The organism is Sandaracinobacter neustonicus (genome assembly GCF_006385875.1).
In the GTDB taxonomy this organism is placed as follows: Bacteria; Pseudomonadota; Alphaproteobacteria; order Sphingomonadales; family Sphingomonadaceae; genus Sandaracinobacteroides; species Sandaracinobacteroides neustonicus.
Genome location: NZ_VFSU01000028.1, coordinates 1 through 54041, shown reverse-complemented (window position 1 = coordinate 54041; position 54041 = coordinate 1). Strand labels below are relative to the sequence as shown.

Sequence of the window (54041 nt, the reverse complement as noted above, 5' to 3'; positions counted from 1 at the left end):
GGTTTCGATTGCCTCGTCGCCCGGCTTCGCGGTTTCCACATAATCGATGGAATAGGCGAGGCCCGAGCAGCCGCGCTTGGGCGTGGAGAGGCGCACCCCCGCGACCGGCCCGGGGGCCTTGGCGATCAGATCGGCGATGCGGCGTTCCGCGCCGGGCGTCAGGCTGATGGGCGCGGGGCGCGGGCGGCGGGTGATCGTGTCTGTGCTCATAGCATTCCAAGCTCCAGCCGGGCCTCGTCAGACATGTTCGCCGGGTTCCACGGGGGATCCCACACAAGGTTGACGTCTGCGGTGGCGACGCCGGGGACGGACATGACGCGCAGTTCCACTTCGGCCGGCATGGATTCGGCGACCGGGCAGTGCGGCGTCGTCAGCGTCATGGTGATGGTGACATGGCCTTCATCCACGTCCACGCCATAGATCAGGCCCAGATCATAGATGTTCACCGGGATTTCCGGATCGAAAATGTCCCGCAGGGCGGTGATCACCTGATCCTTCAGCGTTTCGCCTTCCAGCGCCTCGATCATGGGCGGGCGTTCCTTCAGGAAGCCGTCTAAATAATCGCGCTGGCGCGGCTCGGCGGCCAGCGGCGGGGCCTTGGGCACGGTTGGGGCCTCCTCCACCAGTTCCACCTCGAAGCGGCGGATTTCGGGGGTTTCGCTCATCCGAAGATCCTTTGTGTGCGTTCAATACCGGCCACCAGTTTCGCCACGTCGCCCTCTGTGCTGTGGGCAGAGAAGCTGGCGCGCGCGGTGGCGGGCACGCCCAGCCAGCGCATCAGCGGCTGGGCGCAATGGTGCCCGGCGCGGATGGCGACCGCGCCTTCGTCCAATATGGTGGCGACATCATGCGGGTGGATAGCGCCCACGGCGAAGCTGAGGATTCCGGCGCTGTCCGCCGGGCCGAACAGGCGGACGCTGTTCAGGCGGGAGAGTTCGGCGCGCGCGATGCCGAGCAGCGCGCGTTCGTGCGCGTCGATGGCCTCGATGCCGACACCTTCCACCCAGCGGATTGCGGCGTGCAGGCCAATCGCGCCCGCGATGTGCGGCGTGCCCGCCTCGAAGCGCTGCGGGGCGCTGGCGTAGGTGACGCGTTCGAACCGCACTTCGTCGATCATCGCCCCCCCGCCCTGCCATGGCGGCATGGTGTCGAGGATGGATTTGCGCACCCACAGCACGCCGATCCCGGTGGGGCCATAGAGCTTGTGCGCGGAAAAGGCGTAGAAATCCGCGCCCAGCGCGACGACGTCCACCGCCAGCCGGGGCGCGGCCTGACAGCCATCCACCAGCAGTTTCGCGCCCATGGCATGGGCGGACGCGGCGATCTTGGCGATATCCGCCACGGAACCCAGCACGTTGGAAACATGGGCAACCGCGACCAGCTTCGTCGCCGGGCCGATCAGCGCGATCAGCGCCGCTTCGTCGATGCGGCCATCCTCCGTCAGCGGGGCGACGTCGATTTCCGCGCCGGTGCGGTCCGCCAGCATCCGCCAGGGGACGATATTGGCGTGATGCTCCAGTTGCGTCAGCAGGATGCGGTCGCCGGGGCCGATGTTGGCATCGCCCCAGCTGTTGGCGACGAGGTTGATCGCCTCCGTCGCGCCGCGCACGAAGATAGTTTCATCCGCCCGGCCATTGATGAAGCGGGCGGCGGCTTCGCGCGCGGCTTCATAGGCCTCTGTCATATGGGCGGAGCGGGCGTAGACGCCGCGATGCACGGTGGCATAATCGCGGGCATAGGCCTGTTCGATGGCCTCGATCACGGCGCGGGGTTTCTGCGCGGTGGCGGCGGCGTCCAGATAGGCCCAGCCCTCGGGCAAAGCGGGGAATTCGCCGCGCAGGTCCAGCAGGGCGGGGGCGATAGCGAAATGGGCGGCGAGCGGCATCATGCGCGCGCACCCAGCCATGCGCCGGTTTCGACTTCCAGCGCCTCGCTGTTCGCAAGGCCGGAGAGCGCATCGGCGACGAAGGCGCGGGTCAGCAGCGCCTGTGCTTCGGCGCGCGGGATACCGCGCGATTCGAGGTAGAACAGCGCCGCCTTGTCCAGCTCGCCCACGGTGCAACCATGGGCGCATTTCACATCGTCGGCGAAAATCTCCAGTTCCGGCCGCAAATTGGCAGTCGCGGTGCGCTTCAGCACCAGCGCGCGGGCAGATTGTTCGGCGTCCGTCTGCTGCGCATCGCGGGCGACGGCGATGCGGCCGAGATAATTGCCGGTCGCGCGCTCATCCAGCACCAGCCGGATGCGCTGGCGGCTGTCCGCGCCGGGCTCGTCATGGCGGACATCGGTGACGATTTCCTGCGTCGCATCGCCAGCGCCCAGCAGGATGCCGCCGAGATCCAGATGCGCGCCCGCCTTCAGACGCGCCTGCACGGCCACGCGGGCGTAGCTGCCGGATTGCACGAGGATCACCAGCGCCAGCCGCGCGCCGGGCGCCAGTTCGACGCGCAGATCATGGATGCCGCCATCTGTTACGCGCACGACTTCCTCGCGCACCTGCCCGGCTGGAATGCTGATCAGGCGGGCGGGTGGTGGTGGCCACAGCGCCTCCACCGCCTTCAGGTCGGCATAGCGCCATTCCTCGCTCTTCCGGGTGGGAAGGGCTGTCATGCAGCGATGCCTTCATAGCCCTGCGCTTCCAGCCGGAGCGCGAGATCAGGCCCGCCGGTTTCGACGATGCGGCCGCCCGCCAGCACATGCACCACATCGGGTTTCACATGATCGAGCAGCCGCTGATAATGGGTGATCAGCAGCACGGCGCGTTCGGGCGAACGGAAGCGGTTGATGCCTTCGGAAACGATGCGCAGTGCGTCGATATCCAGCCCGGAATCGGTTTCATCCAGCAGGGCGAATTTCGGCTGCAATATGCCCAGCTGGAACGCCTCGTTGCGCTTCTTCTCGCCGCCGGAAAAGCCGACGTTCACGCCGCGCTTCAGCATCTCCATATCCAGCCCCAGCACGGCGGATTCCTCGCGCACGCGCTTCAGGAATTCCGCGCCGGAGATTTCGGCTTCGCCGCGCAGCTTGCGCTGGGCGTTCAGCGCGGTGCGCAGGAACAACAGATTGGAAACGCCGGGGATTTCCACCGGATATTGAAAGCCAAGGAACAGCCCGGCGGCGGCGCGCGCGTTCGGCTCCAGCGCGAGCAGATCTGCCCCCTCGAAGGTGGCGCTGCCTGCGGTCACTTCATAGCCCTCGCGGCCCGCCAGCACATGCGCCAGCGTGGACTTGCCCGCGCCGTTCGGCCCCATGATGGCCGCGACTTCGCCCGCCTTCACGGAAAGCGTGAGGCCCTTCAGGATTTCGCGGTCGCCGACCTTGGCGTGAAGATTGGTGATTTCCAGCATCAGTTGTTCTTGTCTTCCTGCATGCGCTTGTCCGCCAGTTCCTCGACACGGCGGGCCTGCTCCTCGCGGGTGCAGGCGGTCATCTCGGCAGGCGGGGTGGAGCGGGACGGCAGCTTCAGCGTGCAGGCGACGGCGGCTTCGCACGTCAGCTTGTCCACCTCTGCGTCTCCGCTGGATTTCTGGATGGTGCAGATGCCCGGCTGACCATGGCCGGTGCGCAGCAAATGCACCTGCACCAGCTTCAGCTTGCGGGCGAGGATGACGATCTCGTCGCCGTCATCCGGCGCAGCTTCAGGCGGCGGCGTGGTGGCGGCCTGCGCGAGCAGGAACAGGGCGAACAGGCTCATCCGACGCTCCCTTCCAGGTGCGCACGAGAAAGCCCCTCCCCTTCAGGGGAGGGGTTGGGGTGGGGGCCATCCGCACGCGCAACCGCCTGCTCATCCAGCGCATCGGAAATCACCCGCAGAACCCCCTCCATGTTCCGCATCACATCGTCATTGTTCACGCGCAGAACGCGATAACCCTGTGCCGCAAGTGCCGAATCCCGCACGGCGTCCCGCCCCGCAGCGTGCGTGTGGCCATCGACTTCAACGATCAACCGCTTCGACGGGCAAACGAAATCCGCGATGTAGGGGCCGATCACCGCCTGCCGACGGAATTTGTGACCCGCAAGCTGGCCGTTCGAGAGGTTCCGCCACAAGCGCTTTTCCGGTTCGGTCGGATTGTTGCGCATGTCGCGCGCCCGGGATTGCAGAACCGAGCTTGTGTCTGCGGATAGCCCCCACCCCTTGCCCCTCCCCTGAAGGGGAGGGGTTTGCGTTCGTTTTGCGGTGTCTGTTGGGGTCAGGCTCATCCCACCGAACCTTCCAGTGAAATGCCCAGCAGTTTCTGCGCTTCCACCGCGAATTCCATCGGCAGTTGCTGCAGCACTTCGCGGCAGAATCCGTTCACGATCAGGGCGACCGCTTCCTCGCTGCTCAGCCCCCGGCTTTGCGCGTAGAATTTCTGGTCTTCGCTGATCTTGCTGGTGGTGGCCTCATGCTCGATCTGGGCGCTGGGGTTCTTCACCTCGATGTAAGGAACGGTGTGCGCGCCGCAGCGGCTGCCGATCAGCAGGCTGTCGCACTGGGTGAAATTGCGGGCGTTTTCCGCCGTTGCGGCCACCTTCACCAGCCCGCGATAGGTGCTGTCAGAGCGGCCCGCCGAAATGCCCTTGGCCACGATGGTGGAGCGGCTGCCCTTCCCCAGATGGATCATCTTGGTGCCGGTGTCGGCCTGCTGGAAATTGTTGGTGACGGCCACCGAATAGAATTCGCCGACCGAATCCTCGCCCGCCAGCACGCAGCTGGGGTATTTCCATGTGATCGCGGAGCCGGTTTCCACCTGCGTCCAGCTGACCTTGGCTCTCGCGCCCCGGCACAGCGCGCGCTTCGTCACGAAATTATAGATGCCGCCCTTGCCGTTCGCGTCGCCGGGATACCAGTTCTGCACGGTGGAATATTTGATCTCGGCGTCGGCCTCTGCGACCAGTTCCACGACTGCGGCGTGCAACTGGTTTTCATCGCGCTGCGGGGCGGTACAGCCTTCCAGATAGGAGACATAGGCCCCTTCTTCGGCGATAATCAGGGTGCGTTCGAACTGGCCCGTGTTTTCCGCGTTGATGCGGAAATAGGTGCTCAGTTCCATCGGGCAGCGCACGCCCTTGGGCACCAGCACGAACGTGCCATCGGAAAACACCGCCGCGTTCAGGCAGGCGAAGTAATTGTCGCGCACGGGCACCACGGAGCCGAGGTGCTTGCGGATGAGATCAGGATATTCGCGGATCGCCTCGGAAATGGAGAGGAAGATCACGCCTGCCTTCTTCAGCTCGTCGCGGAAGGTGGTGGCGACGCTCACGCTGTCGAACACGGCGTCCACCGCGACCTTGCGCGCGCCCTCCACCCCGGCGAGCACCTTCTGCTCCTCGATGGGGATGCCCAGCTTTTCGTAGGTGCGGCGGATTTCCGGATCGAGTTCATCGAGCGACGCCAGAGTCGGCTTCGCCTTCGGCGCGGCGTAGTAATAAGCGTCCTGATAGTCGATCGGCGGGATCTTCAGCTTCGCCCAGTCCGGCTGCTCCATCGTCAGCCACAACCGATAGGCCTTCAGCCGCCACTCCAGCATCCATTCCGGCTCATTCTTCTTGGCCGAAATAAAGCGGACGGTGTCTTCAGACAGGCCCTTGGGCGCGAAATCCTGCTCGATCTCGGTCGCGAACCCCCATTTGTAGGTGGAGAGTTCGTCGACCGCGGCTGCGGCTTCTGCGTTTCTGACGTCGGGGATGGTCGCGGTCATGCCGGCACCTGCATACGTTCGGGGGCCAGTTCAGCAAGGCTGACGCCCGCCAGCGCTGCATGCACGGCGCGGTTCACCGGCGCCCAGTGCGGCTTCACCTGGCACGAGGTGGAGAGGTTGCAGCAATCCGCGCCCGGCTGGCCGCAATGCGTCAGCGCGATGGGGCCGTCGATTGCCTCCACGATATCGGCAAGGCTGATCGCCGAAGCTTCGCGCGCCAGCGCGAACCCGCCCGCCACCCCGCGTTGCGAGGTGAGCAGCCCGGCCCGGCCCAGCTGGCCCATCAGCTTGGCGACGGTGGGGGCGGGAATACCCGTCAGCTGCGCCACCTGCGCGGCAGACGACAGCCGACCCTCCGCAGCCGCGCGTGCGGCCGCCGTCATCACGACGACTCCATAATCAGCAAGGTTGGACAGGCGCAGCATCAGCTCGATTCGATTTAAGACCGGATTTGTCCGATTTAAATGGGTCGGGGGCCCCACGCAATCAAGATTGCGCAATCAGGGACTGCGCAATCAAGATGGCGCGGCTCCGTCCCTCATTTCGCCTTTTTCGCAGCGATATAAGCGTTCACATTTTCTTCCAGCACGTCCATCGGCACCGCGCCTGAGAGCAGCACGGCATCGTGGAAATCGGCCATGTTGAACTTCGCGCCCAGTTCCTTCTGCGCCTTGTCGCGCAATTCGCTGATCTTCAGGCGGCCCACCATGTAGGCGGTCGCCTGACCGGGCAAGACGGCGTAGCGCTCGATGGCCTTCACCACGCCGCCGGGCGCGTCTGCGCTGTTGTCCAGCACATATTGGATCGCCTGTTCGCGGCTCCACTTCTTGTCGTGCAGGCCGGTATCCACCACCAGCCGGATGGCGCGGTGCAGTTCCAGCTGCAGGCGACCGAAATCGCGGTAGGGGTCGGTGTAGAAGCCCATGTCCTTGCCCAGCTTTTCGGCATAGAGGCCCCAGCCTTCGGACCATGCCGTGAAGCCGCCGAAGCGGCGGAAGGCGGGCAGATCCTTCAGCTGGCTGGTGACGGAGCCGTCCAGATGGTGGCCAGGCACGCCTTCATGATAGGCCAGCGCCTCCACCTCGGTGTTGGGCATGTCGGCCATGTCATACAGGTTCACATAATAGATGCCGGGGCGCGAGCCATCGGGGGCCGGGCGGTTGTAAAAGGCCTTGCCCGCCGATTTCTCGCGGAAGGGTTCCACCGCCTTCACCGTCAGCGGCGCTTTGGGCGTGGCGGCGGGGCTGAAATACGCTGGCAGCTTCGCCGTCATCGCCTTGATGGCCTTGTCCGTCTCGGCCAGATATTGCGCCCGGCCCTCGGCGGTGTTGGGGAAATAATTCTCCGGCCGGGTGCGCATATATTCGAAGAAGGCCTTCAGATCGCCTTTGAAGCCGACTTGCTGGCGGATTTTGTCCATCTCGCCATGGATGCGGGCCACCTGTTGCAGCCCCAGATCATGCACCTGCGCGGGTGTCATGCTGCTGGTGGTGTAGAAGGCGAGGCGTTCGGCGTAATATTTGTCTCCGCCGGGGAAGCGCCACACGCCGTCTCCCTCTGGCGCGCGCGCCTGTTGCGCGGTGATGAAGGCGGCGGTGCGGGCATAGGCGGGCTTCACCACCTGCGTCAGCGCCGTGGCGGCCTGCGCGATCAGCGCGTCCTTCTCGGCCTGCGGCAGGTCCAGCTTCGCCACCTTGCCCTTGAAATCGGCGAACAGCGCGGAATCCGCGCCGCCATCGAAGGGTGCGCCCTTGGTGATGTTGCCGATGTCGGCCAGCACATAGGGGAAGGTCCAGCGCGGGGGGATAACGCCGATCTTCTCGCTATCGGTCGCGTTGGCGATGGCCTGATCCAGCACGGCGCCGATGCCGTTCAGGCGGCTGATATAGGCCTCTGCATCGGCCTTGCTGCCGATCTGGTGGATGTTGATCAGGAAGGCGGGAATGCCGCTTTGCACCCCGTTCATCTGATCGAAGGCGTAGCGGTAATGGCGCAGCGGCCATGCCGCCGCCTGACGCGCCATCTGATATTCGAACAGCCGGTAGCTCAGCTTCGACTGGCCCGACAATTTCGCCGGATCGAAGCGGCGCTTCATTTCGGCCAGTGAATCCTGCCCCAGCTTGTAGCGCACCAGATTGGCGGCATCGCTGTCATCCGTCCATTTGCCAAAGTCGGCGTCGCGGATGCTGCGGAATGTTTTCATTTCCGGGCTTAGGGCCAGCTGCTTCTGGTCATAGGCCTCGAAGAAGGCCGCCAGCGCGGCATTCTGTTCCCCGTTCACGGCAACGGCCGGGGCGGCGGTGACCGCCGGGCCTGCAACGGCAAGGGCGAGGGCGGAGGAAATGAGGGCGGCACGCAGCAACATGGGCGTCTCCTTGTCTCGGGAATGTCGGGGCTGTTGCACTGACCGGCCCCGCACTGCAAGAGACGGCAATGGCGCAACTCTATTTCTATTATGGCGCGATGAACGCGGGGAAATCCACCACCCTGCTGCAGGCGAGCTTCAATTACCGCGAACGCGGCATGACGACGATGCTGTGGACAGCCGCCGTGGACGACCGCGCCGGGGCCGGGCGCATCGGCTCTCGCATCGGGCTGGAGGCGGAGGCGCGCATGTTCGGGGCCGAAACGGACCTGTTCGCGGCCATCAGCGAAGGGCCGCCGGATTGCGTGCTGGTGGATGAGGCGCAGTTCCTTTCGCCCGCGCAGGTGGATCAGCTGGCGCGTGCGGTGGACCGGCTGAACGTGCCGGTGCTGGCCTATGGCCTGCGCACCGATTTTCAGGGGCGGCTGTTTCCCGGATCGGAGCGGCTGCTGGCCATCGCCGACAAGTTCGTGGAGCTGAAGGCGGTGTGCCACTGCGGCCGCAAGGCGACGATGAACCTGCGGGTGGATGAGGCGGGGCGGGCGCTGACCGCAGGCGCGCAGACGGAGATCGGCGGCAATGACCGCTATGTGGCGGTGTGCCGCCGCCATTTCATGGACGCGTTTGAAGCTTAGCGGTTCTTCGCAGGCACCCAGAGGATATCGCCCTCGCCGCCGGACTCCGGTCGATTGGCGTGGCGGGCCATCACGAACAGATGGTCTGACAGGCGGTTCAGATAATGGATAGCGTGTGGGTTCAGCGGTGCATCTTCGCTGGCCGCGACGGCATCGCGCTCGGCGCGGCGGGTGATGGCGCGGGCCAGATGCAGATGCGCGGACAGCGCCGTGCCGCCGGGCAGGATGAAGCTGTTCAACGCGGACAGTTCGGCGTTCATCGCGTCGATCTCCGCCTCCAGCCGCGCCACTTGAGACGGCACCGTGCGCAGCGGCGGCCATTCCGGTTGCGCCGCGCCGGGCAGCCATTCCGCGCCGGGGGTGGCGAGGTCCGCGCCGACATCGAACAGGTCGTTCTGGATGCGGTCGATCATCGCCAGCGAGTCGCCGCCCGCGTGCAGCCGGGCGAGGCCCAGCGCGCTGTTGGCTTCGTCCACGCTGCCATAAGCGGCGACGCGGGCGCTGTGCTTGGACACCCGGCTGCCATCGGCAAGCCCGGTGGAGCCGTCGTCGCCCGTTCGGGTATAGATCTTGTTCAGCTTCACCACGGGCTTAACTGCCCGAAAGGCCGCGCCCGCCGATCGCCAGCAGCAGGATCACCAGCAGGATCGTCAACGCCTGAAAGCCGACCCGCATCGACATATATTTGTTGGACTGCTCGCCCGAGAGATCCTTGCCCTGCGCCATGGTGATGATGCCGCGCACCAGCACATAGGCGGTGGCAAGCGCCGCCAATATGATCAGCGCGATGATGAAGCCGTTCATGCGCTGCCCTCTACCAGCGTGGCGGCGGCCATGCACCCCATCATTTCAGTCCACTTCATGGAACAGGATCGCGATATCCGGCCCATGCGGGTCCAGCGCGGCCAGCCTTGCCGCCAGCGCCGGGCCGTCTACGCCGGTTTCGCGAAGGCTGGCCAGCGTGTCCGCCTTGTCGCGCTTCGCCAGCCGCCGCCCGTCCGGTGCGAGCAGCAGCCGGTGGTGGTGATAGCGCGGCGCGGGATGGCCCAGCAGCGCCTGCAACAGCCGCTGCACCGGCGTCGACTCGATCAGGTCGCGCCCGCGCACGATATCGGTGACGCCATCCTCCGCATCGTCCACCACGCAGGCGAGCATATAGCCCACGCCGATATCCTTGCGCGCCAACACGATATCGCCGCCCGCCAGCGGGTCCGCGGGCTGTTCGCCCAGCCCGGCTTCCGCCCATGTGAGCGGCCCGGCACGGGCGGCCGCCTTTGCCACATCCAGCCGGATCGCCGGATCGCGCGTTGCCGCCCGGCGCGCGGCCTCCGCCGCCGAAAGCCCCCGGCAGGTGCCGGGATAGAGCGGCTGGCTTCCATGCGGCGCGGCGACGGCCGCCGCGATATCCGCGCGGGTGCAGAAGCAGGGATAGGTCAGCCCCATCGCCGTGAGTAGGTCCAGCGCGGCCTGATGCGCGGCGCGGCGCGCGCTCTGCACCGACACCGCATCGGGCTTCAGCCCCAGCCATGCGAGATCGTCGTGGATCGCCTGCACGAAGTCCGGCCGGCAGCGGCTGCTGTCGATATCCTCGATCCGCAGCAGCCAGCGCCCGCCCGTTTCGCGCGCCAGCCGCTCGCCCAGAACGGCGGACAAGCCGTGGCCGAGGTGCAACAAGCCGCTGGGCGATGGGGCAAAACGGGAAACAACTTCGGCGGGCTGCATCTGGCGCTTGACCTCAACAATATCTGGTGCTGTCATACACGCGACATACAGCCTCTGGTATAGGGGCGCTCGACAAAGCGCAGGCGTGAAAGCGGCTGCCCGACGTGCGATAGGGATAGTGGCTTTCAGGCCTGCTCCGGAGATTGAGGAGCGGCGGCCATGTATCATCCCGATCTTTTCCAGGAACGATGGCGGCCCGAGCATGACGGCGGCCGCTGGCAAAGCCCGCAGGCCTGCCCGGCGTTGGTGCTGAACGCCGACTACACCCCCTTAAGCTATTACCCGCTCAGCCTGTGGAGCTGGCAGGACGCGATCAAGGCCGCCTTTCTTGAGCGGGTGGACGTGATCGCCCAGTATGAGCGCGAAATCCGCAGCCCCAGCTTCACCATGCGGCTGCCCAGCGTGGTCGCGCTGCGCCAATATGTGAAGCCCAGCCAGAACCCGGCCTTCACCCGCTTCAACCTGTTCCTGCGCGACCGCTTCCAGTGCCAATATTGCGGATCGCACCATGAGCTGACGTTCGATCATGTCGTGCCGCGCGCCTATGGCGGTCGCACCACATGGCAGAATGTCACCACGGCCTGCGCGCCGTGCAACCTGCGCAAGGGCGGGCGGACTCCGGCTGAGGCGCATATGCTGCCGCGCACCCGTCCGACGCAGCCGACGAGCCACCAGTTGCAGGAGCATGGGCGGGCGTTTCCGCCGCATTATTGTCATGAGACGTGGCGGGATTATTTGTATTGGGATGTGGAGCTTGAGGCGTAGGCGGCTATGATTAAGGCGCAGCCTTAACTCACAGACTCGCCGAAGGCTCGGCCGGCGGGGCGGAGGGCTTCAGCCCGACGAACCCGTCCGACGACTCGCGGCTTTGCCGCGATCTTCCTTCCTTCTCTTACCCCACCAAAAGCGGACTCGGCGGCTTCGCCGCCGGCCGCGCCCATGCTACCCTCCACCCACAGCGGGAGGAGCGCACCTATGCCACGCATCACCAGCCTTGGCGGCATTTTCTACAAGGTCTTAGACGTTGATCGCACCCGCGCCTGGTATCAGGAAAATCTGGGGATCGGCGGCGAATGGGGCGCGATGTTCCCCTACAGCAAAGACAGCGCCGAGGCGTTCAGCCTGCTCTCCCCGTTCAAGGCGGAAACGGATTATTTCGCACCGTCTGACGCGCCCTTCATGATCAACCTGCGCGTGGATGACATCGACGGCTTCGTCGAGGAGCTGGAGGCGAGGGGGATCGAGATTCTGGGGCGGCAGGACGAGGATTATGGCCGGTTTGCGTGGATATTGGATTGTGATGGCGTGAAGGTGGAACTGTGGGAGCAGTTGGGGCCTGCGCCTGAGTGATTTGTGCGGGGGGCGCGGCCGGCGGCGAAGCCGCCGAGTCCGCTTTGGGGATTCAAGGAAATAGAAAGAAAAAGTCCCGGCAAAGCCGGGACTCGTCGGCCGGATATCGGCGATAGAGATCGCCGATTCCGCCGGCCGGGCTTTCGCCGAGTCTGCGAGTTAAGGCTTTGCCTTAATCGCAGCCGACTTTAGCCAACCACTTCCTCAGGCTTAAAGAAATAAGCAATCTCAATCGCCGCATTCTCCTCGCTGTCAGATCCATGCACCGTGTTCGCCTCGATGCTCTCCGCCAGTTCCTTACGGATCGTGCCAGCGTCCGCATTATCGGGGTTCGTTGCGCCCATCACCTTGCGGTTCAGCGCCACGGCGTCTTCGCCTTCCAGCACCTGCACCACCACCGGGCCGGAGGTCATGAAGGCCACCAGATCGGCGAAGAAGGGGCGCTCGGCATGCACGGCGTAAAAGCCTTCAGCCTGCGCCTTCGTCAGGTGCAGCCGCTTGCAGGCCACCACGCGCAGGCCGGCGTCTTCCAGCATGGTCGTCACCTTGCCGGTGATGTTGCGACGCGTGGCGTCGGGCTTGATGATCGAAAAGGTCCGGGTCACGGCCATTGGGAAATTCCTGTGCTTTTACGGGGAAATTTGGCGGCGGCCTTTAGCGGAGCATGGTGCGGCGCACAAGGGTGGGGCTGTTCCTCCCCCGCAAAGCGGGGGAGGGGGACCACGAAGTGTTGGAGGGGGGGGCGGCCGCAGGCAAAGCCTGCGAGTCCGCCTGGAAGGGAGAAGGAAGGAAGAAAGATCGCGGCGAAGCCGCGAGTCGTCGGACTGGTCGGCGATAGAGATCGCCGCCTCAGCCGGCCGGGCCTTCGGCGAGTCTGTGAGTTAAGGCTTTGCCTTAATCACAGCCGCCTGCGGCTGTGCCAGAAGCCCGTAAGCCGGGTTCTGTTCCCTCTCGGGCGGCGACCATTCATCTCGGATGCGCGTCGCCACGCACCTCCAGCAACCAACCCGCACGCGTCAGCCGGATCAGGCCTGCCCGCCGAAGCGAAGCACCGCGCGCCTATTCGGTCTTGCTCCCGGTGGGGTTTGCCGTGCCGCGCCTGTTGCCAGCCGCGCGGTGCGCTCTTGCCGCACCCTTTCGACCTTGCCCTCACCCCGAAAGGCCGGAAGGCGGTCTGCTTTCTGTGGCACTGTCCCTGGGGTCGCCCCCGGCGGGCGTTACCCGCCACCGTCAATCCTTGGAGCCCGGACTTTCCTCGACCCTTCACAGGGACGCGGCCGCCTAGACTTCTGGCACCGCTTTCACTTGTGCCGGGCGGCCGAAAAGGTCAAGTTGCGGGCCTGTTGACAGGAGGATGATTTGGCGAACGAACCGGCAACCACGAACGATTTCGACATGAACCGTCCCACGATCATCAGCCTGCTCTATGTGGGCAGCTTTCTGGCAGGCATCACCTCCATTATCGGCGTGATCCTCGCCTATATGTGGAACGGGGAACCGCACGACAGCTGGCAGGACAGCCACTTCCGCTATCACATCCGCACCTTCTGGATCGGCATCGTCTGGACGATCGTCGCCATTATCGGCTCCATCATAACGCTGTTCATGCTGGCGTGGGTGCTGTTCCCGCTGGTTTCCGTGTGGTTCATCGCCCGCGCCATCAAAAGCCTGATGGCCGCGCAGAAGCAGCAGCCGCTGACGAACGTGGAAACCTGGATCGTCTGAGGGAGACACCACCATGGCGAATGGACCCCGGCTGGACGACGCAGCCCCCGAAAGCCACAACAACGAGCAGGACGATGGCCCGCAGGCGCAGGATGTCGCCGAAGATGCGCTGAACCCCGGCCCGGAATTGCAGGACAGCCGCCACGGCCCGTCAGACCCCGCCAGCCTGTATGACGACGAGCCCGCCGACCTTGTGGACGTGATGCGCGAGATGGTGGAGACCGGCGAAATCGACACCGGTGCCTTCGAAGGCGAGCCGATGCACGACGACGAAGAGGAGATTCTGGGCGACACCGACCCCGGCGACGATGAACTGGACAATATCGAGGATATGGACAGCGCGATGTCCGATCTGGACAGCGACTGGGGCGAGGATGATCTGAGCGCGGACGAGTAGGGGGAGGTTGGGACCCTTCGCTTTCAATCGCCTGGTTTCGCGCACTCGCTCGATGTTGGGCCGCTGCCCTCACCATTCGTCACCCCGGACTTGATCCGGGGTCCAGCTGTTCTTCGGCGACGTTGCGGGTGGAAAGCTGGACCCCGGATCAAGTCCGGGGTGACGGTTGTGGGTGTGGGGAGGTTGGCGGGTTTGGCCCGGCGTTGCTCCCCTCTCTCCCCAGCGGGGAGAGAGAGTCTTGGTCGCGCTTGTTGTGATGTCAGTGGATCAGGCCGGGCGGTGACACCCCCTCTCCAACTCTCCCCCTTGCAGGGGGAGAGTGCTTCGTAGCGCCGCAGGCAAGCGAATCTGATCACACGCACGGCGTTGGAATTGGGCCGCTCCGCCAATGTCGAGGGTGCAGGGAAATCATTTCCCTGCCGGGTGCAGGGCAGAGCCCTGCCCGCCAGAGGCAAACCCCCAGCCCTCGCGCCAAACCCGCCCCGCTTACCGCCCCGTCTGCGCGCGTTGTTGCAGCTTCATATCGGCCAGCACCAGCGCCATCATGGCTTCGGCGACGGGTGCGGCGCGGATGCCGACGCAGGGGTCGTGGCGGCCTTTGGTGGTGATCTCGGTGGCCTCGCCGGCGCGGGTAATGGTTTCCACTGGCGTCAGGATGGAACTGGTGGGTTTCAACGCGAGGCGCACCACCACGGGCTGGCCGGTGGAGATGCCGCCTGCCACACCTCCGGCGTGGTTGGCGAGGAACAGCGGCTTGCCGTCTGGCCCGGGGCGCATGGCGTCGGCGTTGTCCTCGCCCCGCAGGCGGGCGGCATGGAAGCCGTCGCCGATTTCCACGCCTTTGACCGCGTTGATGGACATCATCGCGGCGGCGAGCTGGCTGTCCAGCTTGTGGTAGAGCGGCGCGCCCCAGCCCGGCGGCACGCCTTCGGCCACCACTTCCACCACGGCGCCAAGGGAGGAGCCGGATTTGCGCGCGGCGTCCAGCGCGACTTCCCAGCGCGCGGCGGCTTTGGCGTCGGGGCAGAAGAAGGGGTTGTTGTCGATTTCGGCGGCGTGGAAGTTGCCGCGATCGATGGCATCTCCACCGATTTCGACGAGGTAGCCGCTGATCCGCACATCCGGCCCCAGCACCAGCCGCGCGACAGCCCCGGCGGCGACGCGGGCGGCGGTTTCCCGCGCGGAGGAGCGCCCGCCGCCGCGCGGATCGCGCAAGCCATATTTGGCGTCGTAGGCGTAATCGGCATGGCCGGGGCGGTATTTCACCGCGACCTCGGAGTAATCCTTGGAGCGTTGATCGACGTTGCGGATCAGCAGGCTGATGGGGGTGCCGGTGGTGCGGCCCTCGAACAGGCCCGAGAGAATTTCGACGGCATCCGGCTCCTGCCGCTGCGTGGTGAAGCGCGACTGGCCGGGGCGGCGCTTATCAAGGAAGGGCTGAATATCCGCTTCGGACAGCGCCAGCCCCGGCGGGCACCCATCCACCACCGCACCCAGCGCGGGGCCATGGGATTCCCCCCATGTGGTGAAACGAAACAGATGGCCGAAGCTGTTGTGCGACATGGGGGGGGTGATGGCGGAATGGTCGCAGTTTGGCAAATTCTGGAACGCCAGTTTTCGGCAACCACGATGTCACTTGACTTTGTCGATTGCACCCGCAGATTGCCCCCACCTTTGTTCAGGGAGAGTTCATGCGTAGCAAATTGGTCTGGGTGACATCGATCGCCCTTGTTTCAGCACCTGCGTTCGCTATCGATCCGCCGAAATCACCCCCTGCCGAGATCGCACCAGCGCCTGTCGCTGCGCCCCCCGCTGCGGTTGCACCGACCGCCGCACCCGCTGTTGCCGCACCGACGGGGGTGCTGCCGGCGAATACTGATGTGCTGCTGCGCATGGATCAGGATTTGAACAGCAAATCGGTCAAAATGGGCGACCGCTTCAACATGACGGTGGTGAATGATGTCGTTTCCAGCGGCGTCGTGGTGATCCCGGCAGGGACGCGCGGCGTCGGTGAAGTGACCTATCACACCAACAAGGGGGCATTCGGCAAATCCGGTAAGATGGAAATCGAGCTGAAGTATCTGGAGTTAGGAGACAAGCATGTGCCGATCACCGGCAAATATCGGCAGGAAGGCGAAGGCAACACCACGGCGACCGTTGCAGCGGTGGTTCTGGTTGGTGTGTTCAGCGCCTTTGTGACGGGCAAGAGTGCCCTGATCCCGCAGGGGCGAGAACTGATGGCACAGACGGATGTGCCGATTGCTTATGATCCGGCGACAGCGCCCAAAGCGACGATGCTGACGGTTCAGCCTGCAGCCGCCAAGCCGACCAACTGAGAGTTCAGGAACAAGTAGCGCGTGTCGGCCCGTCGTCCACCCGAGAGGTGGGTGGGCCGACCGTTCTTGCAGAGTGGCGGCCGGCGGCAAAGCCGCCGAGTCCGCTTTGGCGAGTTAAAAGAACAGAAAGAAAAAATCCGGCAAAGCCGGACTCGTCGGACGGGTTCGTCGGCTTGAAGGCCTCCGCCCCGCCGTCCGTGGCTGCGCCGAGTCTGCGAGTTAGCGCTTCGCGCTAATCGCGGCCGGCTACGCCAAAGCAATATCCGGCGCGTCCTCCGCCTTCATGCCCACCACATGGTAACCGCTGTCCACATACAGCACTTCGCCGGTGGTGCCTGAGGCCAGATCGCTCAGCAGGTAGACGCCCGCGCCGCCCACATCGTCCAGCGTGGTGTTGCGCTTCAGCGGCGCGTTCAGTTCGTTCCACTTCAGGATGTAGCGGAAATCGCCGATGCCGCTGGCCGCCAGTGTTTTCACCGGGCCTGCGGAAATGGCGTTCACGCGGATATTGTCGCGGCCATAATCCACCGACAGATAGCGCACGCTCGCCTCCAGCGCGGCCTTGGCCACGCCCATCACATTGTAATGCGGCACCACCTTTTCCGCACCATAGTAACTTAGCGTGAGGATGCTGCCGCCGTCCGGCATCATCGCCGCCGCCCGGCGCGCCACGGCGGTGAAGCTGTAAACGCTGATATCCATCGACATCAGGAAATTGGCGCGGCTGGTTTCGGCATATTTCCCGCGCAGCTCGTTCTTGTCGGAAAAGCCGATGGCGTGGACGAGGAAGTCGATCGTCGGCCAATCCTTGGCCAAATCCGTGAACAGCGCGTCCATCGATTCGTCGGAAGATACGTCGCAATCGAACAGCTTCGCCGCGCCCAGCGACTCTGCCAGCGGCCGCACGCGCCTTTCCAGCGCCTCGCCCTGATAGCTGAAGGCCAGTTCCGCGCCCTGCGCGCTGAGCGCCTGCGCGATGCCCCACGCCAGCGACCTGTCGTTCGCCACGCCCATGATCAGCCCGCGCTTGCCCGCCATCAAACTCATGTCGCTCTCCGCCGTTCGAAGCGATCCATTAGCCGCCGGATTCGGCCGGTTCAATCATAGCTGTCGGCCAGCGCGGCGTTCACCTCCACCCCGGCCACCAGCGCGAAGCCCACGCCATAGAAGAACAAGAGCGCCAGCATCACGCCGGACAGCGCGCCATAGGTGAGGCCCATGTGGCTGAAGCTGGAAAAGGTCGGCCCCAGCAGCAAGGATCCGATGGACCATGCGATGGTGGTGATCAGCGCGCCGGGCCATGTGGGGCTGTAGCGCATCGATGGCGGCGTCAGCAGCTTCAGCAGCGCCCACAGCACCAGAAACAGCACGATGGGGGTGACGACGCGGGACCAGTCGATCCAGCCCGGCAAATCGATCCCGCGCGGCACAAGGCTTTCCACCGCGCGGATCGCCACCACGAGGGAGACCTGCAGCAGGAAGATCACCACCACCAGCAGCACCGCCACCAGCGTCCCCGCCAGCGATTGCAGCCGGTAATGCAGGAAGCCGCCATCGGGCGGGAGATCGAAGGCGCGCAGGCTGATATCGCGCAGGGTTTCGATGAAGGTGGTCACCGTCCACAACGCGACGAGGCCGCCGATCCACAGCAGATTGCCGGTGCGGGCCTGCAGCACTTCCTCGATCACCGGCTCGAACAGGCGGGCGATGTCGTAAGGCAGCGCGCGCAACAGCCCTTCGATGGCGTAGCGGCCCGCGTCGGTCTCCCCGAAGGCGACGGTGACGGCGGTGATCAGGATGATCAGCGGCAGCAGGGTGACGAGCGAGAGATAGGCGATGTTGCCCGCATGGATATAGCCGTCACGCAGGGTGCGGCCGATCACCCGGCGGGCGATGCCGATGGTTCGGGGGCGCTTCGCGGCGAGGCGAGCGAACCACCCCTCCAGCTCGGCCAGGCCCGGGATGGTCACGCCGTCTGCGCCCGCGCCTTCAGGAAATCGGCGAGTTCGGGATCATCCGGCACCTCCACCAGCACGCGGGCGATCAGGTCGCCGCGGCTGCCATCCTTGCGGGTGAAACCCTTGCCCTTCAGGCGCAATTGCTTGCCGGATGAGGTGGCGGGCGCAATCGTCGCCATCACCTCGCCTTCCGGTGTGGCAACGCGCGCCTTGCCGCCCAGCACGGCGGTTTCCAGCGGCACCGGCGTTTCCGCGCGCAGATCGAAGCCATCACGGGTGAAGCGCGGGTCCGGCTGGATCGCCAGCGTGACGATGGCGTCACCCGGCCCGGCGGGGCCTTGCTCGCCCTGCCCGTTCAGCCGCAGCTGCTGGCCATCCTCCACGCCCTTCGGGATCGCCAGTTCGATCGTCTTGCCGTTGCGCAGCGCCAGCCGCACCGTGCGGGCCAGCGCCGCGTCGATGAAGGGCACCGCCAGCCGGTAGTTCAGGTCCGCGCCCTTTTGCGGCGCGCTGCGGAAGCCGCCGCCGGAAAAGCCGCCCCGCCCGCCCGAGGCGCGGCCGAACAGTTCGGAGAACAGATCGGAGGGGTCTCCGCCAAGGTCGAAATCGAAATCCGGGGCGCTGCGCCCGCCAGCACCGGGACGCGGCCCGGGGCGGTAGCCGCCGCCCGCCCCCGCGCCGCCGAAACCGGCGAACTTGGGATTGCCCTGTTCGTCGATCTCGCCCCGGTCATATTTCCCCTTTTTCTCCGCGTCGGACAGGATGTCGTAAGCGGCGGTCACCGTCTTGAAGCGGTCGGCGGCCTTGGGATTGTCCTTGTTCTTATCCGGGTGGAGTTCCTTCGCGAGCTTGCGATAGGCGCGCTTGATCGCGGCGGCATCGGCCGTGCGGGGCACCCCAAGTTCGGAATAAAGATCAGCCATCAGCGGTTCGAAATCCTGTGCGCAAACTGTTGCATAAAAGCCACACTCGATATAGGCGACCCGCATGGCTGCGGCAAGATGCCATTGCGGCGGCCCCGGCCTTGCGGCTGGGCCTCCACGCGCCTAGCGAACAGGCATGACAGATCCATATGCGCTTTTTGGAGACTGGTTTGCCGAGGCGCAAGCCGCCGAAGTGAATGACGCCAACGCCTGCGCGCTGGCCACGGTGGAATTGCGCGGCGACGAACTGCCCCTGCCTGACGTGCGCATCGTGCTGATGAAAAGCTATGACGCGGGCGGCTTCCTGCTGTTCACCAACTATGACAGCGCCAAGGGTCGGCAGATCCGGCAATGCCCGATGGCGGCGCTGGATTTCCACTGGAAAAGCCTGCGCAAGCAAGTGCGCGTGCGTGGCAGCATCGGCCGCGCCACGCTGGCGGAAAGCGACGCCTATTTCGCCACCCGCCCGCGCGAAAGCCAGCTCTCCGCATGGGCCTCCAGCCAGTCCGAACCGCTGGACGCGCGCGAAACCTTCGAAGCCCGGCTGGACACAATGGCCGCCCGCTTCCCCGGCGAGGTGCCCCGGCCCAACAATTGGGGCGGATACCGGCTGGTGCCGAACAGCATCGAGTTCTGGGAGGATCGACCCGGCCGCCAGCATTGGCGCACACGGTTCGTGAAAACGCCGGGCGGGTGGGAGAGTGGGTTGTTATATCCCTGAGGCGGGGGCGCGACGTTTGAAGGGCGCGGCCTGCTACTGTGGTGGAGCGGCTAACGAGAATTGAAGGGGCTCTGCCCCTTCACCCCGGCAGGGGCGTGACGCCCCTGCACCCCCGACGTTTTTTAAGCCCCTCCTCTTCAGGGGAGGGGTTGGGGTGGGGGCCATCCGCTTGGCGCGAGGTCGGTGGTTATTGCCTGCGGCGCTTTGGGGCATATCCCACCCTCTCCACACCCACACCCGTCACCCCGGACTTGATCCGGGGTCAAGCTTTCCACCCGCAGCGTTGCCGAAGAACAGCTGGACCCCGGATCAAGTCCGGGGTGACGGTTGTGGTTGGTTGGGAGCGTGGTGGGTTTGTTCAGGGGCCTTCGACAAGCTCAGGCTGAGCGGGTGGAGAGGTTGGTGGGCTTGGCCCGGCGTTGCTCCCCTCTCTCCACCTCTCTCCCCAGCGGGGAGAGAGAGCCGCGTTGCGCCGCAGGCAATCGAATCTGATCACACACACGGCGCTGGTGTTCAGGCGCAACGCAAATGTTGAGGGTGCAGGGAAATCATTTCCCTGCCCGCCGGAGGCAAAAAAAACCGCAGGCAGGGTTCCAAGGGCAGAGCCTTTGGTCACCGGAGGCATCTCCCACCCCACCCCAACCCCACCCCCGCCGCATGGCAGCCGCTCGCCCTGCCCCGCTGGTGCTGCGCTGCACAAATCCGCATAGGGGGAATATGAACCAGTTTCGTCCGATTTCCCCGCCCGAGGACGCGCAAACCCCGCGTGTGGCACCTGTGCTGGCGGCGCTGGCGCTGGGCGGGTTTGCCATTGGCACCACCGAGTTTGCGACGATGAGCCTGCTGCCCTTTTTTGCGCCCGATCTGGGCGTGACGGAGGCGCGGGCGAGCCACGCCATCAGCGCTTATGCGCTGGGGGTTGTGGTGGGCGCGCCCTTGCTGGCGGTGCTGGGGGCGCGGATGGATCGGCGTCGGCTGCTGGTGGGGCTGATGCTGTTGTTCGCGGGCGGCAATCTTCTGTCTGCGATGGCGTCTGATTTCGGGCAGATGCTGGCGTTCCGCTTTCTGGCCGGGGTCCCGCACGGGGCCTATTTCGGGGTCGCGGCGCTGATGGCGGCCAGCATGGTGCCGTTGGCGAAGCGGGCGCAGGCGATGGCGCGGGTAATGCTGGGCTTGACGGTGGCGACGATCATCGGCGTGCCGCTGGCCAATATCATCGGCCAGCAGTTCGGCTGGCGCTGGGGCTTCGGGCTGGTGACGGCCTGCGCGCTGGCGACGGCGGCGCTGATCGCCTGGCTCGCCCCCAGCCAGCCGGCGAAGGCGGGGCAAAGCCCGCTGACGGAGCTGGGCGCGCTGGCCAACGGGCAGGTGTGGCTGACGCTGTCCATCGGCGCGATCGGCTTTGGCGGGCTGTTCGCGGTGTATACCTATCTCGCCTCCACGCTGCTGGATGTCACCATGGCCCCGGCGGCGGCGATTCCGGCGGTGCTGGCGCTGTTCGGGCTGGGGATGACGCTGGGCACGCTGGTGGCGGGCTGGGGCGCGGACCGGGCGCTGATGCCCACGGTGGGCATCATGCTGGCGCTGGCCGCTGTGGTGCTGGCGCTGTTCCCCTTCGCGGCGCACAGCCTGTGGACGCTCTGCCCGCTGGTGTTCCTGCTGGGCATCACCGGATCGTTCGGCGTGCCCTTGCAGGCGCGGCTGATGGATGTTGCGGGCAAGGCGCAGACGCTCGCGGCATCTTTGCATCACAGCGCGTTCAACTTCGCCAACGCGCTGGGTCCGTGGCTGGCGGGGATGGCGGTTGCGGCTGGCTACGGGTTTGAATCGAGCGGCTTCGTAGGCGCGGGGCTGGCGCTGGGCGGGCTGCTGATGTGGGGGATCGCGATGCTGTCGGACCGGCGGCGGGGTTGATGTGAACGAAGGGGTTCTGGCGCTTCACGTCGGCAGGCAGCCGTGCCCCCGGCACCCAGACTTGGTCTTTCAGCCTTGTGATCTCCAGCCGTCACCCCGGACTTGATCCGGGGTGACGGCTGTGGTTGGTGGGGAGGGTCGTGGGTTTGGCCCAACGTTGCTCCCCTCTCTCCATCTCTCTCCCCGGCGGGGAGAGAGAGCCGCGTAGCGCCGCAGGCAATCGAATCTGATCACTCACACGGCGTTTAAATTGGGCCACCCCGCCAACTTAGAGGGTGCAGGGAAATCATTTCCCTGCCGGGTTCCAAGGGCAGAGCCCTTGGCCGCGCGGCGCGCAAAAACGCCCCCCAACCGCTTACCCGCCGAAAAACCCCTGCACCCGCACCTGCGCTTCAGGCGTCATCCGCAGGCCCATTTTGCTGCGTCGCCACAGGGCGTCTTCGGCGGTGGTGGCCCATTCGCGGTCGCGCATGTGGGCCAGTTCGGCTTCGAACAGGCCGCCCAGATTTTCCCCCAGCCCGTTTTCCAGCATGGCGTCGCTGTCTGTGCCCCACAGATGGGCCATGCGGGTGACGATGGCCGGATCGTAGAGGTTGTGGCGTTGTTTCAGCCGGCCCAGCCATTGATCGAAATCGGCACGGGCGGTGCCGCCGGTGCGGGGGATGTCGCCGCCGGGCAGCGGGGCGTTGTGGGTCCAGCGCCTGGTTCCGGGGGCCAGTTGCTTCAGCACGGCTTCGGCGAGCAGGCGGTAAGTGGTGATCTTGCCGCCGATCACCGTCATCGCCGCCGCGCCCTCGTGCGGCAGCAGCTTCCAGTCTCGTGTGGTTTCGCGGGCGGATTTGCCCTCTTCCAGCACCAGCGGGCGGATGCCGGAGAAGCGGTGCAGGATATCCCCCGGTTCCAGCGGCTTGGCGAGGCTGCGGTTCACCGCGCCCAGCAGATAGGCTTCTTCCTCTGCGGTGATGTGCGGGGCGTCCGGGCTTTCCACCGGTGTTTCGGTGGTACCGATCAGGCTGAATTCGCCTTCCCACGGGATCACGAAGATGATGCGGCCATCGGGCTGTTGCAACATCCAGGCGTCTGCGGTGCGGTTCACCTTGCGGGTGACGATGTGGCTGCCCTGCACCAGAGAGAGGCGCGGGGCGTCCGGCAGGGCTAGCAGATCCGTGGCGACGCGGCCCGCCCATGGCCCGGCGCAGTTCACCAGTTGCCGCGCAGCGTGGCGGCGGCCGGATGCGGTTTGCACCTCCCAGCCAAACTCGGTGCGGCGGGCGGAGACGGCGGCGTCGCGCGGGTAGATGCCTGCGCCCCGGTTGGCGGCGTCGCGGGCGTTCAGGATCACCAGTCGGCTGTCGTCGATCCAGCCGTCCCAGTAACGGAAGGCGCGTTTCAGGTGGCGATCGAAGGCGGGGCCTGCGGCATCCTTGCGCAGATCCAGCGACGAGGAGCCGGGCACCTCGCGGCGACGGGCGAGATGATCATAGAGGAACAGCCCGGCGCGGATCATCCAGCCGGGGCGCAGATGCGGTTCCAACGGCAGCAGGAAGGGCATGGGGCGGCTGATGTGCGGGGCGTTGCGCAGGATCACCTCGCGTTCGGCCAGCGCCTTGCGGACGAGAGCGAACTCGTAAAATTCCAGATAGCGCAAGCCCCCGTGAATCAGCTTGGACGACGCCGACGAGGTGGCCCCGCCCAGATCGCCCGCCTCCAGCATGGCCGTGCGAAGGCCGCGCCCGGCGGCGTCCCGGGCGAGGCCCGCGCCGTTCACGCCGCCGCCGATGATCAGAAGATCGAGGATGTCTGTTTCAGCCATGCCGCATCTGCGTAGCGAACCTGCGGCGGATTCGGGAAGGGCCTTGCGCGCGGCTGGAGATTTGAGTCGCTGATACAAGCGGGAGGCGCTAGGGCGCTGCGCACTGCGCTAGGTTCAGCGCCTGTAGCTTGCGAACGAGGCTGACGCACGATGGCAACCGACGTGATCATTCCCGACGATCTGTGGGAAGAAGACAGCGAGACCGGATCGACCCTGCTGTGGGTGCTGGACGATGGCGCGGCCGTGGCCGCCGGAGACGTGATCGCCGAGGTTCTGGTGGAAAAGGTGACTCTGGAGCTGGAGGCCCCGGCATCCGGCACGCTGCGGATTCGCGTGGAGCCGGAAAGCGTGGTGAACCGGGGCGAACTGGTGGCCGTGATCGAATGAGGGCGGGCCGCCTGATTGCGCGGGCGCGCTGATCCGGCCATGTTGCGGCCCTTCGGGGGTGCTGAATGAAGTCCGCTGAGATTTCGACCAATTGGGGGCGGATTGCCGCCTTTTTCCTTGGCTATCTGGGCCTGTTCGTGCTGGCCGTGCCGGCGTTGCTGCTGGCGCTGTTTCAACGGCAGGCTGGATCGCTGGATTGGCCGCCGCCGGCGGCGGTTGCCGGCCATGGCCCGGAATGGGCGGTGGCGGATGGTCAGTTCGTCGATGCGGCCCGGTTGCTGGGGGCGGCGGGGCCGGTGGTGGATGCGCGCGCGGTGGTGCCCGGCGCGGAGGCTGCGGCTGCGGCGGTGAATCCGGATGGCTCGCTGGCGGCGGCTGCCGTGGGGGCGGGCGACCTCGGTGCGGCGCTGGCGGCCAATTATCGCGTTTCAACGCAGGGGCCGGACGGCCATGTGACGACGCTGGACGGCATGCAGGGCCGTCTGATGGCGGAGCCGGGGCGGGCGCTGATCGTGCTGGGCATGGACAAGGGCACGGCAGCGGCGCGCGCCGATTCGGTGGCGGCGCTGAGCCATGTGGCAGACGTTGCGCCGCGCGTCGCCAGCCCGGCGCAACGCGCCGCCGCGCTTGGCTTCGTCGGTTTCTGGGCGGCGCTGCAACTGTTTCTGTTTCCGCGCGCGGCCAGATGGGCCGGGCTGCGGGCGGCCCGCACATGAAGCGGCTGGCGCTGTTGCTGATGCTGCTCCCCGCGCAGGTTCAGGCGCAGGCGGCTTCGTTCGAGGATTTCTTCGGCCCGTTCCGCGCGGCGGTGCTGGCGGGCGATGCGAAGGCGATCCGCGCGCACACCCGGCTGCCCTTCCTGTTTCAGGGGCGGATGCTGGATGCCAGTGGCTTCGAAGCCGCCGTGCCCGCGCTGTTCGATCCGCCTACACAGGCCTGTTTCCGCAAGCCGGAGCTGGTGGATTATGGCGGCAGCCGGCAGATCTTCTGCCAGGGCAGCATCTACATATTCGCTGATGACGGCGGCTGGAAATTCATCGAGATCGGCGTGGATGATTGAGCGCGCCGCCCGGGTTCCCCCGGCTCGGCCCCTCCCCCGCTCAGGCTGAGCTTGTCGAAGCCCATGACGCATGCACCCCCGGCCTCAGCCATTGCGCTTTCACGTCCGGGGCTTCGACAAGCTCAGCCTGAGCGGACCAGAAGAAGCGGGTCAGGAGAGGTGTGTCAGAAGAACAGGCAGGCGATGCCGGTTTGCAAGGGATGAAATCGCCAAACGCTAAACCCCGATCCGCGCCCGGCTGTCCGGGGCCATCCAGTCCCGGTCTCCGGCGTAGCGCCAGACTTCCTTGCCTTCTGAATCATAGAGGATCGTTAGCGGCAGCCCGCGCGCCTTCAGCTGGAAACCGAACTGCATGCCGGATTCCACCCGGGTGGAAAGGTTCGGGTAGCGCGCCGGGGTGAAGGCGCTGCTCACCTTGCGCCAGCCTTCCATATCCTGGCTGATCGGCACCACCGTCAGCTTGCCCTTCGTTGCCTTCGCCAGCGCGTCGAGCGTGGGCAGTTCCTTGATGCAGGGCGCGCACCATGTGGCCCACAGGTTCACCAGCAGCGGCTGGCCGGGGTTGGCCTTCAGGATGTCGGCAATGGTCTCCGTCTTGCCATCCGGCGAGGTTTCCAGCGGCAGGTCCGGCGCGGGGGTACCCGCGAAGCTGGTGTCAAAGCTGCCCTGCGGTGCGTCGGCCGGTGTGGCGGCGGGTTGCGGGGGCGCTTCTTCGGCCTTAGGGCTTGGCGGCTGGCAGGCCGTCAGCAGCAACAGTGCGGCAAGGGAAACGACAGGCTTCATGACAACCTCCGGCAACGACTCTGGCGCAGGCACCGGGGGTGGCGCCAACACGCTGTGGGGGGGCCGGTTCGAGGGCGGACCCTCGGCCGTCATGGCCGAGATAAATGCCTCCATCCCCTTCGACAAGCGCTTGTGGCGGCAGGATATCCGCGGCTCCATCGCCCATGTGGCGATGCTGGGGCGGCAGGGCATCATCGAAACGGGCGCGGCAGAGGCGATTTCCGCCGGGCTGCAACAGGTTGAGGCGGAGTATACAGCGGGCGGCGTGCCCGTCGATCTGGCGCTGGAAGATATCCACATGACGGTGGAAACCCGGCTGAAAGAGATCGTCGGCCCGGATGCCGGGCGGCTGCACACCGCGCGCAGCCGCAACGATCAGGTCGCCACCGATTTCAAACTGTGGACGCGCGACGCGATAGACGGGCATCTGGCCGCGATCCGCACGCTGGCAGGCGTACTGGCCGCCCGCGCGCTGGAGCATCATGCAACTGTGATGCCGGGTTTCACCCATTTGCAGGTGGCGCAGCCCGTCACGCTGGGGCACCATTTGCTGGCCTATGTGGAGATGCTGAAGCGCGATTTCGGCCGCTTCCGCGATGCGCGCGCCCGGCTGAACCAAAGCCCGCTGGGCGCGGCCGCACTGGCGGGCACCGGCTTCCCGACGGACCGCGCCTTCACGGCACAGGCGCTGGGGTTCGACCGGCCCACCGCCAATTCGCTGGACAGCGTGTCCGATCGGGATTTCGCCATAGAATATCTCACCAGCGCCACGCAATGTGCGCTGCACCTCTCTCGCCTCGCCGAGGAAATCATCCTGTGGGCCAGCCAGCCGTTCGGCTGGGTGAAGCTGCCGGATCAATGGTCCACCGGATCGTCGATCATGCCGCAGAAGAAGAACCCGGATGCCGCCGAACTGGTGCGCGGCCATGCCGGGCGCATTCTGGGCCTGATGACCAGCCTGATGGTCACGATGAAGGGCCTGCCGCTCGCCTATTCGAAGGACATGCAGGACGATAAGGAACCGGTGTTTCAGGCGCATGACCTGTTCGAACTCAGCCTCGCTGCCATGGCCGGGATGATGGAAACGATCCGCTTCGTGCCCGAGCGCATGCGCGCCGCAGCCGCCAGCGGCTTTTCCACCGCGACCGACCTTGCCGACTGGCTGGTGCGCGAGGGCGGCGTGCCCTTCCGCGAGGCGCATCACATCACCGGCCGCGCCGTGAAGGCCGCCGAGGAGAAGGGCGTGATGCTGGACGGCCTCACGCTGGAGGAACTGGTGGCGGTGGATGCCCGCATCGACGCCCGCGTGTTCGACGTGCTGAGCGTGGAGGCCAGCGTCTCCAGCCGCACCAGCCTTGGCGGCACCGCGCCCGCGCGGGTGCAGGCCGCCGCCGAAGCCGCCATTCGGGAGGTGCCGTTATGGGCGTAAGGACCGTTCTGATCGCCGCGCTGCTGCTCTCCGGCTGCGGCTACAAGGGTGCGCTGACCCGGCTGGAACCGCCGGACCCGTCGCTTTCGCGCGAACAGCAGAAAGAAGCCCGCACCGCCGAAAAGCGGATGGTGGCAGACGGGCTGACGGTGGCGGCAGATGCCCGGCCGCAGCGCGTGGACGACCTGACCGTGAAGCTGGAAGTGCGGCGCGACGACCCGTTCAGCCTGCCGCCTGAAGGCACCCAATCAACCCGCAAGGTGCCCTTCCCCGGCGAGGAAGCCGTGACGGACAGCCGCCCGCTGCCGGTGCCCGCCGCCACAACCACCCCCCAGAGCCCGCAGGACTGATGGACTATTTTCAACTGACCGATGGCGCGATGCAGGCCGAAGCTGTTGCGCTGGAGCGGATCGCCGCCGAGGTGGGCACGCCCTGCTATGTCTATTCCGCGGCCACGCTGCGCCGCCATGCGCAGGTGTTTCAGCAGGCGCTGTCCGGCCTCGACAACCCGCTGATCGCCTTCGCGGTGAAGGCCAACCCCAATGTGGCGGTGCTGAAGCTGCTGGGCCGCGAAGGGCTGGGCGCGGACGTGGTTTCGGTGGGCGAAATGCGCCGGGCGCTGGCGGCCGGAATCCCCGCGAACCGCATCGTCTTTTCCGGCGTCGGCAAAACCGCCGATGAAATGAAGGCCGCGCTGGAAGCGGGCATTTTGCAGCTGAACGTGGAAAGCGAGCCTGAGCTTCGGCATCTCTCCGCCGTTGCCACCGCGCTGGGGAAAACGGCGGAAATCGCCATCCGCGTGAACCCCGATGTGGATGCGGGCACGCACGCCAAGATTTCCACCGGCAAGGCGGAGAACAAGTTCGGCGTGCCGCTGGACCGGATCGAGGCGCTTTATGCCGAAGCCGCAGCCCTGCCCGGCATCCGGCCGGTGGGCGTCGCCGCGCATATCGGCAGCCAGTTGCTGGATCTGGCCCCGATGCAGGCCGCCTATGAGAAGCTGGGCGCGCTGATGGGGCGGCTGCGCGCGGCGGGGCAAAGCGTGACCCGCGTCGATCTTGGGGGCGGGCTTGGCATTCCCTATGATCCGAAGCTGCCGTTGCCGCCCTCGCCCGCCGAGTATGGCGCGATGGTTAGCCACGTGACCAAGGGCTGGGGCGTGCAGTTGATGTTCGAACCCGGCCGGTTGATCGCGGGCAATGCGGGCGTGCTGCTGGCGCAGGTGATCCTTGTGAAAACCGGCGCGGCGAAAAGCTTCGTGGTGCTGGATGCGGCGATGAACGATCTCATCCGCCCCACGCTCTATGGCGTCTATCACGATATCCGGGCGGTTCGCCCGCGCGACGGCGAAATGCGGGCGACGGTGGTGGGCCCGGTGTGCGAAACCGGTGACATGTTTGCAGAGGATCGCGCCATCACCCCCGTGCAGGAAGGCGACCTGATCTGCCTGATGACAGCGGGCGCTTACGGGGCCACCATGGCTTCCACCTACAACAGCCGCCCGCTGGTGCCGGAGGTGCTGGTGGATGGTGGCCATTATTCTGTCATCCGGCGCAGGCAAACGCTGGAGGAACTTCTGGAACTGGATCAGGTGCCGGGCTGGCTCTGATGGGTGGGCAAACGGGGAGTGTGATGATGAAGCCAGTGAAGAAGGCGGTGTTTCCGGTCGGCGGCATGGGCACGCGATTCCTGCCCGCCACCAAGGCGGTGCCGAAGGAAATGCTGCCCGTGGTGGACAAGCCGCTGCTGCAATATGCGGTGGACGAAGCGCTGGCTGCCGGGATCGAGCAGATGATCTTCGTGACGGCGCGCGGCAAATCGGCGCTGGAGGATTATTTCGACGTGGCGGGCGAACTTGTCGCCACGCTGAAGGAGCGCGGGAAAACCGCCGAGCTGCAAGTGCTGGACGGCACGCAGCTGACGCCGGGCAACATCGCCTATGTGCGCCAGCAGGAACCCGCAGGGCTGGGCCATGCGGTGTGGTGCGCGCGGCACATCACGGGTGATGAACCCTTCGCGGTGCTGCTGCCGGACGAACTGCTGTGGAACCCGGCTGACCCCTGCCTCGCCCAAATGGTGCGCGCCCGCAACGAAGTGGGCGGCACGGTGATCGCCGTGGTGGAAGTGCCGGAAAACGAAACGCACCGCTATGGCATCGTCGATCCGGGCGCGTCCTCTGGTTCGCTCACACAGGTGAAGGGCTTCGTGGAAAAGCCGAAGCAAGGCACCGCGCCGTCGCGGCTGGCGGCCGTGGGGCGTTACCTGATCGAGCCGGAGTGCATGGACATCCTGTCTGAAGGGAAGCGCGGCGCGGGCGGGGAAATCCAGCTGACCGATGCGCTGGCGCAGCTGATCGGCAAGCAGCCCTTCCACGCCCACACCTATGCCGGTGCGCGCTATGATTGCGGCGACAAGGCCGGGCATGTGACGGCGAACATCGCGCTGGCGCTGGAACGGCCCGACATCGGCCCGGCCGTGCGCGCGTGGATGACCGCGAACCTCTGATGGAAACGCTCCCCCTGTTCCATCGCCTCTCCGGCCAGCCGGTGCTGGTGCTGGGCGAGGGGGAAGCCGCCGCCGCCAAGGCGCGGCTGGTGGAGGAAGCAGGCGGCACCGTGGTGACGGAAGCCGGGCCGGGGGTGCGGCTGGCCTTCGTGGCGCTGGACCCGCCCGAGCCGGTGGTGGAGGCCTTGAAGGCCAAGGGCCTGCTGGTGAACGTGCCGGACCGGCCCGATCTGTGCGATTTTTTCGTGCCTGCCATCGTCGATCGCACGCCGCTGCTGCTGGCGGTGGGCACCGGCGGGGCGTCGGCCAGCCTGTCCAAGGCGCTGAAGGAACGGCTGGAACATCTGTTGCCAGCCAGCCTCGGCGCGCTGGCGGTGGCGATCCGGCAATCGCGCGAAACTGTGGCGGCCGCCCTGCCCGACGTGCCCGCGCGCCGCGCCTTCTGGGCGGGCGTGCTGGCCCCCGGCGCAGCGCTGGACCCGTTCGCCCCGCATGGCGATCCGCTGGCGGCGATCACCAATGCACTGGCGGGCGGCGGCGAGGCGGAGAACCGCATCGACACGATCCTGATTGACGAAGGCGGCGCGGACGCGCTGACGCTGCGCGAACTCAGGCTGCTGGCGCAGGCCGATCTGCTGGTGCAGGCCCCCGGCGTGCCCGCCGAGGTGCTGGCGCTGGCCCGGCGCGACGCCGCGCGGGTGGTGGGCACAGAAGCGCCCGAAGGCTCAACCGGCCGAATCGTTCTGATCGCGCTCCAGCCGCACCTTCAGGATTGAGCCGTCCGCGCCTTCGATCCGCACATGCGCGCCTTCCGGCGCATCCGGCCCTTCGGCGATCCACTCGCTGTCGCCCAGCCTCACCCGCCCGCGCCCGCCGGAAATCGCCTGCGTCACGAGGGCCTTACGCCCCGCCAGCCGCAGCGCCGGGCGGTTCAGACCCGGATCGTCGCTGCCGATGGGCCGCAGCCGTTTCAACTGGCGTGAAAGCAGCAGCGACGCGACGATCCACACCGCGAAGGCAGCCAACTGCCCTTCCGGTGTAACGTTGAAGATCGCCGCGGTCAGGCCGGTGGCGGCCGCCGCCGCTGCCAGCCAGATCATCGAAGCGCCCGGCAGCAAAATCTCCAGCCCGGCCGCGACCGCCGCGACCGACAGCCAGCCCCAGGGCGAAAACAGGAAGCCGAGGATCGCCTCCTTCATCACTCCCCGGCCTTAAGGGCGGTTTGCCGCCGCTTGGGGGCGGCCTGCGCCTCCTCGTTCACCGTCTTCATCAGTTCGGCGATGCCGCCGACGGAGCCGATGATGTTGCTGGCCTCAAGCGGCATGAAGATCGTCTTGGCGTTGGGCGATCCGGCGAACTGGCCCAGCGCATCGACATATTTCTGCGCGATGAAGTAATTCACCGCCTGCAGATCGCCCTTGGCAATCGCTTCGGACACCATGGAGGTCGCAGCCGCCTCGGCTTCCGCCGCGCGTTCGCGTGCTTCTGCATCTCGGAAGGCGGCTTCGCGGCGACCTTCGGCTTCCAGAATCTGCGCCTGCTTCTCCCCTTCGGCGCGCAGGATGGCGGACGCCCGCTGCCCTTCGGCCTCCAGCGTGACGGCGCGCTTCTCCCGCTCCGCCTTCATCTGCCGCGCCATCGCATCCTGAATGTCGCGCGGGGGCTGGATGTCCTTCACCTCCACCCGCGTCACCTTGATGCCCCATGGGGCGGTGGCATGGTCGATCACCGTCAGCAGCCGGGCGTTGATCTCGTCGCGCTTCGAAAGGCTTTCATCCAGATCGAGGCTGCCCATCACCGTGCGCAGGTTCGTCTGCGTCAGCGCCGTCACGGCGGTGGTCAGGCTGGAGACTTCATAGGCCGCCTTCGCCGCATCCAGCACCTGAAAAAACACCACGCCATCCACCGAAACCAGCGCATTGTCGCGCGTGATGATTTCCTGCGTGGGGATGGGCAGCACCTGCTCCATCATGTTCATCCGCTGCCCCACCCGATCCACGAAGGGGATGATCAGGGAAAAGCCCGGTTGCAGGGTCGTGGTGTATTTGCCCAGCCGTTCCAGCGTATATTCATAGCCCTGCCGCACGATGGTGACGGAGCTGAACAGGGCGAGCACGGCCAGCCCCACAAGGATCAGGGCGAAAATCAAAGTTCCCAACGCATGGACCTTTCCGGTGACAAATCGGTGCAGATAGTGTTCGGATTCGCCGCGCGAGGAAAGAGACGAGGGAATTTTTCATGGATTTAAGGCCCAGACGCACGCTTTTGTATCTTCCCGCCTCCAACGCGCGCGCCATCGAAAAGGCGCGCACTTTGCCCGCGGACTCGGTGATTCTGGACCTTGAGGACGCCGTTGCGCCAGAGATGAAACCCGCCGCACGGGAAGCCGCCGTGGCGGCGGTGGGCGGCGATTTCGGCGGCAGCGAAGTGGGCATCCGCGTGAACGGCTTCGGCACGGATTGGGTGGAAGCGGATTTCGCCGCCGCCGCCCGGTCCAAAGCCGCCTTCGTGGTGGTGCCCAAGGTGGATGGCCCCGAACAGGCCGCGAAAGCCGTGGCGCTGGCGGGCGGCAAGCCGCTGCTCGCCATGGTGGAAACCCCGCGCGGCGTGCAGCAGGTGGATGCGATCGCCGATGTGCCGGGCGTCGCCGGGCTGATCGCGGGCTTTGCAGACCTGACGAAGGATCTGCGCGCCCGGCCGGGGGCGGATCGGCTGCCGCTGCTCTATGCCGCCAGCCGCATCGTGCTGGCCGCGCGCGCCAGCGGCATCCTCGCCTTCGACGGGGTGTTCACGGCCATCGGCGATGACGCGGGGCTGGAACGGGAAACAAGGCAGGCGGTGGAACTGGGCTTCGACGGCAAGACCTGCATCCACCCCGCCCAGTTGGACAGCGTGAACCGCCTGTTCGCTCCCAGCCCCGACGAGGTGGCGCATGCACGCGGCCTGATCGACGCCCACCGGCTGGCCATGGCCGAAGGCAAGGCGGTGGCCACCTTCAAGGGCAAGATGGTGGAAGTGCTGCACGTGGTGGAAGCCGAACGCACGCTGAAGATCGCCGAACTGATCGGCGAACTGGGCGGTCTGGCGGAAAAAGCGGTGGAGTTCGCGACGGAGTGAAGGCCCGCCGCCGCTACCTGACGTCCTGATACCGAAATTCCACGGCCGGAAGCCCGAACTCCTTCAGGATGGCCTCCGCCCGTGGAATCGCCTTTTGGGCGTCCACAGAGTCGAAAGCACCAGAATTTATCAGCTTTGTTGCCTGCTCATCCCCCTGCGAGCCCGCCACCAGCATCCACGCCATGGCCTCGGTCATATCCTGAGGCACGCCCTCTCCTCGAGCGTAAAGGACAGCGACACCGTAAAAGCCGTGTGTTTCGCCCATAGCGGCGGCCTTGCGATACAAATCCCGCGCGGCTTGAAAATCGACCGGCACGCCACGGCCGGTCGCAAACATCAGGGCCATGCTTGCATGCGCCTGAGCGCTGCCGCTCGCCACCGCACGTTGAAACCATTTCACCGCTTCCGCCGGATCGGCCTTCACCCCGTCGCCGGTATCGAAGGCAACCCCCAGACGCCACTGCGCCAGCGCATCGCCGCGTTCGGCGGCCTTCCGCAGATCGGCCAACTGCCCGGCATGATCCACGGCCGGCGCGGCGGCGTCACCCGCGCCTGCCCCGAAGGCGGGCACGCTTGCCAGTAACAACAGGCAGCACAGGATCATGTTCTTGCGCATGTTCCGCAGCCTCTACCCACGCTTCGTCCACGGCAAGTCCAAACAGCAGCAGTCCGTCAGTCTCCGGAGGCGAGCCATTGCGGCCGGATCAACTCCACTGCTGCGCCGTCCACGCTGAGCGGCTGATCGGCATAGTCCATGCGGAAGATCGCCATCTGCAGATCGCCGTGGCGGGTTCCGCGCAGTTCGCCTGCCTGTCGTTCGCCCGCCATCAGGGCGGCGTCGGGGGTGCTTGGCCCCGTCAGTCGCAGCGGCAGCAGGCGTTTCCGCAGCTTGTCGCGGTGGTGCATGCGGGCGGTGTTTTCCTGCCCCGTGTAGCAGCCCTTGGTGAAGCTGACGCCATTCAGCTCGCGAGCGTTGGTTTCCAGCCACAGCAGCTCGTCGCTGCCGATTTCGTCTGCTTCCGGCAGGCCAAGCGGCAGGCGGTGGGCGTGCCAGTCCGCCATTGTTGCATCTGCGGTTGCTTCGGCGGCGAGGAAGCGGCTGCCCGCCAGCGGAGTGCGCGGGTCATTGCCCGGCTCGCCCCACTGCTGCCACACGGACAGCGCGAGTTCGGGCGCGATCGCCACCTGCTTGCGCAGCCGGACCATCGTCAGCCGCTTTGCCAGCGCGTCCGCCTGCGCGGCCTCCACGTCGATCAGCACATCGTCTGCATCCGCGAACAGGAACAACTGGAACAGCGCCTTGCCCTGCGGGCTGAGCAGCCCGGCATATTGCGGGGCGTCCGGCGAAAGCGCGCCGATATCCTGCGTGAGCAGGCCTTGCAGAAATTCGCGAACATCCGGGCCGGAAAGCCTGAGAATATTGCGATTGATCATGTGACAGACAGGCATCGCAGTCCTAGGACGTGAACTTATAAATGGAAGGCGTTTTGATGGGCCGGGGAAGGGAAATCGGCGTTGGCGCGACGCGAAGGCGGGGCTTTGCCCCCCGGCGAGCGGCGCGACGACCTTGATTTCCCTTCCCCGGCCCACCGAAGGCGTGGTTTACAGCCCCGATCCAGCGCTCGGTGCGCTTGCCAGATACCTTCAGGTATCTGGTCTGCGCTTCCTCACTCGTCTCGGGGCTGTAAACCACGTCAAAACGCCTTCCATTTATAAGTTCACGTCCTAGATAGCGGGGATGGCAAACGCTTCAACCTTCGACAGCCTGTGGGCGAACGGAACCGTCTGGACTCCGGGCGGCCCGGTGGAGGCCGACATCGGCGTGACCGGCGGCAAGATCGCCGCGATTCTGCCACGAGGCGCAGGCTCCGCAGGCGAGGTGCGCGATTGCACCGGGCTGATGATCCTGCCCGGCCTGATCGACACGCAGGTGCATTTCCGCGAGCCCGGGCTGGAATATAAGGAAGATCTGGAATCCGGCAGCCGCTCTGCCGCGCTGGGCGGGGTGACGGGCCTGTTCGAAATGCCCAACACCAAGCCGCTGACGGACACGCCCGAAGCGATGGCAGACAAGGTGGCCCGCGCGAAGGGCCGGATGTGGACAGACCACGCCTTCTACATGGGCGCGACCGCCGAGAACGCCGATCATATGGCCGAGCTGGAGCGTCTGCCCGGCTGCTGCGGTGTGAAAATCTTCATGGGCGCCTCCACCGGCGACTTGCTGGTGGCGGACGATTCCAACCTGCTGAACGTACTGAAGCATGGCACCCGCCGCGTGGCGATCCACTGCGAGGACGAATATCGCATGCGCGATCGCATGGGCGAGCGGGTGACGGGCGATCCCGCCAGCCACCCCGTCTGGCGAGACGATGAAAGCGCGCTGCTGGCCACGAAACGCGCGGTGAAGGCGGCGCGGGAGGCGAAGCGGCGAATCCATGTGCTGCATGTGACGACTCCGCAGGAACTGGAATTTCTCGCGCAGAACAAGGACATCGCCTCGTGCGAGGTGACGCCGCAGCATCTGACGCTGGCCGGTGAAGAGGCCTATCCCCGCCTTGGCACGCTGGCGCAGATGAACCCGCCGATCCGCAGCCAGTGGCATGTGGACGGGCTGTGGCACTGGCTGGGGCAAGGCGTGCCCGATGTGCTGGGGTCCGATCACGCCCCGCACACGCTGGAGGAAAAGGCGAAGCCCTATCCCGAAAGCCCGTCCGGCATGCCCGGCGTGCAGACCATCGTGCCGCTGATGCTGAACCATGTGGCCGAGGGCCGCCTCACGCTGGCCCGGCTGGTGGACCTGATGGCGAGCGGCCCGCAGCGGCTGTTCGGGCTGATTGGCAAGGGCCGCATCGTGGCCGGCTATGACGCCGATTTCACCATCGTCGACCTGAAGGCAAAATGGACCATCGACGAAAGCTGGCTCGCCAGCCGCTGCGGATGGTCTCCCTTCACCGGCATGCAGTTGACGGGCCGCCCTGTGGGCACCGTGCTGCGCGGGCAGGCGGTGATGTGGGAACAGGAACTGGCGGCCGCGCCCGTGGGCGAACCGTTCCGGTTTGAAGAGACTCTGAGAAGCTAATTTGCGAGCATAAGAGGTTGGGAGACTGAGATGACCAGCGTTAAATTTGTGGCCGAATATGATCCGGCAAGCACCGCCGCCCTTGTTCTGTTCGTGGGCGATGGCGGGCAATTTTCCGCAGGCGCGGAAGCCGTGAACAAGGCGAGCGGCGGCCAGCTGGGCCGCGCCATGAAGGCCGCGAATTTCAGCGGCAAGAAGGGCAAGCTGCTGGAAGTGCTCGCGCCTGCGGGCGTTTCCGCGGCCCGCGTGCTGCTGGCCGGGATCGGCGAAAGCGCCAAGGCCGACATCCGCACGTTCGAGGATCTGGGCGGCGAAATCGCCGCGCGCGTGCAGACTCTGGAAGCCGAACTGGTGGCGGATTTCTCCGGCATCGCCGATCTGGCCGTGGGCACGGATGTGGCCGCAGCCCACTTCGCGCACGGCGTGGACCTGCGCAACTGGCGCTTCGACACCTATCGCACCAAGCTGAAAGACGAGCAGAAGGGCAAGCTTTCCAAGGTCACGCTGGTGGGTGTGGCCGATGGCGCAAAGCCGCTGGTGAAGCGGCTGGCCGCAGTCGCCACCGGGGTCGCCTTCGCCAAGGAGCTGATCACCGAGCCGGGCAACATCATCTACCCCGAAAGCTTCGTGGCGCGGGTGAAGGCCAAGGTGGAGCCGCTGGGCATCAAGGTGACGGTGCTGGACGAGAAAGACCTGAAGAAGCTGGGCGCAGGCTCCATGCTGGGCGTGGCGCAAGGCTCTGTGCGGCCCGCGCGGCTGCTGGCGATGGAGTGGAACGGCACCGGGGATGAAAAGGCCACCCCGCTGGCGCTGGTGGGCAAGGGCGTCACCTTCGACACCGGCGGCATCAGCCTGAAGCCCGGCGCGGGCATGGAAGACATGAAGTGGGACATGGGCGGCGCGGGCGCGGTGGCCGGAATCATGGTGGCGCTGGCCGGGCGCAAGGCGAAGGCGCGCGTGGTCGGCGTGTGCGGACTGGTGGAAAATATGCCCGACGGCAACGCCCAGCGCCCCGGCGACATCGTGACGAGCCTGTCCGGCCAGACGGTGGAAGTGCTGAACACCGACGCCGAAGGGCGGCTGGTGCTGAACGACTGCCTGACCTGGACGCAGACCAACTACAAGCCGAAGGTCATCCTCGATTTCGCCACGCTGACGGGCGCGATCATCATCAGCCTCGCGCATCATTATGCGGGCGTGTTCAGCAATTCCGACACGCTGTGGGGCAATCTGGATCGCGCGGGCAAATCGGTGAACGATCTGGTGTGGCGCCAGCCTTTGTCGGAACCGGGCGGCCATTATGACCAGATGATCGACAGCCCCATCGCCGACATGAAGAACCTCGGCCCGCGCGAAGGCGGCTCGATCACGGCGGCGCAGTTCCTGCAACGCTATGTGAACGAAGGCGTGGAGTGGGCGCATATCGACATCGCCGGTGCGGTGTGGCGGCCCAAGGCGGGCGCGCTGCACGACAAGGGCGCGACAGGCTTCGGCGTGCGGCTGGTGGACAAGTTCGTCTCCGATCACTTCGAGAGCTGAGCTTGGCGCTGGACATCGGCTTCTATCACTGCACCCGCGCACCTGCGGCGGAGGTAGCCGTCCGCCTCTGTGCCAAGGCACTGGAAAGCGGCGGGCGGCTGCTGATCGTCGGCGAACGCGCCCGGCTGGAGGCGCTGGACAAGGCGTTGTGGACGCAGGTGGCGGACAGCTTCCTGCCCCACGCGCTGGCCGGTGGCGCGTATGACAGCGAGCAGCCGATCCTGCTGTCGGAGACAGCGGAGCCGGTTAACGGGGCGAAGTTGTTGTTGAGCCTTGAAGCGGGCGTGCCCGGCGCGATGGACGGCTTCGATCGGGTGCTGAACCTGTTCGAGGACGGCAGCCCGGCGCATGAGCGCGCCCGGCTGGACTGGAAGGCGCTGGGCAGCCGCGAGGAACTGACCCGCAGCTATTGGCAACAGAATGAGCGGGGCGGATGGGAAAAGCGGGGCTGATCGCACTGGCGCTGCTGGCCGCACCAGCGGCGGCGGCAGAGGTGCCCGACACGGCGCTGCTGACGGCGGCGCAACCGGCGAAAATCGCCGAAGTGGTGCGCCAGCTTGGCCGCCCCGGCCTGCTGGAAACCGACGAAGCCGGAGACCCGAGCATCGCCACCGGCTTCGGCGGCTACGCCGGGCGCATCTGGTTCTTCGATTGCATGGACGACGGCAGCGACTGCCTCGGCGTGCGGCTGCAAGTGGGCATTGGCACCGAGCATAAGCTGACACTGCAACAGGTGAACGCCTTCAATCAGGAAAAGCGCTTCGCCACGCTGAGCCTGGATGAAGAGGGCGACCCGATCCTCGCCTATGATCTTTCGATGATGAAGCCCGGCATTTCGGTGGCCGCCTTCACCGACAGCTTCCGCCTGTTCGACCAGCAGGCGACCGCGCTGGTAGAGATGGTGCGAGCGGCGGAGGCGGCGGAGAAGAAGCCGCCGATTGTTGAGGTTGTGCCTGTTTCGAGGAAATGAAGGGGCCCTGCCCCTTCACCCCGGCAGGGGCGTGACGCCCCTGCACCCCCTTAGTTTTCTGAGCCCCTCCCGTTGACGCTTCGCGTCAGCTTCGCTTCGAGGGGAGGGGTTGGGGTGGGGGCCATCCGCTGCGCGCGAGGTTGGGATTTATGGCCTGCGGCGCTTCGGGGAGCGCCCTGCGTTCTCCACCCGTCACCCCGGACTTGATCCGGGGCCCCGCTTTCTTCTCCCACGTTGCCGAAGATCAGCTGGACCCCGGATCAAGTCCGGAGTGACGGTTGTGGTTGGTGGGGATGTTGCGGATCAGGCCGACCGGTGACACCCCCTCTCCAACTCTCCCCCTTGCAGGGGGAGAGAGCCACGTAGCGCCGCAGGCAATTGAATCTGATCACTCAGACGACGTGAGAGTTCAGGCGCAACGCAAATGTTGAGGGTGCAGGGAAATCATTTCCCTGCTGGGTTCCAAGGGCAAAGCCCTTGGCCGCGCGGCGCGCAAACACACTCCCCGCCGCGCAAACCTACCGCCCGTCCAGCGCCTCCAGCACCGCTTTGTGGATAGCGATCCGCGCGGCACGGATTTCGACATTCTCCCGCGTGGGGTTCACCCGGTTGGAGAGCAGGATGATGGTGGCGCGGCGGTCCGGGTCTATGTAGATTGAGGTGCCGGTGAAGCCGGTGTGGAGGATGGCGCGCGGCGAAGCGAGGTCTGAGGCGAAGCCGCCGGGCAGGGTGGGCGTGTCCCAGCCGAGCGCGCGGGTGCTGGTTTCGGGGCGGTTTTGCCGGGCCATGAACAGCGCGATGGTTTGCGGCTTCATCAGGCGGCGGCCGTTCGCCGAGCCGCCGTTCAGCCAAAGCCGGGCGAGGCGAGACAGATCGGCGGCGGTGGAGAACAGCCCGGCGTGGCCCGCGACTCCGCCCATCAGATAGGCGTTTTCGTCATGCACTTCGCCATGCACCAGCCGGTTGCGCAGGCGGTTGTCCTGCTCGGTGGGGGGAATGCGCGGCAGCAGGGCGGGGGCGGGATTGAAGCCGGTGTCTGCCATGCCCAGCGGGCGGAAGATGTTGCGCGCCACGAAGCGGTCGAATGGCTGGCCGGAGATGCGGCTGATGATCTCCGCCATCAGGATCAGATTTTCGTCGCGATAAACGGATTTCGTGCCCGGTGGCGCTTCGACGGTCATGCTGTTGATGGCGGCCAGTATCTCCGCTTTTGAGCGCGCCTTGCGCCAATGTTCGCCTTCGGGGGCAAGGCCGGAACTGTGGGCGAGCAGATCGCGCACGGTGATGGCGTCATGGCCGGGCGCGCCGCCGAACTCTGGTAGGTAGCGAGCCACGGGCGTGTCGAGATCGAGCCGGCCGCGATCCACCAGCAGCGCGGCGGCCGTGGTGGTGGCCACGACCTTGGTGAGCGAGGCGAGATCGAAGATAGCGTCCACCGGCATCGGCGGCGCGTCCGGAGCGCTGCTGATACGGCCGAACGCCCTGATCTCCGGCGCGCGCCCGCCCTTCCCCACCGCCAGCACCGCGCCGGGGAAGGCCTTGCCGACCCAGCGCTCCGCCTCGGCGAAGGCGGGGGCGAGTTGCGTGGCGGTTGCGTGGGAGGCCGGGCGGGCCATCCCCGCGCCGGGCTGCACCAGCGCCAGCGCCAGCAACAGGGCCATGCGACGCAACGGGAAGATCATGGCGGCCCCTTCGGATTCCTGCGGTGCGGCCGACTATGGGCGATGGATTGCAGGTGTGCGAGTGGGCCTGCCTGCTATTTCGGCAAGGTCGTGCCTGTGGCGCGCCCCCACCCCAACCCCTCCCCTCGAAGCGAAGCTGACGCGAAGCGTCAACGGGAGGGGCTTTTCCTCAGGCCATGGTGGCGATGTTCACCGTATCCGTCGGCTTTACCCGCACCTTACGGCCAATCACGGGGACGTCGATCAGGCTGCCGGGGTTGTCGTGGATTTGCGCGAGGAAGCGGCTGCCGTCTGCCAGTCGGCCGATCAGCAGGGCGAAGGCGGGTTCGCCCTTGTGGTGGACGACGGTGAAGGTCTCGATCACGCCCTCCCCCTCCGGCTTTTCGATGAGGGCCGGGCTGGGCATGGCGTCGATCTCGCGCTGATAGCTGGCCGGATCGGTGCGGCTGAAGGCTTTGGGGGTGGTGCTCCACACGCCGAAGCTGTGTTTCGTGAGGAAGCCGCCGTTGGCGAACACCAGCCCATAGGCACCGGGGTTGGCGCGGCAGCGGGCGGCCACTTCGGCGATGCCGTGCATGGAATAATTGTTTCCGGGGCCACCGAAATAGGGCAGCCCGCCCGTCAGCGTGAGGCCGCGAGGATCGTCCTGCGCGATGCCGATTTCATCCGCCGCCACCTCCACCGCGCTGGAGAAGCAGCTGTAGATATCCATATGCGCCAGATCGGCGGGCGTGATGCCCGCCTGCTTCAGCGCATGGGCCGCACCGATGCGCACCGCCGGGGAGGAGTGATAATCCACCCGCTCCGTGACGAGAATCTTCTCATGCGTGTCGGCGTTGCCGTGCAGGTAAACGCGCTTGTCCTGTGGCACCCCCAGCCGGTCCGCCGCTTCCGTGCTCATCAGCAGCAGGGCTGCCGCCTGATCCACGAACATGTTTGCGTTCAGATATTTGGTGTAGGGATAGCCGATATAACGGTTGTCCCCCTCTGGCGCGATAATCTCCTCCGCGGTGCGGGCGATGGGCAGCTGGGCATAGGGGTTCTTCGCCGCCACCTGCGTGAAGCGCGCCATCAGTTCGCCGATGGCCCTGCGGTGGCCGAGCGGATCGCGGCCGTAATGCACGCCCAGCGCATTTTCGAACAGCGGGTAGATGTTCACTGGCAGGGCGATGCCGTGCTGGATTTCATGCGGTGTGGCGTAAGTCGTCTTTTCCGGCCATTGCTCGGCCGGCTCCGGGCTTTCCTCCGCCCAATCCAGCTTCAGCCCGGCCTTCTGTGCGCGGGCCTGCGAGCGCAGCGGCTCACACCCTGTCAGCAGCACGACATCATGGTCGCCCTGCGTGATCAGTTCCGCGAAATGGTTCACCAGCATCTGCGGCGAGTTGCCGCCAACCGGGCCGTAAAGGCTGCGCTTCGGCGTGGCGCCGATGCGGCTGGCCACCGCCCATGGCAGGTTGTTCTGCTTGCCGAACGGCGCGCCGAACCCCGAATCCTGAAACAGCCGCACCACGGTGACGCAATCGATCGCGCCCGCAATCCCCTGCCCGCCCGCATCCGCAATCGCCGCGCGCGACACCGCCGCCATCATCTCCTGCGGGGACAGCCCCTGCCCCGGTTCCGAGGTGCGATCGACACTCTGCGCGATGCCGACAAGAACGGGGGTGCGTGGATCGATGCTCAATGTGGGTCTCCTTGAGCGGAGGGTTAGGGGAAGCCGGAGGGCGTGGGCAGCTAGCGGTTTTTTCGGGGGGTGATGGGGATGTTGGAGGCGGGGGAGGCCTCCGGCGGCCCGGGCGCTGCCCGGGACCCGGCAGGGGCGTGACGCCCCTGCACCCCCGGAGTTTCTCTTAGCCCCTCCCCTGCAGGGGAGGGGTTGGGGTGGGGGCCATCCGTCGGGCGCGAGGCTGGGAGTTATTGCCTGCGGCGCTTTGGAGCATGTCCCCCCCGCCTCTCCAGCACCATGACGTCACCCCGGATCAGGTCCGGGGTGACGGTTGTGGGTGTGATGACGTTGGCGGGCTTGCTCTGGGGCCTTCGACAAGCTCAGGCTGAGCGGGTGGGGAGGCTTGTGGATCGGACCCCCACGTTGCCCCCTCTCTCCATCTCTCTCCATCTCTCTCCCCAACGGGGAGAGAGAGCCTACGTAGCGCCGCAGGCAATCGAATCTGATCACCCGCACGACGTGGAAGTTGGGGCGCAACGCAAAGTTCGAGGGTGCAGGGAAATCATTTCCCTGCCCGCCGGAGGCAAATTGCGGCTAGGGGCAACGCATGAACCAACCTCAGACTTACGACGCGATCATATTGGGCGGCGGTGCGGCGGGGCTGATGTGTGCCGCGGTGGCCGGGCAGCGCGGGGCCCGGGTGTTGCTGGTGGATCATGCGCCGGAGGTGGGGCGGAAGATTTTGATTTCGGGGGGCGGGCGCTGCAATTTCACCAATGTTGGGGCGGCGGCAGAGCGCTATTTGTCGGCCAATCCGCATTTCGCGAAGAGTGCCTTGGGGCGGTATCGTCCGGCGGATTTTATCGAGTTGGTCGATCGTTACGGCATTGGCTGGCATGAAAAGACGCTGGGGCAGCTGTTCTGCGACGGCTCTGCGCGGCAGATCGTGGCGATGCTGCTGGAGGAGTGCGCGGCTGGGGGCGTGAGCTATGCGCTGGGGCAGGCGGTAGAGGCCGTGGCGCATGCGGACGGGCGGTTCCGGGTGGATGTGGGCGGGCGCGCGTTTGCGGCTCCGGCGCTGGTGCTGGCGACGGGCGGGCCTTCCATTCCCAAGCTGGGGGCGACGGATTTCGCCTATGGGGTGGCGCGGCAGTTCGGGCTGAAGATCGTGCAGCCGCGTCCGGCGCTTGTGCCGCTGACGCTGCCGGGGGAGGAGGCGCTATTCCGCGAATTGTCCGGCGTGGCGGCTGACGTGGTGGCGCGGGCTGGTGGCGCGGCTTTTCGCGAGGCGGCCTTGTTCACGCATCGCGGGCTATCTGGCCCGGCGATTTTGCAGATTTCCTCTTACTGGCAGCCCGGCGAGGCGATTGCGGTGGATTTCCTGCCGGATGCCGCGCCGGGCTGGTTACTGGCGGCGAAGCGGGAGCGGCCGAGGGCGGCGTTGCGCTCGGCGCTGGCGGAGATGCTGCCGCAACGGCTGGCGGATGTGCTGGCAGAGCGGCTGGGGATCGGCGAGTTGCACGGGGCGAAGGATGCGGCGTTGCAGGCGGCGGAGCGGCGGCTGGGCGACTGGGCGTTCCGGCCGAACGGGACAGAGGGGTTCGCCAAGGCGGAAGTGACGGTGGGCGGAATCGCGACGGACGGGCTTTCGCAGCGCACGATGGAGGCGAAGCGGGTGCCGGGGCTCTATTGCATCGGCGAGGCGGTGGATGTGACGGGCTGGCTGGGCGGCTACAATTTCCAATGGGCGTGGGCGAGCGGCTTTGCGGCGGGCGAGGCGATTGCGGAGAGGCTGGCGGAGTAGGTTCGGGCCGCTTCGGCGAAGCGCAGGCGTGCTGCCTGCACTTGCGCGAAATTCGCTTCCGCCCAATCGATCAGGCCCAGCATGGGCCCGGCGAAGCTCTGGCCCAGCGGTGTGAGCGAATAGGTGACCTTGGGCGGGATGCTCGGCTCCACCTCGCGATGAACCAGCCCGTCTGTTTCCAGCGTGCGCAGCGTTTGCGTGAGCATCCGCTTCGAAATGTCTGGCACGTCCCGCGCCAGCGCGCTGAAGCGGCGCGGCTCCGCCGCCAGAGCGCAGAGGATCAGCAGAGACCAGCGATCGCCGATCCGGTCCAGCAGGTTGCGAACGGGGCATTGGCTGGAATCCAACGCTAGCTTTTGCCAGCCTGCGAAACGATCCCCCAATATTCGATGCGCGCTCATGATGGGCACTCCGTGGTAACCTGGTGACAGCGAGGTGCCGTCTTTTCTTGATCTTCTTTAGTCTCTATTTGAGACCTAGTAAACAACAGAGACTGGAGACCGAGATGACATCTTCCCCCAAATATGCCGTAACCGGTGCCAGCGGCGAGCTGGGCCGGTTGATCGTTCCCGCGCTGGCGGCCCGCGTGGGCGCGGCCAATGTGGTGGCCATCGTGCGCGATCCGGCGAGGGCCACCGGGCTGTTTCCGGCGGGCGTTGCCGTCCGCAGCGGCGATTATGAGAAGCCCGAAACGCTGCCCGCCACGCTGGCCGGGGTGGAGCGGCTGCTGCTGATCTCCTCGAACGCGCTGGGCAGCCGGGTGGCGCAGCACCGCAATGTGATCGAGGCGGCGAAGGCGGCGGGCGTTGCGCACATCGCCTATACCAGCGTGCTGAACGCCGACAGGTCTGCGCTGGAGCTGGCCGAGGAGCATCGACAGACAGAAGCGCTGCTGGCTGCCAGCGGCCTGAATGTCAGCCTGTTGCGCAACGGCTGGTATAGCGAGAATTACACCGCTGGTATCCCGGCTGCGCTGGCCAATGGCACGCTCTATGGCGCGGCGGGCGAAGGCCGGATCGCCAGCGCCCCGCGCGCTGATTATGCCGAAGCCGCCGCCGTGGCACTGGCGGGCGACGAAAGCGCGCTGACGGTGCATGAACTGGCCGGGGACAGCGCCTATACGCTGGGCGAATTCGCGGCCGAACTGTCCAGCCAGACGGGGCGCGACATTCCGTATGTCAACCTGCCGCAAGCCGATTATCAGGGCGCGCTGATCGGGGCGGGCCTGCCCGTGCCGCTGGCTGAGTTGCTGGCGGATTCGGATGCCGGTGCCGCGAACGGCGCGCTGTTCGATGACGGCCATGCGCTGTCGAAGCTGATCGGCCGCGCCACGGTGCCGATTGCTCAGAGCATCGCCACCGCACTGAAGACGAAATAACCCCAGACGGGAAAGAGGGGGCCGCAAGGCCCCCTCAATCCGATTACGCCTGCGGGGCGATATCGCCCAGCCCGGAGCCGCGGCGGCGGCCGGCCTTGGGCAGGCCCGAGACGCCGCCCGCGCCAAGCGGCGGGAGTTTCTCGGCGGAATCCGGGCGGTCGATATGTTCGCCCTTGATCACTTTGATGATCTCGTCGCCGGAAAGGGTTTCATATTCCAGCAGCGCCTGCGCCACCGCTTCCAGCTCGTCGGCATGGTCCGTCAGCAGTTGTTTGGCGCGGTCATAGCCGCCCACCACCAGCCGCTTCACTTCGCTGTCGATCAGCTCGGCGGTTTTTTCCGAGACATTCTGCTGGCGGCTGACGCTGTGGCCCAGGAACACTTCTTCCTGATTTTCTGTGTATTGCAGCGGGCCGAGGATATCCGACATGCCCCATTGCGTGACCATCGCCTTGGCGAGATTGGTCGCCATCTGGATGTCGGACGACGCGCCGGACGTCACCTTGTCATGGCCGAAGATCAATTCTTCCGCCACCCGGCCGCCCATCGCCACCGAGAGGTTGGCGTACATCTTGTCGCGGTGGAACGAATAGCTGTCCCGTTCAGGCAGGCGCATCACCATGCCCAGCGCACGGCCGCGCGGGATAATGGTGGCCTTGTGGATCGGGTCCGACGCCTGCTCGTGCAGGGAAACCACGGCGTGGCCGGCTTCGTGATAGGCGGTCAGCTTCTTCTCGTCCTCGGTCATGACCATGGACTTGCGCTCCACGCCCATCATCACCTTGTCCTTGGCATCCTCGAACTCGGACATGCCGACGAGGCGCTTGGAGCGGCGGGCGGCGAGCAGCGCCGCCTCGTTCACGAGATTGGCGAGATCGGCGCCGGAGAAGCCCGGCGTGCCGCGCGCTATGGTGCGGGCGTCCACATCCTGCGCCAACGGGACTTTGCGCATATGCACCTGCAGGATGCGCACCCGGCCTTCGATGTCGGGGCGGCCCACGGTGATCTGCCGATCGAACCGGCCCGGGCGCAGCAGCGCCGGGTCCAGCACGTCGGGCCGGTTGGTGGCGGCAACGATGATGATGCCTTCATTGGCATCAAAACCGTCCATCTCCACCAGCAGCTGGTTCAGCGTCTGCTCGCGTTCGTCATTGCCGCCGCCGAGGCCTGCACCACGATGGCGGCCAACGGCGTCGATTTCGTCGATGAAGATGATGCAGGGCGCGTTTTTCTTCGCCTGTTCGAACATGTCGCGCACGCGGCTCGCGCCGACGCCGACGAACATCTCCACGAAATCCGAGCCGGAGATGGTGAAGAAGGGCACATTCGCTTCGCCTGCGATGGCGCGGGCCAGCAGGGTTTTCCCGGTGCCGGGCGGGCCGACCAGCAGCGCGCCCTTCGGAATCTTGCCGCCGAGGCGGTGGAATTTCGACGGGTCTTTCAGGAAGTCCACGATCTCCTGAAGTTCCTCGCGCGCTTCGTCGATCCCGGCGACGTCATCGAAGGTCACACGGCCATGCTTTTCCGTCAGCAGCTTCGCGCGGGACTTGCCGAAGCCCATCGCGCCACGGCCCTGCCCGTTCTGCATCTGCCGCATGAAGAAGATCCAGATGCCGATCATGATGAGGAAGGGCAGCGCGCCGACGATCACCTGCTGCAACAGGCTGGGGCGCTCTTCCGGGACGGCATCGAACTTCACATTCTTGGCGCGCAGCCGCTCGATCAGCTGCATGTCGCCGGGGTTGTAGGTGCGGAATTCCTGATCGTTCGACAGCTTGCCGCTGATCTGGCGTCCGGCGATCGCCGCCTCTTTCACCTGCCCGGAATCGACCTTGGACAGGAAGTCCGAATAGGCGATTTCCTCGCCGCCGCTCCGGCGTTCGGACGGCCCCTGAAACAGCTGCACCAGCAGCACGAGCGCAAGCAAAATGCCCGCCCACATCAGGACATTTCGGACCAGCGGAGACGGCGGCTTGCGATTATTGTCGGACATCAAGACCCTTTCCTGGAGCCTGCAATGTAGGGTGCGCCGCGCGGCTGCGCAATTCGGATGAATCGATTGATCACATTGGCTCCGTCTATGGACCTTGGCGCGATTGGAACATAAGATGAACACATGCGCAAGATTCGCGGTTCAAATTTGTGCCAGCCTCTCGATCTCGGCTTCGCGTTGCGCGTTGCGGGCGGCCATCTGCGCCTTCACCTGCGCCAGAATCTCCGGCCGGGCCTTCGCGGGCGTTCCGGCGGCGATGGGCTGCGGATCATATTCCAGCGCCAGCTGGATCGCCTCTGCCATGTCCCGGCCGAACTTGCGTTCGATGATGCGGAAGGCGAAATCGATGCCACTGGTGACGCCGCCTGCGGTGATGCGGTTGCGATCTTCCACTACGCGCTCCGCCACAAACGCTGCGCCGAACAGCGGCAGCTGGTGCCCGGCGGCCCAATGGCAGCCCGCGCGATAGCCCTTCAGCAGCCCGGCGGCGGCAAGAATCAGCGATCCGGTGCAGACGCTGGTGACAAGGTCTGCCGTCGCCGCCTGCTTCCGCAGCCAGCCCATTACCTCTGCGTCCTGCATCACCGGCACGAAGGGGGTGCCGCCGGGCACGCACAGCATATCCAGCGGAGGGCAATCTTCGAGTGTGACCGTGGGCACAAGCGGCAGGCCGCAATCGCTGGGGACGGGCTGAAGCGTTTTCCACGCGAAGTGCAACTCCGCGCCGGGCATGCGCGACAGCACTTGCGCCGGGCCGGTCATATCCAGCTGTGTAAGGCCGGGCCACAGCAGGAAGCCGATGCGATAGGGTTGCGGCATTGATCTCTCCGATCACAAGCGTGGACGTGGTTCGCGGTACGTCGCGGCTGCTGTGGCTGCAAGGCTGGTCTCCGCTGCCGGAGGTGACGTTGGCGGACGGGCACCGCGCCGACATCATGGCGATCTCCCGCACGGGGGATATCCTGATCGTGGAGATCAAAGTCTCAGCCGCGGACCTGAAGGGGGACCGCAAATGGCACCATTACCGGGACTATTGCGACCGCTTCGCCTGGGCGGTGCCCGCCGACCTTGCCGGGCATCTGGAAGATGAACGCTTCGCGCCAGACGCCTGCGGCCTGCTGGTGGCGGACCGGCACGAGGCGCTGTGGGTGCGCGAGGCCTGCGAGGCGAAGCTGGCCCCCGCTCGGCGCAAGGCGGTGACGTTGGCCTTTGCCCGCGCCGGAGCCGAGCGGGCGCTGAAAGGGCTGGATCCGGGGTTTGAGGGGTTCTGGAAACGCTGATGGACAGTCGGAATTGTTCCCATTATGTTCCATTCAGTTTCAGGGGAGAATCGGTATGATCGGATATGTGACGCTAGGCACCAACGACCTTCAGCGGGCGGCGGTTTTCTATGACGCGATCGCCGCCGAAATGGGCGTGCCGCGCATGATGGATTATGATGGGTTCATCGCATGGGGCAAACCCGCCGGCGGCGCGGGAATCGGGCTGACAAAACCCTTCGACGGCAACGCCGCCACCGTGGGCAATGGCGTGATGGTGGCGCTAGAAGCGAAAGACAAGGATCAGGTGCACCGACTGCACGAAATCGCGCTCGCGAACGGCGGCAGCTGCGAAGGCCCCCCGGGGCCGCGCGGCGATAGCTTTTACGCCGGGTATTTCCGCGATCCGGATGGGAACAAGCTGAACGCGTTTGTGATGGGGTGATGGGTGCGGATGGCGGGGTTAGCTTCCCGTGGGCTGGAGTTGCCTCCGGCGGGCCGGGCTCTGCCCGGCACCCGGCAGGGGCGTGACGCCCCTGCACCCCCGGACCTTTTCTTAGCCCCTCCCCTGCAGGGGAGGGGTTGGGGTGGGGGCCATCCGCCGGGCGCGAGGCTGGGGGTTTATTGCCTGCGGCGCTTTGGAGAGCGTCCTGCGCTCTCCAAAGCGCCGCCCCGGACTTGATCCGGGGCCTCGCTTTCTTCTCCAACGTCGCAGAAGAACAGCTGGACCCCGGATCAAGTCCGGGGTGACCATCTGGTTGTGGGGAGGTCGGTGGATTTGCTCGGAGGCCTTCGACAAGCTCAGGCTGAGCGGGTGAGTAGGGTGGTGTGTTTGACCCGGCGTTGCTCCCCTCTCTCCAACTCTCTCCCCTTGAGGGGAGAGAGAGTTTGCGTAGCGCCGCAGGCAATCGAAGCTGATCACGTCCACGATGCTGGAGTTGGACCGCAACACAAATTTTGAGGGTGCAGGGAAATCATTTCCCTGCCCGCCGGAGGCAAAAAAATCGCCGCCGGAGGCATGCTTTCCGACCCACCAGAACCGATCAGGAGAAACCCGCTGACGCCAGCCTCAATCCTCGGGGGCGATCACCACCTTCAAGCCGTCCAGTTCGTCGCTGAACTGAATCTGGCAGGACAGGCGCGAGCTGTCGTTGCGGTGGTCGGAGCTGTCCAGCAGGTCTGCCTCGTCTTCGTGCGGGCCGCCCACTTTGGCGGTCCAGTCTGCGTCGACATAGACATGGCAGGTGGCGCAGGAGCAGGAGCCGCCGCACAGCGCGAGCAGTTCATCGAAGCCATTGTCGCGGATGACTTCCATCACCGACAGTCCGGCCTCGCCGGTGACGGCCTTTTCATTGCCCTTGCGGTCCACGACAATCAGCGTTGGCATTCCGATGCTCCGGTTTTGACCGTGACCCCCACGGTCTGCGTGCCTATTAGCGCGGGAGGCGGCATGCGCAAGACATGTGAAACAGGGAGGCTTTTGTGGGATTGACGGCAGACAGGATCGCCGAGGCGGTTAGCGCGCTGGGCAAGCAGGATTCGCGCTTTGCCGATGCGGCATCGCGCCACGGCCTGCCGGAGCCGCGAATCCGTGAACCGGGCTATGAAACGCTGCTGCGCGCCATCGTCAGCCAGCAGGTCTCCACCGCTGCCGCCGCCAGCATCTGGCGCAAGCTGGAAGCGCAGGTGGGCGATCTGCACGATCCCGCGCGGATGCTGCTGGCCAGCCCGGAGGAGCTTCGCGCGGCGGGCTTGTCGCGGATGAAGGCCAGCTATGTGCACAGCCTTGCCGGGCATGTGCTGGATGGTTCCCTGCCGCTGGGTGCGCTGCCGCAAGATGACGAGGAGGCGATCCGGCTGCTCTCCTCCGTGAAGGGGCTGGGGCGCTGGTCTGCGGAGATTTACCTGCTGTTCGCGGAGGGGCGCGGAGACGTGTTTCCGGCCGGGGATCTGGCGGTGCAGGTGCAGGCCGGGCGGCTGTTTCTGGCGGGCGAGCGGCCATCGGAAAAGGCGCTGCGCACGCTGGCGGAGGGCTGGCGGCCGCATCGCGGCACGGCGGCGCTGTTCCTGTGGCATTGCTATAACGCGCCGCCGCTTTAAGCACGGCGCATGATCACCACCGTCACTTCTGCCTCCAACGCCACGCTGAAGCGGCTGCGCAGCCTGCGCGAGAAGAAATACCGCCGCGTCGAAGGGCTGTTTCTGGCCGAGGGCCTGCGCATCTGCACCGAGGCGCTGGATGCGGGCTGGACCCCGAAGGTGCTGGTTTTTGCCGAGGGCAAGGGCGATCATCCGCTGGTGCGGCGGCTGGTGCAGGCCACCTTATCCAGTGGCGGGCAGGTGATCGAAACCACGCCCGATCTGCTCTCTGGTGTTACCGGCAAAGACAATCCGCAGGCGGTGGCCGCTGCTTATGAACCGCGCACGCTGGCGCTGGCCGATCTGGTGCCGGGGCCACGGACGCTGGTGGCGGAACGGCTGCGCGATCCCGGCAACCTGGGCACCTTGCTGCGCGCCTGCGATGCCACCGGCGCGGGCGCGCTGATCCTGCTGGACGACAGCGCCGACCCGACCAGCGTGGAGGCCGTGCGCGCCAGCATGGGAGCCTTTTTCACCGTGCCCTGCGTGACCGCCTCCACCGCCGAACTGCTGGCGTGGAAGGCGAAGCATGGCGCGGTGCTGACGGGGGCAGCGCTGGACCCGCGCGCGATGGATTACCGCGCCGCCAGCTATGCGCCGCCCGCCCTGCTGCTGGTGGGCAACGAGGCGCAGGGCCTGCCAGAGGCGCTGATGGCCGAATGCGATCAGCTGGTGATCATGCCGATGCGCGGCAAGGCGGACAGTTTGAACGTGGCGATGGCGGGCACACTGTTGTTATATGAAGCGCTTTACGCGCAGGAGGCTGGCTGAAGCGCCGGGGTGCGCGGGCGGCCGTCGCGCGCTAATCCAGCCTTATGTGGATTGATCTGAAGCCCGTTTCCGACACCGCCTTCGAACTGGAGGTGACCCCGCCCATTTCCGTCGGCCCGGCGGATCGGCTGTTCATGTTCGGCGGCGTGGGGCTGGGTGCCGGGCTGACGGCGCTGGAGCAGGTGACGGGCCGCCCGGCCGTCTGGGCAACCGCGCAATATGAAAGCTATGCCCGCCCCGGCGAAACGGTGACCTTCCGCGTGGACGAGCGGGTGCGCGGCAATCAGGTGAGCCAAGCGCGGGTGACCGCGACGACCGGCGGGCGCGAGGTGCTGACGGTGATTTCGGCGCTGGGCCGCCGCGACCTGCCCGAGCGCGGGCAATGGACTCTGGCCCCGCGCGTGGCCCCGCCGGAGGACTGCCCGCCGCGCCAGCTGTGGAGTGGCCGCCACCCGGACGATATCCACGGCCGCCTCGATTTCCGCATCGCCCATGGCGCGATGCACGGCCCCCGAAGCGGCGGCGGCCTCGCGCCGGATGGCCACACGATCCTGTGGGCGCGCCCCAACCCCGCCCTTTTTCCCGCCGGGCAACCCATCGATACCGCGTTCGTGTGCATGGTGGCGGATTATGTGCCATCCGGCGTGGGGCCGTCTTTAGGCCGCGACGCGGGCGGCAACAGCCTCGACAATTCCATCCGCTTTCACCGCATGGTGGAAACCGACTGGCTGCTGTGCGACGTGCAGATTCACGGCGTGGCGAACGGTTTCGCGCATGGCCGCATGCATATCTTCGCGCAGACTGGCGAACTGATCGCCACCGCGAGCCAGAGCCTGATCCTGCGACTGTGGGATTGAACTGCCGCTTGTGCAACGATCCTGATCGTGCCACGATTTGCCCAATCTGAAAATTGGCAAAAAGGGGTGACGATGCGCGCGATCTTCCTTCTGGCGACGGTTCTGGCTGCAACCCCGGCGATGGCCGCCCATGATCTGGTGATCCAGAACGGCATGGTGTTCGATGGCACCGGCGCGCCGGGCTTCAAGGGCTGGGTGGCGATCGACGGCGACAGGATCGCCGCCACCGGCAAGGGCAAGGCCCCCGCCGCCAAGCGCACGGTGGATGCGAAGGGGCAGGCCATCGCGCCGGGCTTTGTGAACATGCTGAGCTGGGCGACACAGAGCCTGCTGGTGGACGGGCGCGGCATGTCTGACCTGAAGCAGGGTGTCACGCTGGAAGTGATGGGCGAAGGCTGGACCATGGGCCCGCTGACCCCGGCCATGCGCGACGAGATGATCCGCAGTCAATCCACCCTGAAGTTCGATGTGCCGTGGACAACGCTGGGCGAGTATCTGACACATCTGGAAACCAAAGGCGTGTCCCCCAACGTCGCCAGCTATGTGGGCGCGACCACGGTGCGCATCCACGAACTGGGCGCGGATGATGTGGACCCGACGCCCGAGCAGCTGGTGCGGATGCAGAAGCTGGTAACGCAAGCGATGAACGAAGGGGCGATGGGGGTCGGCTCCAGCCTGATCTATGCGCCCGCCAGCTATGCCGAAACCCCCGAACTGATCGCGCTGATGAAGGCGGCCGGCAAGTGCGGCGGCAGCTATATTAGCCATATGCGCTCCGAAGGGCCGGGGATCGAAGCCGCCATCGACGAGCTGATCACCATCGCCCGCGAAAGCGGCGCTCCCGCCGAAATCTATCACCTGAAAATCTCCGGCAAAGACAATTGGGGCAAGGCTGACGCCATCCTGAAGCAGATCGCCGACGCGAAGGCGCAGGGGCTGGATATCCGCGCCGACATGTATCTCTACGAAGCGGGAGCCACCGGCCTCGACGCCTCCATGCCCACATGGGTGCAGGCGGGCGGCGACGAAGCCTGGGTGAAGCGGCTGAAAGACCCGGAAATCCGCAAGCGCGTGCTCGCCGAAATGCGCGCGCCCGCCGTGGGCTGGGAAAGCCTCTATCAACAGGCCGGAGACGCCTCCAAGCTGCTGCTGGTGGATTTCCGCAACCCGAAGCTGCGCCACCTTGTGGGCAAGACGCTGGCTGAAGTGGCCGCGATGCGCGGCACCAGCCCGGAAGACACCATCATCGACCTTGTGATCGAGGATGAAAGCCGGGTCGGCACCGCCTATTTCATGATCTCCCCGAAAAATGTGGAACGCTTCGCCGGGCTGCCATGGGTCACCATCGGCTCAGACGCGGGCGCGCCCGCCATCGAAGGTGTGTTCCTTGAAAATTCGGACCACCCGCGCGCCTATGGCAATGTCGCGCGGTTCCTTGGCTATTATGTGCGCGACCGAAAGGTCGACACGCTGGAAAGCGCCATCCACCGCCTGTCCGGCCTGCCCGCCAAGCAACTGAAAATCAGTGATCGCGGCACGCTGAAACCCGGCATGTTCGCCGACGTGGTGGTGTTCGACCCGGCCACCATCCAAGACCACGCCACCTTCCAGAAGCCGAAGCAATATTCCACCGGCGTGAACCATGTGTGGGTGAACGGCGTGCAGGTGCTGAAAGACGGCGAACATACCGGTGCCAAGCCGGGGCGGTTCGTGAAGGGCCCGGGGTTTGGGAAATGTGTGTGAGCTGTGGGTTGAGCTGAGAAGTTGAGGCCTCCGGCGGGGCGGGCTCTGCCCACCACCCGGCAGGGGCGTGACGCCCCTGCACCCCCGAACTTTTTCTGAGCCCCTCCCCTGTAGGGGAGGGGTTGGGGTGGGGGCTATCCGCTTGGCGCTAGGTTGGAAGTTATTGCCTGCGGCGCTTTGGGGCAGTCTCCCATTACCCCTCCCCCCGCTCAGGCTGAGCTTGTCGAAGCCCCATGTGGCATGACTGCGAGCTTAGCCGTTGCGCTTTTGCTTCGGGGGCTTCGACAAGCTCAGCCTGAGCGGGTTGGAGAGTGGGTTGGGGCGGCGGTGGGTTTGTGGGTGG

The 54041-nt window shown here is 66.1% G+C and carries 59 protein-coding genes and 1 other RNA gene (1 of these 60 running past the window's edge); 29 read left to right on the top strand and 31 right to left on the bottom strand.

Annotated features, from left to right (window positions below):
* The 10 genes from FJQ54_RS11815 to FJQ54_RS11770 all read right to left on the bottom strand — a co-directional run.
* A protein-coding gene (locus FJQ54_RS11815) for a HesB/IscA family protein (RefSeq protein ID WP_140928619.1) crosses the window boundary here: on the bottom strand, window positions 1-210 show its 5' portion. Its footprint begins 153 nt before the window's first position; 210 of the gene's 363 nt are visible here — the first part of the coding sequence; its start codon is at window positions 208-210; its stop codon lies off the left edge, out of view.
* Window positions 207-665: an SUF system Fe-S cluster assembly protein gene (locus tag FJQ54_RS11810; protein WP_140928618.1), complete on the bottom strand. Its 459-nt coding sequence runs from the start codon at window positions 663-665 to the stop codon at window positions 207-209. Before FJQ54_RS11810 ends, FJQ54_RS11815 begins: the two co-directional genes overlap by 4 nt.
* Window positions 662-1906: a cysteine desulfurase gene (locus tag FJQ54_RS11805; protein WP_408006025.1), complete on the bottom strand. Its 1245-nt coding sequence runs from the start codon at window positions 1904-1906 to the stop codon at window positions 662-664. Before FJQ54_RS11805 ends, FJQ54_RS11810 begins: the two co-directional genes overlap by 4 nt.
* Complete coding sequence (locus FJQ54_RS11800; protein WP_140928617.1) at window positions 1885-2610, bottom strand: SufD family Fe-S cluster assembly protein; 726 nt, start codon at window positions 2608-2610, stop codon at window positions 1885-1887. Before FJQ54_RS11800 ends, FJQ54_RS11805 begins: the two co-directional genes overlap by 22 nt.
* Complete coding sequence (gene sufC / locus FJQ54_RS11795; protein WP_140928616.1) at window positions 2607-3347, bottom strand: Fe-S cluster assembly ATPase SufC; 741 nt, start codon at window positions 3345-3347, stop codon at window positions 2607-2609. The genes FJQ54_RS11800 and sufC overlap by 4 nt, the downstream gene beginning before the upstream one ends.
* Window positions 3347-3694 carry a hypothetical protein gene (locus FJQ54_RS11790; RefSeq protein ID WP_140928615.1) on the bottom strand — a complete coding sequence of 116 codons (348 nt, stop codon included), beginning with the start codon at window positions 3692-3694 and terminating at the stop codon, window positions 3347-3349. Before FJQ54_RS11790 ends, sufC begins: the two co-directional genes overlap by 1 nt.
* Window positions 3691-4101, bottom strand: a complete 411-nt coding sequence (locus FJQ54_RS11785) for an endonuclease domain-containing protein (RefSeq protein ID WP_268920583.1) — start codon at window positions 4099-4101, stop codon at window positions 3691-3693. Before FJQ54_RS11785 ends, FJQ54_RS11790 begins: the two co-directional genes overlap by 4 nt.
* A 95-nt stretch (window positions 4102-4196) precedes the next feature.
* The gene (gene sufB, locus FJQ54_RS11780; RefSeq protein ID WP_140928613.1) at window positions 4197-5681 is read right to left on the bottom strand and encodes a Fe-S cluster assembly protein SufB; all 1485 of its coding nucleotides are present in this window, start codon (window positions 5679-5681) and stop codon (window positions 4197-4199) included.
* The gene (locus tag FJQ54_RS11775) at window positions 5678-6106 is read right to left on the bottom strand and encodes an SUF system Fe-S cluster assembly regulator (RefSeq protein WP_328592179.1); all 429 of its coding nucleotides are present in this window, start codon (window positions 6104-6106) and stop codon (window positions 5678-5680) included. The genes sufB and FJQ54_RS11775 overlap by 4 nt, the downstream gene beginning before the upstream one ends.
* A 113-nt stretch (window positions 6107-6219) precedes the next feature.
* Complete coding sequence (locus tag FJQ54_RS11770) at window positions 6220-8046, bottom strand: DUF885 domain-containing protein (RefSeq protein WP_140928612.1); 1827 nt, start codon at window positions 8044-8046, stop codon at window positions 6220-6222.
* Window positions 8047-8114: 68 nt separating this feature from the next.
* Here FJQ54_RS11770 and FJQ54_RS11765 point away from each other — a divergent pair, with 68 nt between their 5' ends.
* Window positions 8115-8681 (top strand): thymidine kinase, encoded by a 567-nt coding sequence (locus FJQ54_RS11765; RefSeq protein ID WP_140928611.1) that lies wholly within the window; start codon window positions 8115-8117, stop codon window positions 8679-8681.
* Here FJQ54_RS11765 and FJQ54_RS11760 read toward each other — a convergent pair.
* From FJQ54_RS11760 to gluQRS, 3 genes are read right to left on the bottom strand one after another with little or no spacing between them, the layout of a single operon-like run.
* Window positions 8678-9268: a cob(I)yrinic acid a,c-diamide adenosyltransferase gene (locus tag FJQ54_RS11760; protein WP_140928610.1), complete on the bottom strand. Its 591-nt coding sequence runs from the start codon at window positions 9266-9268 to the stop codon at window positions 8678-8680. The genes FJQ54_RS11765 and FJQ54_RS11760 overlap by 4 nt on opposite strands.
* Window positions 9269-9272: 4 nt before the next feature.
* Window positions 9273-9485: a twin transmembrane helix small protein gene (locus tag FJQ54_RS11755; protein ID WP_140928609.1), complete on the bottom strand. Its 213-nt coding sequence runs from the start codon at window positions 9483-9485 to the stop codon at window positions 9273-9275.
* 45 nt (window positions 9486-9530) lie between these two features.
* Complete coding sequence (gluQRS, locus tag FJQ54_RS11750; RefSeq protein ID WP_408006024.1) at window positions 9531-10439, bottom strand: tRNA glutamyl-Q(34) synthetase GluQRS; 909 nt, start codon at window positions 10437-10439, stop codon at window positions 9531-9533.
* A gap of 123 nt (window positions 10440-10562) precedes the next feature.
* Between gluQRS and FJQ54_RS11745 the strand changes: the two genes are divergently transcribed.
* Entirely contained in the window at window positions 10563-11168 is a 606-nt protein-coding gene (locus FJQ54_RS11745; RefSeq protein ID WP_140928607.1) for an HNH endonuclease, read from the top strand.
* Between the two features lie 210 nt (window positions 11169-11378).
* A complete protein-coding gene (locus FJQ54_RS11740) occupies window positions 11379-11753 on the top strand; it encodes a VOC family protein (protein ID WP_140928606.1) in 375 nt (124 codons plus the stop codon).
* 188 nt (window positions 11754-11941) lie between these two features.
* Here the strand turns inward: FJQ54_RS11740 and ndk are convergent, their stop codons facing one another.
* Window positions 11942-12364 carry a nucleoside-diphosphate kinase gene (ndk, locus tag FJQ54_RS11735; protein WP_140928605.1) on the bottom strand — a complete coding sequence of 141 codons (423 nt, stop codon included), beginning with the start codon at window positions 12362-12364 and terminating at the stop codon, window positions 11942-11944.
* Between the two features lie 304 nt (window positions 12365-12668).
* Window positions 12669-13046: RNase P RNA component class A (rnpB, locus tag FJQ54_RS11730), an RNA gene on the bottom strand.
* Between the two features lie 66 nt (window positions 13047-13112).
* Between rnpB and FJQ54_RS11725 the strand changes: the two genes are divergently transcribed.
* Together FJQ54_RS11725 and FJQ54_RS11720 are read left to right on the top strand one after the other, a co-directional pair.
* Entirely contained in the window at window positions 13113-13478 is a 366-nt protein-coding gene (locus FJQ54_RS11725) for a DUF4870 family protein (RefSeq protein ID WP_140928604.1), read from the top strand.
* Window positions 13479-13491: 13 nt separating this feature from the next.
* Window positions 13492-13875 (top strand): hypothetical protein, encoded by a 384-nt coding sequence (locus tag FJQ54_RS11720; RefSeq protein WP_140928603.1) that lies wholly within the window; start codon window positions 13492-13494, stop codon window positions 13873-13875.
* A gap of 486 nt (window positions 13876-14361) precedes the next feature.
* On the opposite strand, the gene aroC is transcribed toward FJQ54_RS11720, so the two are convergent.
* Window positions 14362-15438: a chorismate synthase gene (gene aroC, locus FJQ54_RS11715; RefSeq protein ID WP_140928602.1), complete on the bottom strand. Its 1077-nt coding sequence runs from the start codon at window positions 15436-15438 to the stop codon at window positions 14362-14364.
* A gap of 86 nt (window positions 15439-15524) precedes the next feature.
* Between aroC and FJQ54_RS11705 the strand changes: the two genes are divergently transcribed.
* Window positions 15525-16211, top strand: a complete 687-nt coding sequence (locus FJQ54_RS11705; RefSeq protein WP_181160125.1) for a hypothetical protein — start codon at window positions 15525-15527, stop codon at window positions 16209-16211.
* 246 nt (window positions 16212-16457) lie between these two features.
* Here the strand turns inward: FJQ54_RS11705 and fabI are convergent, their stop codons facing one another.
* The 3 genes from fabI to FJQ54_RS11690 are packed head-to-tail and all read right to left on the bottom strand — an operon-like array spanning window position 16458 to window position 19092.
* The gene (fabI, locus tag FJQ54_RS11700) at window positions 16458-17249 is read right to left on the bottom strand and encodes an enoyl-ACP reductase FabI (protein ID WP_140928735.1); all 792 of its coding nucleotides are present in this window, start codon (window positions 17247-17249) and stop codon (window positions 16458-16460) included.
* A gap of 59 nt (window positions 17250-17308) precedes the next feature.
* Window positions 17309-18181: a YihY/virulence factor BrkB family protein gene (locus FJQ54_RS11695; RefSeq protein ID WP_140928599.1), complete on the bottom strand. Its 873-nt coding sequence runs from the start codon at window positions 18179-18181 to the stop codon at window positions 17309-17311.
* Window positions 18178-19092 (bottom strand): DnaJ C-terminal domain-containing protein, encoded by a 915-nt coding sequence (locus FJQ54_RS11690; RefSeq protein WP_140928598.1) that lies wholly within the window; start codon window positions 19090-19092, stop codon window positions 18178-18180. The genes FJQ54_RS11695 and FJQ54_RS11690 overlap by 4 nt, the downstream gene beginning before the upstream one ends.
* A 136-nt stretch (window positions 19093-19228) precedes the next feature.
* Between FJQ54_RS11690 and pdxH the strand changes: the two genes are divergently transcribed.
* Window positions 19229-19813 carry a pyridoxamine 5'-phosphate oxidase gene (gene pdxH, locus FJQ54_RS11685; protein WP_140928597.1) on the top strand — a complete coding sequence of 195 codons (585 nt, stop codon included), beginning with the start codon at window positions 19229-19231 and terminating at the stop codon, window positions 19811-19813.
* Between the two features lie 717 nt (window positions 19814-20530).
* Window positions 20531-21727 (top strand): MFS transporter, encoded by a 1197-nt coding sequence (locus FJQ54_RS11680; RefSeq protein WP_140928596.1) that lies wholly within the window; start codon window positions 20531-20533, stop codon window positions 21725-21727.
* Window positions 21728-22082: 355 nt separating this feature from the next.
* On the opposite strand, the gene glpD is transcribed toward FJQ54_RS11680, so the two are convergent.
* Complete coding sequence (gene glpD / locus FJQ54_RS11675) at window positions 22083-23540, bottom strand: glycerol-3-phosphate dehydrogenase (RefSeq protein ID WP_140928595.1); 1458 nt, start codon at window positions 23538-23540, stop codon at window positions 22083-22085.
* Window positions 23541-23690: 150 nt separating this feature from the next.
* On the opposite strand from glpD, the gene FJQ54_RS11670 reads away from it, so the two are divergent.
* The 3 genes from FJQ54_RS11670 to FJQ54_RS11660 all read left to right on the top strand — a co-directional run bounded on the left by FJQ54_RS11670 (window position 23691) and on the right by FJQ54_RS11660 (window position 24987).
* A complete protein-coding gene (locus FJQ54_RS11670; RefSeq protein WP_140928594.1) occupies window positions 23691-23927 on the top strand; it encodes a lipoyl domain-containing protein in 237 nt (78 codons plus the stop codon).
* 65 nt (window positions 23928-23992) lie between these two features.
* Window positions 23993-24643, top strand: coding sequence for a hypothetical protein (locus FJQ54_RS11665; protein ID WP_140928593.1), 651 nt, complete (start codon window positions 23993-23995; stop codon window positions 24641-24643).
* Window positions 24640-24987, top strand: a complete 348-nt coding sequence (locus tag FJQ54_RS11660; RefSeq protein ID WP_181160123.1) for a hypothetical protein — start codon at window positions 24640-24642, stop codon at window positions 24985-24987. Before FJQ54_RS11665 ends, FJQ54_RS11660 begins: the two co-directional genes overlap by 4 nt.
* Window positions 24988-25203: 216 nt before the next feature.
* Here FJQ54_RS11660 and FJQ54_RS11655 read toward each other — a convergent pair whose 3' ends face one another.
* Complete coding sequence (locus tag FJQ54_RS11655; RefSeq protein WP_181160122.1) at window positions 25204-25770, bottom strand: TlpA family protein disulfide reductase; 567 nt, start codon at window positions 25768-25770, stop codon at window positions 25204-25206.
* A 52-nt stretch (window positions 25771-25822) separates the two neighbouring features.
* On the opposite strand from FJQ54_RS11655, the gene argH reads away from it, so the two are divergent.
* From argH to FJQ54_RS11630, 5 genes are read left to right on the top strand one after another with little or no spacing between them, the layout of a single operon-like run.
* Window positions 25823-27199 carry an argininosuccinate lyase gene (gene argH, locus FJQ54_RS11650; protein ID WP_140928734.1) on the top strand — a complete coding sequence of 459 codons (1377 nt, stop codon included), beginning with the start codon at window positions 25823-25825 and terminating at the stop codon, window positions 27197-27199.
* Complete coding sequence (locus tag FJQ54_RS11645) at window positions 27190-27549, top strand: lipoprotein (protein ID WP_140928590.1); 360 nt, start codon at window positions 27190-27192, stop codon at window positions 27547-27549. The genes argH and FJQ54_RS11645 overlap by 10 nt, the downstream gene beginning before the upstream one ends.
* Window positions 27549-28808: a diaminopimelate decarboxylase gene (gene lysA / locus FJQ54_RS11640; protein ID WP_140928589.1), complete on the top strand. Its 1260-nt coding sequence runs from the start codon at window positions 27549-27551 to the stop codon at window positions 28806-28808. The genes FJQ54_RS11645 and lysA overlap by 1 nt, the downstream gene beginning before the upstream one ends.
* A 26-nt stretch (window positions 28809-28834) precedes the next feature.
* Complete coding sequence (locus tag FJQ54_RS11635) at window positions 28835-29704, top strand: UTP--glucose-1-phosphate uridylyltransferase (protein ID WP_140928733.1); 870 nt, start codon at window positions 28835-28837, stop codon at window positions 29702-29704.
* Window positions 29704-30480 (top strand): precorrin-2 dehydrogenase/sirohydrochlorin ferrochelatase family protein, encoded by a 777-nt coding sequence (locus FJQ54_RS11630; protein WP_140928588.1) that lies wholly within the window; start codon window positions 29704-29706, stop codon window positions 30478-30480. Before FJQ54_RS11635 ends, FJQ54_RS11630 begins: the two co-directional genes overlap by 1 nt.
* Here the strand turns inward: FJQ54_RS11630 and FJQ54_RS11625 are convergent.
* Window positions 30430-30903, bottom strand: a complete 474-nt coding sequence (locus FJQ54_RS11625; protein ID WP_140928587.1) for an NfeD family protein — start codon at window positions 30901-30903, stop codon at window positions 30430-30432. The genes FJQ54_RS11630 and FJQ54_RS11625 overlap by 51 nt on opposite strands.
* Window positions 30903-31862, bottom strand: coding sequence for an SPFH domain-containing protein (locus FJQ54_RS11620; RefSeq protein WP_207790415.1), 960 nt, complete (start codon window positions 31860-31862; stop codon window positions 30903-30905). Before FJQ54_RS11620 ends, FJQ54_RS11625 begins: the two co-directional genes overlap by 1 nt.
* An 80-nt stretch (window positions 31863-31942) precedes the next feature.
* Here FJQ54_RS11620 and FJQ54_RS11615 point away from each other — a divergent pair, with 80 nt between their 5' ends.
* Window positions 31943-32821, top strand: coding sequence for an HpcH/HpaI aldolase/citrate lyase family protein (locus tag FJQ54_RS11615; protein ID WP_140928586.1), 879 nt, complete (start codon window positions 31943-31945; stop codon window positions 32819-32821).
* Window positions 32822-32834: 13 nt separating this feature from the next.
* Here FJQ54_RS11615 and FJQ54_RS11610 read toward each other — a convergent pair whose 3' ends face one another.
* Both FJQ54_RS11610 and ygfZ read right to left on the bottom strand, forming a co-directional pair.
* A complete protein-coding gene (locus FJQ54_RS11610) occupies window positions 32835-33437 on the bottom strand; it encodes a tetratricopeptide repeat protein (RefSeq protein ID WP_140928585.1) in 603 nt (200 codons plus the stop codon).
* A gap of 56 nt (window positions 33438-33493) precedes the next feature.
* Entirely contained in the window at window positions 33494-34255 is a 762-nt protein-coding gene (gene ygfZ, locus FJQ54_RS11605; RefSeq protein WP_235890432.1) for a CAF17-like 4Fe-4S cluster assembly/insertion protein YgfZ, read from the bottom strand.
* Between the two features lie 304 nt (window positions 34256-34559).
* Between ygfZ and FJQ54_RS11600 the strand changes: the two genes are divergently transcribed.
* The 4 genes from FJQ54_RS11600 to FJQ54_RS11585 are packed head-to-tail and all read left to right on the top strand — an operon-like array spanning window position 34560 to window position 38409.
* Window positions 34560-35900: a dihydroorotase gene (locus FJQ54_RS11600; RefSeq protein WP_140928583.1), complete on the top strand. Its 1341-nt coding sequence runs from the start codon at window positions 34560-34562 to the stop codon at window positions 35898-35900.
* 30 nt (window positions 35901-35930) lie between these two features.
* On the top strand, window positions 35931-37439 hold the full coding sequence (locus FJQ54_RS11595) for a leucyl aminopeptidase (RefSeq protein WP_140928582.1): 1509 nt from the start codon (window positions 35931-35933) through the stop codon (window positions 37437-37439).
* Window positions 37440-37441: 2 nt separating this feature from the next.
* Complete coding sequence (locus tag FJQ54_RS11590) at window positions 37442-37891, top strand: DNA polymerase III subunit chi (protein WP_181160121.1); 450 nt, start codon at window positions 37442-37444, stop codon at window positions 37889-37891.
* The gene (locus FJQ54_RS11585) at window positions 37873-38409 is read left to right on the top strand and encodes a YbjN domain-containing protein (protein ID WP_140928580.1); all 537 of its coding nucleotides are present in this window, start codon (window positions 37873-37875) and stop codon (window positions 38407-38409) included. Before FJQ54_RS11590 ends, FJQ54_RS11585 begins: the two co-directional genes overlap by 19 nt.
* A 518-nt stretch (window positions 38410-38927) precedes the next feature.
* Here FJQ54_RS11585 and FJQ54_RS11580 read toward each other — a convergent pair.
* Together FJQ54_RS11580 and FJQ54_RS11575 are read right to left on the bottom strand one after the other, a co-directional pair.
* Complete coding sequence (locus FJQ54_RS11580) at window positions 38928-40091, bottom strand: serine hydrolase domain-containing protein (RefSeq protein WP_235890431.1); 1164 nt, start codon at window positions 40089-40091, stop codon at window positions 38928-38930.
* A gap of 169 nt (window positions 40092-40260) precedes the next feature.
* The gene (locus tag FJQ54_RS11575; RefSeq protein ID WP_140928579.1) at window positions 40261-41772 is read right to left on the bottom strand and encodes an acetyl-CoA acetyltransferase; all 1512 of its coding nucleotides are present in this window, start codon (window positions 41770-41772) and stop codon (window positions 40261-40263) included.
* A gap of 589 nt (window positions 41773-42361) precedes the next feature.
* On the opposite strand from FJQ54_RS11575, the gene FJQ54_RS11570 reads away from it, so the two are divergent.
* Window positions 42362-43558: a BaiN/RdsA family NAD(P)/FAD-dependent oxidoreductase gene (locus FJQ54_RS11570; protein WP_140928578.1), complete on the top strand. Its 1197-nt coding sequence runs from the start codon at window positions 42362-42364 to the stop codon at window positions 43556-43558.
* Here FJQ54_RS11570 and FJQ54_RS11565 read toward each other — a convergent pair.
* Window positions 43486-43959 carry a winged helix-turn-helix transcriptional regulator gene (locus FJQ54_RS11565; protein ID WP_140928577.1) on the bottom strand — a complete coding sequence of 158 codons (474 nt, stop codon included), beginning with the start codon at window positions 43957-43959 and terminating at the stop codon, window positions 43486-43488. The genes FJQ54_RS11570 and FJQ54_RS11565 overlap by 73 nt on opposite strands.
* Before the next feature lie 104 nt (window positions 43960-44063).
* Here FJQ54_RS11565 and FJQ54_RS11560 point away from each other — a divergent pair, with 104 nt between their 5' ends.
* Window positions 44064-44936: an SDR family oxidoreductase gene (locus FJQ54_RS11560; RefSeq protein ID WP_140928576.1), complete on the top strand. Its 873-nt coding sequence runs from the start codon at window positions 44064-44066 to the stop codon at window positions 44934-44936.
* A gap of 43 nt (window positions 44937-44979) precedes the next feature.
* On the opposite strand, the gene ftsH is transcribed toward FJQ54_RS11560, so the two are convergent.
* Together ftsH and FJQ54_RS11550 are read right to left on the bottom strand one after the other, a co-directional pair.
* Complete coding sequence (gene ftsH / locus FJQ54_RS11555; RefSeq protein WP_140928575.1) at window positions 44980-46929, bottom strand: ATP-dependent zinc metalloprotease FtsH; 1950 nt, start codon at window positions 46927-46929, stop codon at window positions 44980-44982.
* A 141-nt stretch (window positions 46930-47070) separates the two neighbouring features.
* The gene (locus tag FJQ54_RS11550; RefSeq protein WP_140928574.1) at window positions 47071-47748 is read right to left on the bottom strand and encodes a DJ-1/PfpI family protein; all 678 of its coding nucleotides are present in this window, start codon (window positions 47746-47748) and stop codon (window positions 47071-47073) included.
* A 20-nt stretch (window positions 47749-47768) separates the two neighbouring features.
* Here FJQ54_RS11550 and FJQ54_RS11545 point away from each other — a divergent pair, with 20 nt between their 5' ends.
* Complete coding sequence (locus tag FJQ54_RS11545; protein WP_328592178.1) at window positions 47769-48209, top strand: MmcB family DNA repair protein; 441 nt, start codon at window positions 47769-47771, stop codon at window positions 48207-48209.
* 55 nt (window positions 48210-48264) lie between these two features.
* Entirely contained in the window at window positions 48265-48633 is a 369-nt protein-coding gene (locus tag FJQ54_RS11540; protein ID WP_140928572.1) for a VOC family protein, read from the top strand.
* 624 nt (window positions 48634-49257) lie between these two features.
* On the opposite strand, the gene FJQ54_RS11535 is transcribed toward FJQ54_RS11540, so the two are convergent.
* A complete protein-coding gene (locus FJQ54_RS11535; RefSeq protein ID WP_140928571.1) occupies window positions 49258-49575 on the bottom strand; it encodes a 2Fe-2S iron-sulfur cluster-binding protein in 318 nt (105 codons plus the stop codon).
* A gap of 95 nt (window positions 49576-49670) precedes the next feature.
* Between FJQ54_RS11535 and FJQ54_RS11530 the strand changes: the two genes are divergently transcribed.
* The 4 genes from FJQ54_RS11530 to FJQ54_RS11515 all read left to right on the top strand — a co-directional run bounded on the left by FJQ54_RS11530 (window position 49671) and on the right by FJQ54_RS11515 (window position 53698).
* Window positions 49671-50288: a DNA-3-methyladenine glycosylase family protein gene (locus FJQ54_RS11530; RefSeq protein ID WP_140928570.1), complete on the top strand. Its 618-nt coding sequence runs from the start codon at window positions 49671-49673 to the stop codon at window positions 50286-50288.
* Window positions 50289-50297: 9 nt separating this feature from the next.
* The gene (locus FJQ54_RS11525; RefSeq protein WP_140928569.1) at window positions 50298-51098 is read left to right on the top strand and encodes a TrmH family RNA methyltransferase; all 801 of its coding nucleotides are present in this window, start codon (window positions 50298-50300) and stop codon (window positions 51096-51098) included.
* A 44-nt stretch (window positions 51099-51142) separates the two neighbouring features.
* Window positions 51143-51955, top strand: coding sequence for an acyl-CoA thioesterase (locus tag FJQ54_RS11520; protein ID WP_235890430.1), 813 nt, complete (start codon window positions 51143-51145; stop codon window positions 51953-51955).
* A gap of 72 nt (window positions 51956-52027) precedes the next feature.
* Window positions 52028-53698, top strand: coding sequence for an N-acyl-D-amino-acid deacylase family protein (locus FJQ54_RS11515; protein WP_140928568.1), 1671 nt, complete (start codon window positions 52028-52030; stop codon window positions 53696-53698).
* Window positions 53699-54041 lie beyond the last annotated feature (343 nt).

Excerpts from the sequence above, each read along its gene's own strand:
- FJQ54_RS11745 (WP_140928607.1), top strand. The coding sequence starts at position 10,563 with ATGTATCATCCCGATCTTTTCCAGGAACGATGGCGGCCCGAGCATGAC.
- FJQ54_RS11765 (WP_140928611.1), top strand. The coding sequence starts at position 8,115 with ATGGCGCAACTCTATTTCTATTATGGCGCGATGAACGCGGGGAAATCC.
- FJQ54_RS11645 (WP_140928590.1), top strand. The coding sequence starts at position 27,190 with ATGGGCGTAAGGACCGTTCTGATCGCCGCGCTGCTGCTCTCCGGCTGC.
- FJQ54_RS11535 (WP_140928571.1), bottom strand. The coding sequence starts at position 49,575 with ATGCCAACGCTGATTGTCGTGGACCGCAAGGGCAATGAAAAGGCCGTC.
- FJQ54_RS11570 (WP_140928578.1), top strand. The coding sequence starts at position 42,362 with ATGAACCAACCTCAGACTTACGACGCGATCATATTGGGCGGCGGTGCG.
- FJQ54_RS11550 (WP_140928574.1), bottom strand. The coding sequence starts at position 47,748 with ATGCCGCAACCCTATCGCATCGGCTTCCTGCTGTGGCCCGGCCTTACA.
- FJQ54_RS11610 (WP_140928585.1), bottom strand. The coding sequence starts at position 33,437 with ATGCGCAAGAACATGATCCTGTGCTGCCTGTTGTTACTGGCAAGCGTG.
- FJQ54_RS11790 (WP_140928615.1), bottom strand. The coding sequence starts at position 3,694 with ATGAGCCTGTTCGCCCTGTTCCTGCTCGCGCAGGCCGCCACCACGCCG.
- FJQ54_RS11525 (WP_140928569.1), top strand. The coding sequence starts at position 50,298 with ATGATCACCACCGTCACTTCTGCCTCCAACGCCACGCTGAAGCGGCTG.
- FJQ54_RS11615 (WP_140928586.1), top strand. The coding sequence starts at position 31,943 with ATGGATTTAAGGCCCAGACGCACGCTTTTGTATCTTCCCGCCTCCAAC.
- lysA (WP_140928589.1), top strand. The coding sequence starts at position 27,549 with ATGGACTATTTTCAACTGACCGATGGCGCGATGCAGGCCGAAGCTGTT.
- FJQ54_RS11595 (WP_140928582.1), top strand. The coding sequence starts at position 35,931 with ATGACCAGCGTTAAATTTGTGGCCGAATATGATCCGGCAAGCACCGCC.
- FJQ54_RS11800 (WP_140928617.1), bottom strand. The coding sequence starts at position 2,610 with ATGACAGCCCTTCCCACCCGGAAGAGCGAGGAATGGCGCTATGCCGAC.
- FJQ54_RS11755 (WP_140928609.1), bottom strand. The coding sequence starts at position 9,485 with ATGAACGGCTTCATCATCGCGCTGATCATATTGGCGGCGCTTGCCACC.
- FJQ54_RS11600 (WP_140928583.1), top strand. The coding sequence starts at position 34,560 with ATGGCAAACGCTTCAACCTTCGACAGCCTGTGGGCGAACGGAACCGTC.
- FJQ54_RS11520 (WP_235890430.1), top strand. The coding sequence starts at position 51,143 with ATGTGGATTGATCTGAAGCCCGTTTCCGACACCGCCTTCGAACTGGAG.
- FJQ54_RS11625 (WP_140928587.1), bottom strand. The coding sequence starts at position 30,903 with ATGAAGGAGGCGATCCTCGGCTTCCTGTTTTCGCCCTGGGGCTGGCTG.
- FJQ54_RS11660 (WP_181160123.1), top strand. The coding sequence starts at position 24,640 with ATGAAGCGGCTGGCGCTGTTGCTGATGCTGCTCCCCGCGCAGGTTCAG.
- FJQ54_RS11585 (WP_140928580.1), top strand. The coding sequence starts at position 37,873 with ATGGGAAAAGCGGGGCTGATCGCACTGGCGCTGCTGGCCGCACCAGCG.
- FJQ54_RS11630 (WP_140928588.1), top strand. The coding sequence starts at position 29,704 with ATGGAAACGCTCCCCCTGTTCCATCGCCTCTCCGGCCAGCCGGTGCTG.
- FJQ54_RS11690 (WP_140928598.1), bottom strand. The coding sequence starts at position 19,092 with ATGGCTGATCTTTATTCCGAACTTGGGGTGCCCCGCACGGCCGATGCC.
- ndk (WP_140928605.1), bottom strand. The coding sequence starts at position 12,364 with ATGGCCGTGACCCGGACCTTTTCGATCATCAAGCCCGACGCCACGCGT.
- glpD (WP_140928595.1), bottom strand. The coding sequence starts at position 23,540 with ATGGCTGAAACAGACATCCTCGATCTTCTGATCATCGGCGGCGGCGTG.
- FJQ54_RS11740 (WP_140928606.1), top strand. The coding sequence starts at position 11,379 with ATGCCACGCATCACCAGCCTTGGCGGCATTTTCTACAAGGTCTTAGAC.
- FJQ54_RS11580 (WP_235890431.1), bottom strand. The coding sequence starts at position 40,091 with ATGATCTTCCCGTTGCGTCGCATGGCCCTGTTGCTGGCGCTGGCGCTG.
- FJQ54_RS11805 (WP_408006025.1), bottom strand. The coding sequence starts at position 1,906 with ATGGCTGGGTGCGCGCGCATGATGCCGCTCGCCGCCCATTTCGCTATC.
- FJQ54_RS11810 (WP_140928618.1), bottom strand. The coding sequence starts at position 665 with ATGAGCGAAACCCCCGAAATCCGCCGCTTCGAGGTGGAACTGGTGGAG.
- sufB (WP_140928613.1), bottom strand. The coding sequence starts at position 5,681 with ATGACCGCGACCATCCCCGACGTCAGAAACGCAGAAGCCGCAGCCGCG.
- FJQ54_RS11720 (WP_140928603.1), top strand. The coding sequence starts at position 13,492 with ATGGCGAATGGACCCCGGCTGGACGACGCAGCCCCCGAAAGCCACAAC.
- ftsH (WP_140928575.1), bottom strand. The coding sequence starts at position 46,929 with ATGTCCGACAATAATCGCAAGCCGCCGTCTCCGCTGGTCCGAAATGTC.
- FJQ54_RS11635 (WP_140928733.1), top strand. The coding sequence starts at position 28,835 with ATGAAGCCAGTGAAGAAGGCGGTGTTTCCGGTCGGCGGCATGGGCACG.
- FJQ54_RS11680 (WP_140928596.1), top strand. The coding sequence starts at position 20,531 with ATGAACCAGTTTCGTCCGATTTCCCCGCCCGAGGACGCGCAAACCCCG.
- aroC (WP_140928602.1), bottom strand. The coding sequence starts at position 15,438 with ATGTCGCACAACAGCTTCGGCCATCTGTTTCGTTTCACCACATGGGGG.
- FJQ54_RS11560 (WP_140928576.1), top strand. The coding sequence starts at position 44,064 with ATGACATCTTCCCCCAAATATGCCGTAACCGGTGCCAGCGGCGAGCTG.
- FJQ54_RS11565 (WP_140928577.1), bottom strand. The coding sequence starts at position 43,959 with ATGAGCGCGCATCGAATATTGGGGGATCGTTTCGCAGGCTGGCAAAAG.
- FJQ54_RS11670 (WP_140928594.1), top strand. The coding sequence starts at position 23,691 with ATGGCAACCGACGTGATCATTCCCGACGATCTGTGGGAAGAAGACAGC.
- FJQ54_RS11655 (WP_181160122.1), bottom strand. The coding sequence starts at position 25,770 with ATGAAGCCTGTCGTTTCCCTTGCCGCACTGTTGCTGCTGACGGCCTGC.
- gluQRS (WP_408006024.1), bottom strand. The coding sequence starts at position 10,439 with ATGACAGCACCAGATATTGTTGAGGTCAAGCGCCAGATGCAGCCCGCC.
- ygfZ (WP_235890432.1), bottom strand. The coding sequence starts at position 34,255 with ATGATCAATCGCAATATTCTCAGGCTTTCCGGCCCGGATGTTCGCGAA.
- FJQ54_RS11665 (WP_140928593.1), top strand. The coding sequence starts at position 23,993 with ATGAAGTCCGCTGAGATTTCGACCAATTGGGGGCGGATTGCCGCCTTT.
- FJQ54_RS11775 (WP_328592179.1), bottom strand. The coding sequence starts at position 6,106 with ATGCTGCGCCTGTCCAACCTTGCTGATTATGGAGTCGTCGTGATGACG.
- FJQ54_RS11770 (WP_140928612.1), bottom strand. The coding sequence starts at position 8,046 with ATGTTGCTGCGTGCCGCCCTCATTTCCTCCGCCCTCGCCCTTGCCGTT.
- FJQ54_RS11540 (WP_140928572.1), top strand. The coding sequence starts at position 48,265 with ATGATCGGATATGTGACGCTAGGCACCAACGACCTTCAGCGGGCGGCG.
- FJQ54_RS11515 (WP_140928568.1), top strand. The coding sequence starts at position 52,028 with ATGCGCGCGATCTTCCTTCTGGCGACGGTTCTGGCTGCAACCCCGGCG.
- sufC (WP_140928616.1), bottom strand. The coding sequence starts at position 3,347 with ATGCTGGAAATCACCAATCTTCACGCCAAGGTCGGCGACCGCGAAATC.
- fabI (WP_140928735.1), bottom strand. The coding sequence starts at position 17,249 with ATGGCGGGCAAGCGCGGGCTGATCATGGGCGTGGCGAACGACAGGTCG.
- pdxH (WP_140928597.1), top strand. The coding sequence starts at position 19,229 with ATGACAGATCCATATGCGCTTTTTGGAGACTGGTTTGCCGAGGCGCAA.